This window comes from Erysipelatoclostridium sp. AM42-17 (assembly GCF_003480255.1).
GTDB lineage: Bacteria > Bacillota_I > Bacilli_A > Erysipelotrichales > Coprobacillaceae > Faecalibacillus.
Genome location: NZ_QUIN01000015.1, coordinates 1 through 55,841, shown reverse-complemented (window position 1 = coordinate 55,841; position 55,841 = coordinate 1). Strand labels below are relative to the sequence as shown.

Sequence of the window (55,841 nt, the reverse complement as noted above, 5' to 3'; positions counted from 1 at the left end):
TACTGCTGGATCTACTTCGATTTGTTCTGGATCTACTTTTGTTGTATCACCAATCATTCCAATAACAGTTTGACCAGTTCCGTTTACAACGCTAACTCTTAATCCTTTGTCTTCTACCATTTTTGATACTTTTTTAACATCTTCAGCTTTTGCTGTTGTTTTCATTACAATAATCATTTTTATTTCCCCCTTATTTTCTATTTGATATAAATAAAAAACTCTCATCCATAAAGGACGAGAGCATTGCTTCGTGATACCACCTTAGTTTACTTATATATTACTATATAAGCCTCATCAAGTACTAACATACTTTTATCATATAACGGTGATTACCGGAGATGCCTACTATCAGTTCAACACTCTACTCCAAGACGAATTCAACAATCACTTTCATTTTCTTTTTCACCAACCAAGAAATCTCTACATTTCAAATGAATGTTTACTAGTTCTTTTCACAGTATTTATATCAAATGTTGATGTTATTTTATCTATAATTGTCTTCTATGTCAATGATTTTATCTCAATTTTATAAATTTTTATTGTCATTACGATGTATTTCATGTCGTTACATTTGATTTATAGGTAATAATTATTGAATGTTATTCCTATCAATGTTAGTTTGATTTTGCTTTCATCTTAGTCGTTTTAGGAGAAATTTATGAAAATTGCATTATTTGATCAAAATGATCATGATTTAAATCATTTATCAACCTTAATTTTGAAAAACTCAGAATTATCTAGAGAATTATTTATCTTTAAATTTAATAATGAAGATGAATTTATTCAGTTCTTATTTAAAAATATATCTTATTCCTATTTCTTTATTAATAGTGAAAGTTGTCAGTCAACAACGCTCCTTATTATTAAAGAACTCTATCCTGATATTCCTATTATTCTTACCACAAGAAATCAGACATTACGTCATCTCAATGATGTTAAATTGTTATTTAAACCCTATCAGTTAGAAGATATCAATCGTTGTATTGATTATTGGCTAACATATCATAATCATAGTCGTTTTATTAAAGTCTATGACCAAGATCATTATCTTCATATTCCTGTTCAAGATATTTATTATTTAGAATCATATTATGGTCAAGTTCATGTTCATCTAAAAGATCAAGAATATATTGCCTGTCAAAAAGAACTTTATAAATATGAAAATAAACTTGAACATCTTGATTTTCTTTCAATCCACAAAAGTATTCTTATTAATTATCACAAAATAAAAAAAGCATCTTTATTTCAATATCATCTTTTAAATGATGTTATCCTTATCCCAAGCAGTCGTAAAAAAAGTAGTGCTTTTAAAAAATATCTTGATTTATTGGATACTAAAGCATATTAAAAACTCTCCTAAAGGAGAGTTATTTTTCTATGGTACCGCTGGCCGGACTTGAACCGGCACGGATTACTCCGCTTGATTTTGAGTCAAGTGCGTCTGCCAATTTCGCCACAGCGGCATATAATTTGTGTCCGATAGTTATTATAACAAGGATTATTATTCTTGACAAGGGGATAAAATATTTACTTTAAATTCATTAGTTTATATAATAAATATAACTTAATGAATGAGGTAAAAAAATGAATCAATTATTTTTAGATAGAATGAAAGAATTATTAAATGACGAATATGATGATTTTATTGCATCATTAAATCAACCACCCGTTAAAGGATTTTATCTTAATCCTTTAAAAAAAGATGTACTGAATCATTTGAATCAAGAACATATTACACCACATCCTTACATACCTCGTGGCTATTATTTTGATTATGAAAAAGAGCCACTAGGAAAAAGTCCTTATTTTATGTGTGGCTTATATTATATTCAAGAACCTAGTGCCATGGCTGTCGCAAACACAATTCAAGTAAACAAAGATGACTACATTTTAGATATGTGTGGTGCTCCTGGAGGAAAAACTTGTTATCTTGCTAGTCAATTAAATCAAGATGGCTTAATGATTGCTAATGACATTAATAAATTGAGGGCACATATTCTAGCAAGTAATATTGAACGCTTTGGCTTAAAAAATACAATTGTTACAAATGTTGATCCATTACGTTTTTCATTACCTGGTTTCTTTGATAAAGTCATCCTAGATGCTCCCTGTTCAGGAGAAGGCATGTTTAGAAAAGATGATGAAGCAATTGAAACATGGTCATTACAAAAAGTACAGGAGTGTGCTTATATTCAAAGAAACTTAATTGATCAAGCTTATAAATTATTAAAAAAAGATGGTGTTTTAGTCTATTCTACATGTACATATTCTGTAGAAGAAAACGAAGCACAAGTCAATTACATGGTCAACAAATTAAACATGGAAGTGATTCCTATCCATCAAGAACCAGGTATGACAGAAAGCACACTTTGTCCGGGAACTGTCCGTATGTATCCTCATCATAATCGTGGTGAAGGGCAATTCATTGCTGTTGTTAAAAAAACAACAGATACACTGGTTGAAAAACCTAAGATTTTAAAACCCAATATTACAAGAGAACAATTAAAACTTGTTGAAACATTTTATCATGATCATCTTAATATTGATGTGCCGCCATATTTATTTCAATCTCAGCAACATATTTATGCAATTAGACCTCAATTTCCAGATTTGAATAAAATTAAAGTCATCAAAAATGGACTTTACTTAGGAGAATGTAAAAAAGGAAGATTTGAACCAAGTTTATCTCTTGCTTTAACATTAGAAAAAAAAGATGTAAAAAGATATTATGATTTTTCAAAAGATAGTCAGGAAGTTCAAGATTATATTAAAGGATTAACTTTAAAAGGTCATGGTGATAAGGGATATGGTGTTATTTTTGTTGATGGTTATCCCCTTTCTTTCTATAAAGAAAGTAATCAGCAAGTAAAAAACTTATTTCCTAAAGGACTAAGACGATGAACCGATATGATATAATAGAAGACTATGTTTACCAACTACTAGAAAAAGAATGTTTTGGCAACAAGAAAAAACAAGCTTATCGCCATCTTCTAGGTGTCAGTGAACTTTGTATCATTTTAGCAAGAAAAGAAAAGCTAGATAATGAATTAGCGGGTATCATGGGATTATTACATGATTTAACTATATACAAAGATCATAGTCATTTTGATCATGCTTCTCGTAGTGCTATTTTAGCTAAAAATATTTTAGAAGCCACTCAATTATTTAACGAAAAAGAAATCAGCATAGTTGAAAAGGCTATTAAGAATCATTCAAATAAAAAACAACATCATGATGATTATAGTGAACTTCTCAAATTATGTGATGTGATTAATTCTTATTTATATGAACCCAATTGTATTTTAAATCCTGATCAAAACAAATATCTTCAACTTGCAAAAGAAAAAGACTATATTTAAAAAGATGATGTTGTCATCGTTTCAACGATGGCAACAATCATCTTTTTTTATAAAATCAATAATATAGTGAGCAATTTTTCGACTATCTACAATATAACTACCATGATCTTCTCCCGGTATGATTTCTAATTGACTACGAGGAATATGTCTTGCAATCTTTCTTGTATGTTCCTCTAAAATCAAATCATGCTCTCCTGCTAAAATAAGCGTAGATGCCTGAATTTGTTTTAAATCACGACTATCAATATGAGGCTCCTCTAACATCATTTTAATAAGTGGACTTTTGGTTTTTTTGTATTCTGTTTTCATTTCTTGATAACATTCTTGAGCCACACCCCGAGGATGAAGATTAGCACCCGAAACAATGAGTTTGCTTATTAACTGAGGATATTGACTAGCAAGTAATAATCCTACAACACCACCATCACTATATCCATAATAAATGACATCTTTTAAATCTAATTGAATAATCATTTCTCTAATATCCAAAGCCATATCTTGATAATGATATGAATTGATTTTACTACTTGATCCATGTCCTCGACTATCTACTAAATAAACTTGGAAATACTTCTTTAACTCCTGGTTAGCTATATCAAAAATATGATGGTCTTCTCCATTACCATGAATCATAATCAGTGGTCTACCCTGACCAGTTACCTCATAATATAATTCAACATCATTGACTCTAATTTTCATGTTTATTTCCTTTTTTATATAACAAATATGAATAAACTGTTGGTACTATAATCAAAATCACAACAACACCGATAAAAACTTCAAAAATCTTATTAATCGTAAAAGAAGCAATAATAGTAAATCCACCGATAACCATAATATAGCCTGTCAAACGATTTGTTTTTAACCAATTCGTTTTATCATTTAAAGTCCATGGTAAACGTATACCCAAAGTATAATTTTGTTTGACTTTAGGTAAATAATTTCCAATTAAAATAAAAATGATTCCTACTAATACTGGTACAATCGTTTCTATAGCAATATCGTAACCAAAACAAACTAAATAAGTCATAATTTGCAAAATACATGCAATACTAGGGATAATCCATAAAAGTAATTGTTTCATCTTTTCTGGATAGTTTGGTTTTTTAGGATCATGACAAGCAAAGAACAAACAGATCCATTGTAATAAAACCATTAATAATGGTAATCCAAAAACAACAAACATCTTACTAGCGTAACCATCAATTTTTCCTGATAAATTCCAATGAATAGGCATATGAGCTGGTAAAGATTCATAGACAAAGGCTCCAAAAATCATAGGTAAAATACAAACCAAAGTTGTCATAAATAAATCTTTTTTATTAATTTTCATTTTCTTTTCCTCCAAATTGGCTAAACCATAACATCACTTCTTCAAATACTGATGTATTAATTTCATAATAAATATAATTTTTATACTTTGTTTCATAAATCAAATCAGCTTGTTTAAGTTTTGATAAATGATAAGAAATTGTAGCTTGAGTCATATCAAAATGTCCTGCAATTTCCCCTGCCGAGAGTTGTCCATCTTTTAGTAATATTAAAATATCTCGTCGTACAGGATCAGACAAAGCTTTAAATGTTTTCACAAATTCCATTTAATCACCTTTATATTTAGATAAATTTCTAAATAGATTATAACATAAAAAAAGGATATGTCTATCCTTTTTGGTTTTCACGTATACATTCTTGAATTCGATCATGGACACATTGAGCAATCTCATTTGTTTTCATATCTTTATATTCATCATAATAAAGTGGTTTAAGATAATGAATTTGAGCCGTTGTTTTCTTTATTGTATTATTATCAAATACTTTATAACAATCTATCATAGCTACAGGAACAATTGGTGCTTTTGACTTTGTTGCAATTTTAAAAGTACCACCTTTAAAATCTAAAATCTCATTTTGTTTTTTTGATCTTGTTCCTTCTGGGAAAACAAAGAAATTTTGTCCTCTTGATATTTCATCAGCTACATATTTAATCACTTTAGCTGATTCTCTAATATTACTTCTATCCATAGGAACATATTGTAGCATATTGATTACATCTTTAACTAAAATTGTAGATGCTAATTCTTTTTTTACAATAGCTCGAATAGGTTTTTCATGAGTTTGAAAAATAGCTAAGGGATCAAATAAACCTTGATGGTTAGGCGTTAACAAATAACCATCTTCTTTAGGCAAGTTTTCTAAGCCATAACATTCTAGTGTCACACGGCATCTTCTGGTAATTGTAAAAACAATTTTATGAATAAAAGCATAAGCATCGCTTAACGAATATTTATCATGATTGGATAGTTTTTTAACTTTAACAAACCACCAATAAGGAAGTTGAAATAGACTTCTGATTACAGCTAAAGCAATTCTTTTCATTATTGATTCTCCTTATTATATATTTGTAAAACAAATGTTTCCATTTGTTTTTCTTCTACTAATTTAAATTCATGGTCTTCAAAAGATGGAAAATAAGTTTCTCCTTCATGAACACCTGGAATACGTGAAATGATGAGTTGATCACAATAAGGTAAAGCTTGTTTATAAATACTTGCACCCCCACAAATATATAAGTCCTCATTATTTTCTTGATATTCCTTAATCAAGGAAATCAAATCATTTCTTACTTCCACACGATTATCATCTAATCCTTTTCGTGTGACAACGATTGTTTTTCGATTTGGCAAAGGTCTACCTATTGCTTTATAAGTAGAAGCACCCATTACAATTGTTTGCTCAGTAGTAACTGCTTTAAAATGTTTTAAATCTTCTGAATTATGCCATGGCATTCCATTTTTAGAATCCTTTTTCCCAATTAATAAATTTTGATCCGTCGCTACAATAATACTAATCATTAGACACTTACCTTCCCTACTAATTTCCCATAAGATTGATAGTTTTCTATCTTAATATCATCAATCGTAAAATCAAAGATTGATTTTACTTCTGAATTTAATACTAATTGACATTTTGGTAAAGGTTCTCTTGATAGTTGTTCTTTTACAACATCAAAATGATTTTTATAAATATGAGCATCACCAATAGTATGTACAAATTCTTTAGCTTGATAACCGCATACTTGAGCTAACATAGCAGTAAATAAAGCATATGATGCAATATTAAAAGGAACACCTAAAAAAGTATCTGCGCTTCTTTGATAAAGTTGACAAGATAGATATTTTTTATCATTAGAAACATAGAATTGTAAAAAAGCATGACATGGTGGTAAAGCCATCTCATCGACTTCTGCGGGATTCCATGCACAAATAATATGTCTTCTAGAAAATGGATTATTTTTTAAAGAATCCACAAGTTTAGCAACTTGATCTACACCTTCGTTATTAAAATTACGCCATTGTCTACCATAAACAGGACCTAATTCGCCATATTTTACAACAAAAGGATCATCCTCTGGTAATTCTTTAATTTTAGTTACAAATTGTTCTAAAGTTTCCCCATGAAAATCATCAGATTTTTTAAAAGCTTCATAAGGCCATTCATTCCAAATTTTTACATTACGATCAACTAAATATTTTATATTTGTATCTCCTTTAATGAACCAAAGCAACTCTTCAGCAATCGGTCTTAAAAACATTTTTTTAGTTGTCATTAATGGAAAACCATCTAATAAATTATATCGCGTTTGGTATCCAAAAACACTACGTGTTCCAGTACCTGTACGATCATCACGATCTTGACCATGATCAAGAATATATTGACACATATCTAAATATTGTTTCATTCATTTCACCTCTTGTTCCATTATATAGAAAAACCATCTTATTGTCATCAAAATAAAAAATGACCTTAGTCATTTTTTACCATATTAGTCATAACGATGACGATATTCTTCCATCATTCCTTTAAATATTTCTCCATTAGTAGGAGGTGTAAAGGTCACTGCATTAGCACCTGCCTCAATAACTTCTCTTACAGTTTCCTCACTAGGTCCACCTGTCGCAATAATTGGAAAATCAGGATCTATCTCTCTTAATTTTTTAACAATTTTAACTGTTTCTTTTCCCCCAGAAACATTAATAATATTAGCATTTGTATGCAACATTCTTTCTTCCAAATCTTCATTTAAAGAAACAATTGTTAAAACAACAGGAATATCAATATCTTGAGCTAAATTTTGTACAAACTCTGTAGCAGTAGGCGCATTTAAAACGACGGCTGTCGCTCCATGTAATTCTGCATCTAAAGCAATAGATTCCACTCTTTTACCGGCTGTTGTTCCACCGCCAACACCAACAAAGACTGGTCTTTGAGCCACTGATATAATAGCTTGGGTAATTTGAATCGTTGGTGTAAAAGGATAGACTGCAATGACAGCATCAGCATTACAATTAGCAATAACAGCTACATCAGTTGAAAAAACCAATGATTTAATTCTTTTTCCATTAATTAACACGCCCGTTGCTTCGCGATATATTTCTGGCACTAATATTGTATGACTTCTCAGTTGTGTATTAATTCTAGGTATCGATTTATTCATTTTGATCCCCCTCATGAACTTGTTTATAATGATATGTTGCACCAATTAAATTAGCATCATTGCCAAACTTACATACTTTAATATTCGGTCTTACATGAGCATGTGTTAACTGTGAAAAAATAATGTCTAATTGTTCATTTACACAATCTAATAAATCTGCTCTTGTAGAGATAGCACCACCAATAATAATCATACTTGGATCATAAGCATATTGTAAATTATAAATTCCCATAGCAAGCGTACGATAAAATTCATCTACATATTTTTTATATACTTCATTTTCACTAGCGTGATCAAAAATTTCTTTTCCATCCAATTCATGATAATCAATTCCTAATTCCTTAGCAATTCTTTTGGTTACAGCAACCGTAGAGCCATCATCTGACCATGTATAGTATTTCTTTTCATCTTGATCATATCTTGTAATCATATAACCAAATTCCCCACCATGTAATGCATGACCATGATGAACATGTCGATCTTTTATAACAGAACCCCCAATTCCTGTCCCACTAACAATAAAACAGCAGTCATTTTCATCACGGGCAACACCTTGCCAAACTTCTGCCAAGGCTGCACAATTAGCATCATTTTCTAATTCTACAGCTTTATTTAATCGTTTTTGCAAATCTTCTTTAATATTAGGACCATGAATATAATCTATAGCACTAGAACCATAAATAACTCCTTCATCACTTGCTACCGCACCTGGCATTGATAAAGCAATCCCCTCAACATTTTCATTCTCTTTTGCTACTTTTTCAATTTCTTGATACATTTTTTCTAAAGTATCAGGTGTTTTAAATTTACTCGCTAAGCGAACTTGTCCATCTTGATTGACTAAAGCATATTTTACAGATGTTCCACCTACATCAAAGGCTAAATATTCTTTCATATCTTGTCCTCCCATTTCTTTTATTATAGTATAAATATTTGAACAAATCATTAACAAAATAAAGACCTCTATCAAGAGGTCTTTGTCATTATCTTTTATCTTTAATTTGTTGTTTTAACATATCAATGAATTCATCTACAGGAACTGTTGTTGCCTTTTGTTCCCCGTGTTTACGATATGTTACAGTTTTTTCATCACGTTCATTATTACCTAAAACCAAGATATAGTTTGCTTTTTGCATTTGTGCTTCACGAATACGATATCCTAGTTTTTCATCACGTTGATCAATTTCAACTTCAAATCCTTCATCTAAAAGTCTTTCATAAATTTCATTAGCGTAATCTAAATGATATTCATTTTTAACTGGTAATACTTTGACTTGTACAGGAGCTAACCATAAAGGTAAATTTCCCTTTGTTTCTTCAAGAATATAAGCCATAAAACGGTCTAATGAACCTAAAATAGCACGGTGTAATACAACAGGTGTTTTTTTAGAACCATCTGCATCAACATAAGTTAAATCAAATTTAGCTGGTAAACAGAAATCTAATTGACATGTAGATAGTGTAATTTCATTACCAATTGCTGGTTTAACATTAACATCTAATTTAGGACCATAGAAAGCAGCTTCACCAATTTCTTCAGTATATTCAATACCTAATTCATTCATAACTTCACGTAATTCATTTTCAGCCTTATTCCACATTTCATCATCATCATGATATTTCTTTTTATCATTTGGGTCTCTAAGTGATAATACACAGCGATAATCAGTAATATTAAAATCTTTATAAACATCTAAAATTAAATCAATAACACCCTTAAATTCAGACTTAATTTGGTCTGGAGTCACAAAGATATGAGCATCATTTTGACAGAAATGTCTTCCTCTTTCAATCCCTTTAACAGCTCCACTTGCTTCATATCTAAAATCATGAGCTATTTCACCAATACGAATTGGTAAATTTTTATATGAATGTAATTTGTTAGCATAAATCATCATATGATGTGGACAGTTCATAGGTCTTAAAACAAATGATTCTCCATCCATTTCCATTTGAGGAAACATATTTTCTTTATAATGATCCCAATGTCCTGAAGTTTTATATAAATTAACTGTTCCTACTGCAGGAGTTAAAACATGTAAATAGCCAAGTTTCTTTTCTTTACGTTTAATATAGCTTTCTAATTTTTGCCAGATAGCATATCCTTTTGGTAAGTACATTGGTAAACCTCTACCAATTAAATCATCGACCATGAATAATTCCATGTCTTTACCAATTTTACGATGATCTCTTTCTTTGGCTTCTTCTAATAATTTTAAATGTTCTTCTAACTGTTCTGCTGTTGGAAAACATACACCATAAATACGTTGTAGTACTTTGTTATCTTTATCACCTTTCCAATAAGCACCAGAATGTTTTATTAATTTAAAATTCTTACACATTTTTACTGTTTCTACGTGTGGTCCACGGCATAAATCTGTAAAATCTCCTTGACTATAACATGTAATATTGCCATCTTCTAAATGAGAAATTAAATCTAATTTATACTCATCATCTTTAAACATTTCTAAAGCTTCTGCTTTAGAAATTTCACGTCTTACAATTCTTTTTCCATCTTTGCAGATTTTTTTCATTTCTTTTTCAATTTTAGCAATATCTTCATCACTTACAACTTGATCACCTAAATCTACATCATAGTAGAATCCTTCAGAAACAACAGGTCCTACCCAAAACTTAGCTTGAGGATATAAGTGTTTAATAGCTTGTGCCATCACATGAGCACATGAGTGATTTAATGTACTTAATTGTTCATTTTCTTTAAAATCGATCATTTTTATTCCTCCATCTTATACAATGATTAAAAAAACTCTCATCCAAAGGACGAGAGTTTCGTGGTACCACCTTAATTTGCTTAAAAAGCCTCAAAACTTTAACGCAGTTAACGACATCTTTTTCAAGTGCAGCCTATTAGGGAGTACTTTATAATTTTCTCTAAGGTTTTCACCAGCCACCTTTTCTCTAAATCAAAATATTATAAAACATATCCTAAATCATTGCTTTTTTAATTTACATCATTATTTTAAATGATTATTTTTTATTGTCAACAGTATCTTGAAATTGTTGAAATAAATTTTTTTGTTTTAAACACTCTTTTTTAAATGCATTATAAACATACTTCGTTTTTATTGGTTCATATACCGTTAAAGTATCACACTTTAAACAATATAATCCATAAATTCCACCTACATCTAATTTTTTTACCCAATCACCCTGGGCATGACATATTCCACATTGAATTGTATTTTGTGGATCAATAACTTGTACTCTCACTTTCATCACCTTTAACTACTATATACCACCGGTGATAAAAATAATGTCAAAATAACACTATCATTTTATTTATTGACAAGTGCTTTTAAGTCTTTTACTTCTTGAGGTTTTAAACGTCGATATTGTCCAGGCTTTAATCCTTTTAAATTAACACATCCAACAGATACACGATGTAATCTTTTAACTGGATGTCCTACACTTTCAAACATTTTTTTAACTTGTCTGTTTTTTCCTTCATATAATTTAATTAATAGAACTGTTGATTTATGTTCCATATCTTTAAAAGTAACTTTAATTTTACAAGGAATTGTTTTAGCTCCGTCAATATAAATTCCTTTTTCTAATCGATGTAAATCTTCACCTTTAATTAATCCTTTAATTGTCACTTCATAAATCTTTTCTAAATGTGATCGAGGATGCATAATCATATTAGCAAATTCACCATCATTAGACATAATTAATGCTCCTGTTGTATCAAAATCCAAACGTCCTACAGGATAAATTCTTTCTTCAACGTCTTCAAAAAAGTCTACAACCTTTTTACGATCAAATTCATCATCTAAAGTACAAACACATCCTTTAGGTTTATAAAATAAATAATATACTTTATTTTCACCAACAATCATTTCACCATCAACAGTCACAATATCACCTTGTTTTACTTTTGTTCCCATTTCTTGTACAACTTGACCATTGACACAAACACGTCCCTGTCTGATTAATTCTTCTGCTTTTCTTCTAGAGGTATATCCACTAGCAGCAATATATTTTTGTAATCTTTCCATATATTCTCCTATATCTATATTCAATCATTTTATTATTTTCTTTATCATATCATTTATAATATAAATAAAGATAAAAAACAACTCATTACGCAAAGTTTTTCATTTACTTTTACTATTTTATCTCTTTTATAAACAAAAAAATATTGGTATACTTTTATTCTGAGGTGATAATATGAACGAACATGAATTATTTAAATGTATTGGTGAAATTGGCAGATTATTACTTAGACATAGCGCTGAAATATATCGTGTAGAAGAAAGTCTTAAAAGAATGTGCAAAAGCTATGGCTTTAAGGATATTGGGGTTTTTGCATTACCTTCTTATTTTACTTTAGGCGCTACTCTTCATGATGGTTCTTCACCATCTATTATTATAAGAACCATTCAAAACAGGACCAATCTAGATTGTGTTTACGAATTAAATAATCTCGTTCGCTATATATGTCAATATCAACCTGATGAAAATTATATAAAAAAAGAAATAGAGCGTATTAAAAATTTACCTGAAAAAATGAAGCTTGTTTTTTTAGGATATGGTATTGGAGCAGGTTTTTTTGCTGTATTCTTTGGTGGGGGCTTGTCAGAGTTTGTAGCTGCAACAATTATTGGTTTTATTACCTATTTTGTAGTTTGGCTCCATGAAATTCTAGAAATCAATGCTCTTGTTAGAACCATGGTAACAAGTATGATTTTATCCGCCTGTGCTATCATAAGCTATCATTTTCATCTTATTCATTTATTACAATCTACAATTATTGGCTGTTTAATGGTTTTAGTTCCCGGAATGGCTATTACTAATAGTTTAAGGGACATTATGTCTGGAGATTATATTTCTGGTCAAGCGAGAATGTTAGAAGCTTTTTTAACAGCTACTGCTATTGCATTAGGTGTAGGGAGTATGCTTGTCTTATTGAAAGGATTAATATAATGGAACAAATTATTCAATGTCTCAGTGCTTTTTTTGCATGTATTGGTTTTGCCTTTGTCTTTCGTATCCATCATCATCCTCGTTTTGCTATTATTGGTTCTTTAGGAGGAAGTCTGGGATGGATTATCTATCTACTTACAATTCAATCATATGGAGATGTATTGGCTAATTTAATTGCAATGAGTTGTGTTGCTTTATATAGTGAAATCATGGCGCGTTTACTTAAAGCTCCAGCAACGATTTTTATTATTATTGGTTGTTTCCCTCTCGTTCCTGGAAAGGGAATCTATCAAACCATGCTTTATCTTATTCAAGGTAATAATGACTTATTTGTAAGTAGTTTACTCAATACAATTGCGATTGCATTTGCTTTAGCTTTAGCTATTTTACTGGTTTCTACGTTATTTAAAGTCATTAAAGTCATTAAAACATCTGCAAAGAAGGTATCATCATGAAAGTATTAGGTTTAATTGTAGAATACAATCCTTTTCATACCGGTCATCTTTATCATATTCAAAAGGCAAAAGAATTAATCCAACCTGATTATACAATTGCGATTATGTCTGGTCATTTTGTTCAACGTGGAGAAGTAGCCATTGTTGATAAATTTAAAAGAAGTGAGATTGCTATTAAATATGGTATTGATTTAGTTGTTGAATTACCATTTTATTATGTCAATCAAAGTGCTGATTATTTTTGCAAAGGTGCAATTGATCTACTTTATCATTTAGGATGTACAGATTTAGTATTTGGCAGTGAATCAGGAAATATTGATGAATTCAAAGAAATTGCCTATGCTATTGATCATCATCAAGAACAATATGATAACAGTGTTAAACAATATATGAAACAAGGTTTCCGTTACCCTGATGCTTGTAATCAAGCCCTATCAAAATTATTAAATAAAACAGTCACTACCCCTAATGATTTATTAGGACTAGGATATGTAAAAGAAGTAATCTTTAATCATTATCCTATTCACTTGCATTGTTTAAAAAGAACAAATGATTATCATGACCAAACCATCAAACAAATCAGTAGTGCGACAGCATTACGTTTAGCACTTAAACAAAATAAAGATGTAAAACATTTTCTACTTAATGAACATTATTCATCTTTCTACTTTCAAGAACAATTCTTTCCTTTATTAAAATATAAAATCATGATTTCTTCACTACAAGAACTAAAAAACATTCATTTAGTAGATGAAGGTATTGAATATTTATTAAAGAAAGTCATTGTTAAAGTGAATCATTATGATGAACTTGTTTTTAGTTTAACAAGTAAACGCTATACATCTTTAAGAATTCAAAGAATGTTGCTGCATATTTTAATGAATAATACAAAAACAGAAATGAATAATATACCACCTATTGATTATTTACATATTTTAAAAATGAATCAAAAAGGACAACATTATTTAAATCAAATAAAAAAGACCTGTACTTATCAAATTGTAACTAATGCATCTAAACTTGATCATCCAGCTTTTGATTTAGAACTTAAAACTGCTTCATTACTTACTTGTATCTATCATGAAAACAAAATAAAACAGGAATATCGAAATATTCCTGTTTACCAAGATGACATTTAGTCATCTTTTTTTATCCTCTTAAATGAGCATCAAATTCTTTTTCTACAGCAGCTAAAATTCTTTCCATTGCTTCATTAACTGTTTTTTCATCAAGTGTCTTCTTTGGATCTTGGAAAACTAAATTAATTGCAACAGATTTTTTACCTTTAGCAATATGTTCACCTTCATAAATATCAAAGATTTTTGTTTCTTTGACTAATTGTTTACTAGCTTGAACAATTTTACGACAAACATCTTGAGCAGGTACGTCTTTAGCCATAACTAACGCAATATCTCTTGATACTGAAGGATATTGTGGAATAGCAGTAAATTTAACTTTACCTGTTTTTAATCCTAAAATCGCTGATAAATTTAATTCAGCAACATAGACATTTTTCACTCCATATTTCTTTTCCATTAATGGATGAATATTACCAATAATACCGACAATTTCTTTATTAATAACAATATAAGCACTACGTCCAGGATGGTAACATGGATGATCACTTTCTACTCTTTCTAAACGATATCTTGATTCTTCGATACCAATATTTTTAAAGATTGTTTCTACAAATCCTTTTAATAAATAATAATCTGCTTGATATGAAATTTGACGATAAGCCAAGCCTTGATATTCACCAGTACATGCAATAGCAAGATTTTGTAATTCACAATCTTTTGAGTAAGTTGTAGATAATTCAAAAATATTAACATCTTTAATATTTCTTGATTGATTATAATTAATAACTTGTAATAATGAACCAATAATTGATTTTCTTGTTACACTTCTTTCTTCACCTAGAGGCATGGCTAATTTTACTGTTTCTCCTGTATGGAATAAATTAAAATCATCAACCATTGATGGTGAAGTTAAAGAGTAAGTTAATGTTTCATGTAAACCTAAATCTTTAAGTACATTCTTTATTGTATGTTTCTTTGCTTGAGTATCTGTTCTTTTACCAGTTGTCATCGACATCTCTGGAAGAGATGATGGAATGTTGTCATATCCATAAATACGTGCCACTTCTTCAATTAAATCTGCAGCCATTGTTATATCATTACGATATGTAGGAACTTTTACAGTAAATGTATCATCATTAAATTCATATGAGAATTTTAATGCATCAAAGATTTCTTTAATTTGTTCACTTTGTATATTTGTCCCTAATAAATGATTAACTTGATATGTTGAAACTTCAACGTATTTATCTTCAATATTTAATGGTGTTGTCACACTTTGATAGATTTCTTGAGCATCAGCTAGTTCTTCTAATAAATTTGCACATCTTTCAAGAATTTGTAATGAATTCGCTGTATTTAAGGCTCCTTTAATATAATGTTGAGAAGCATCAGTTAATAAATTTAAACGTCTTGCTGTTTCACGTAAAGATGGTCCATCAAATGTTGCCACTTCAATAACAATATTTTTAGTATTTTCATCAATTTTTGTTCTTTCTGCTCCCATCACACCAGCAATACAACCAATGCCTTGATCAGTAGAAACAATAATATCTTGAGGTTCTACTTTATATTCTAAACCATCTAACATCACTTCTTTTTGATCAAATCCTGTTTTAATTACAAATTCTTTTTTACCTAATTTATCATAATCATACATATGAATAGGTTGTCCTGTTTCCAACATAACAAAGTTAGAAATATCAACAATATTATTGATTGGTTTAATACCACTTGCAATTAAAGCATTTTTTAACCATTTAGGAGATTCTTTAGTTGTTACTCCTTTAACTAATTTAGCACCAAAGAATGGACATAAATCTGTTTCCACTTTAACCTCAATGCCACTACCTTCAATTCCTTTAGTTGTAATTTCAGGTAATGTTACATCACGATGTAACACAGCCCCAACTTCATAAGCAAATGAAGTCATAGCCATACAATCAGCACGATTAGGAGTTAAACCAATTTCTAAAATTGTATCTTTTAAACCAATATAAGAAAGTGGATCTTCACCTACAGGCGCATTTTCATCTAATACATGAATACCATCTTTATCTTCTGGAGATAACAAACGAGCATCTAATCCAAGTTCAGCAATTGAACAAATCATCCCATTTGATTCAACACCACGAATTTTACTCTTTTTAATAACAAATCCTTCTCCTAAATCACAACCAGGGTTAGCAACAATGACTTTTTGTCCGGCTGCAACATTAGGTGCTCCACAAACGATTTGACTCATTTCGCCAGGTCTTACTTCAACTTGACAAACATTTAAATGGTCGCTGTCTGGATGAGGGACACATTCTTTAACAAAACCGATTGTCATATTATTACCTCGAGCTAATGCATGCATTCCCTCTACTTCTAATCCAATTGAAGTCACTTTATCTGCAAGATCTTTTGGATCTTGATCATCAACTTTTACATATCTATTTAATACATTTAAACTAATATCCATCTTCTTACTCCTTTCTACCAAATTGACTTAAGAATCGAATATCATCATTATAGAAATCACGAATATTATCAATACCGTATTTTAACATAGCAACACGTTCAATACCGATACCAAAAGCAAATCCTTGATAGACTTTACTATCAAAGCCACACATATCTAAAACTTTAGGGTTAACCATTCCTGCACCTAAAATTTCAATCCATCCAGTATGTTTACACATTGGACATCCTTTTCCTCCACAATGATGACATGAAATATCTACTTCTACTGATGGTTCAGTAAATGGGAAATAAGATGGACGTAATCTAATTTCACGTTTTTCTCCAAAGAACTTTCTAGCAAATACTTCTAATGTTCCTTTTAAATCTGCCATTGTAATATTTTTATCAACAACAAGTCCTTCACACTGCATAAATTGATGTGAATGTGTTGCATCATCATCATCACGACGGTAAGTTTTACCTGGACAAATAACTTTAATTGGACCTTTTCCTTCTGCTTTTAATAAAGTATGTGCTTGTACTGGAGAAGTATGAGTACGCATTAAAGTATTTTCATCAATGTAGAAAGTATCTTGCATATCTCTTGCTGGATGTCCTTTAGGTAAATTCATTAATTCAAAGTTAAAATAATCTGTTTCTACTTCAGGACCTTCAGCAATTTGATATCCCATTCCAATAAATAAATCTTCTAATTCACTTACAATAACTGATAAAGGATGTAATGATCCTTGATCTAGTTTATAACTAGGTAAAGTAATATCAATACTTTCACTATTAATTTTATTTATAATTGCTTGTTTTTCTAAAGCTGCTTTTTTTTCTTCTACAGCTTTAGATAATTCTTGTTTTACTAAGTTACTTGTTTGTCCAAATTTCTTTCTTTCTTCACTAGCCATATCTTTCATTGCTTTCATAGCTTCTTGAATTGGACCCTTTTTACCTAAATATAAAACACGAACATCATTTAAGTCTTTTAAAATTGTACATGAAGAAATCTTTTCTAGTGCTTCATCTTTAATTTTTAATAATTCCTTTTCCACTTTATTCCCTCCTAAAATATAAAAAATCGTTCCATTTAGGAACGATTTAATCGCGGTACCATCCTAATTCATAACATTATGTTATGCTCTTAATTCACTGTAACGTAGTCTCTCCGGCGATGATTGGTCGCACTCCAAGGTGAATTCAATAGTTCATTATCAAAAGACTTCCACCAAACATCTTTCTCTCTAACATAACTACACTATTTACTAGTCCTTATCAACGTGTTATATACTTTGATATTATAACGTGTTTCATTCACTTTGACAATCATTTATTTAAAATGATACATCATAATGCTTCCTGCTATCGCTACATTTAAGGATTCAATCGTATCAATTGGAATATAACCAATTACATCACAAATATCAATAATTTCTTGTGACATCCCATTACCTTCATTTCCTAATACAAAAGCCATTTTTTCTTTTTTTTCTAATAAATGAATATCTTTTCCATTTTCTAAAGCACTTCCCACTACAGTAACACCTTTTTCTTGTAATAAAGGAATTATTTCTTTTAAATCGCGATAAATACATGATAAATGGAAATGAGCCCCTTGCATAGAACGTAACACTTTATCATTATAAATATCCACACTTTGATGAGATAAAATAACTTGGTCAATACCAAAGGCTAAAGCTGTACGAATTAATGTTCCTACATTACCTGGATCTTGTAAGCTATCTAAAATCAAATAACGACTACCTTCAATCATTTCATCATTTTCTATTTTTTTACATCTTGCCATAATTGATTGTGGTGTTTTTGTAAATGCTAATTTTTCCATAACTTCCTTAGAAACTTCAATTGAGTCCATATCTGTTTCCACTGGTTTGGTAGAAATAATTAGATCAGCTACACCTTTTTTTATCGCTTCATCCACCAAATGCTTCGACTCTACCAAATAATAATCTTGACGATATTTCTTTTGTTTTAATTTCATTAAATCTTTAATGATTTTATTATTTACTGATGTAATCATATTCCTACCTCCGCTAACCGTTTTTCTCTTTGTTTATAATCAGGCATTCTTTTTTCTATTTCTAAGTAAAATTCTTTTGAATGATTAGGTTCAATAAAATGACATAATTCATGAACGATAACATAATCAATTAACTTCTTATCAACATGGACAAGTACACTATTAAAACAAATCTTATTTTTTTTGTAAAAACAAGCTCCCCATCTAGATTTCATCTTTCTAAGAGTTATATCTACTTTATTTAATGGAAAATCATTTAACAAATAGGTTTGTATCTTTCTAACTAAGTAATCCATTAATTGTTCCTTTAAAAATAATGTAACAGTTTTTTCAATATCACGATGATATACATATAAATCCAATCCATGAATAGCACATTTTTTTATTCCTACGTCTTTTAAAAGAATACGATATTTTTGATTAAAAAGATAGACATATCCTTGATCAACATAATCTGCTTTACAAAAATATTGATCCATTCTTTTTAATAATTTATCTTGATTTTGAATAATAAGTGCTTCTATTTGGTCAATATTCATCATTTGAGGAGCATGAACTACAATTTGACCTTGTTCAACTTTTAAATAACAATTTTTTATTTTTTTATATTGAATAAAATAACTCGTTATTCTATTCCCTATTTTTATTTTTCTTTCTTCCATTCTTTGTATACTCACTCCTTTTTGGTCCATAATATGACAGGAGTGATATTATGGATATGAGAAAAGCTTTACTAACTAAATTACATGATTGTCCTAGTAATGAATTAAAGGATATCATTGAAGAAGGTATTGCCTCTAAAGAAGAAACCATTTTACCAGGTTTAGGTGTTCTTTTTGAAGAGTATTATAAATCTTTAGATCAAAAAGAACCTTTCTTAATGCAATTATCTCAATTATTAAAATAGACTCTTAGGGTCTATTTTTTATCATTTCTTTAAAAGATCTTAAAATCATAAAAACAAACATACTAATTAAATCAACTTTAAACAATCTAACCAACGGACTCATCACGACAATTAAAATTAATCCTATCATGATAATAATAGATAAATAAAATGAGTAATGATGATCTTTAATCTTAAAACTTATACAGATCTTATTTCTATAAGCATCACTGATAATTTTATAGATTTCAAAGATTAGATAATTAAAAACCCATATAAGCATAAAATAGAGCCAAGTAAAAATACTATTAGAAAAAATCTTCTCTATTCCATTTATAAAAGATATTTGATAATAAAGACATAAATCATAGGACATAGACAATAATGTAATAATAAATGTCATAATACCATTTCTAGCTAAATATAAAACAATAAAATCTTTTTTTAACTTTGAAATATGTTCATTCATTTTATTCACCTGCCTCCAAAGATAAATCCATTTTAAAGACAAACGTCTTTCCATTATCTTTAGAAAAAATAACAACTACACTTAAATCTTTTTGATCTAAACGACCTAATTCCTTATCCTGATGATAATACTGATATTTTTTATTATTAATAATGTCTTTTGATAATCCACTTATCTTTTTAAAAACAATATAGTTGTTATCATTATCCTTGGATTTCTTTTCATTTTTTAAATAACGATATTCTAAAGATACATAAGGGTATTGTTTAATAATATCTTTATTGGTTGTTGTAAGATAACCTAGTTTCATATCATAAGGTGCTACACATGATTGTACAAGTCGATATTCTTTGTTCGATCCTAATAATTTTTTTGTAGGAATTAAATTCAATGCGTGTTGATAAACCATTTCTTGATCACATTTTATTTGAATATATGCCTTTGAAAGATCTGTTATATCAAATTGTAAAGATTGTTGTTGAAAACGTATTTTTGATTGTCCATTAGAATAAGTAAACTGATTGATGATTTGATGACTCGCTTTATTTTTTATATCATTTAAAGAAATAATAACTTGATAATTTTGTTGCTCTTTTAACATTAAATTTTCTAAAGAAAGTGAATAGTCACTCATTTTTAATATTTTATTATCATTAAATACCTCTAAACCATTTAATTTAATTTGATCATTATTTAATGATAAGACATAATCGAATGATTGAATATCACCATAAGTATGAAATGAAAAAACATCATACATAAAATAAAGTGAACATACTACCAAACAAGTACAGATTAAAGAAACAATTAAATTCATACGAGATTTTTTATTCATTTATATCACCATTTAAAATTATACACAAACCCTTTGTAATAGCAAACTCATTTTATCGACAAAAAAACTGGAAGCATCGCTTCCAGTTTGAAAATCATCATTATTTTACAGTTACTAATTCTAAGTAAGAAGTAGTTCCAGCAACACCTGGAGTACCACCAGTTACTAAGATTTGTTCACCAGGTTGAACAAAGTTTTCTTTAGCGATAACTTGTGCATATTCAACCATAGCTGCTCTTGTATCCATTTGTTTACATAAAACAGTTTTAACACCCCAGTTTAAAGCTAATGCTTTTGTAGTGTTTTCATTTGGAGTAGCAGCGATAATCATTGATTGAGGACGATATCTAGACATTTTTCTAGCTGTGAATCCTGAGTCAGTGAATGCTACGATAGCAGCAACATCAAATTTATAAGCAATTTCAGCTACTGACATACAGATTGCTTCGCTTTGATCTTGAGGAGCAGTTCTAATAGCTCTTCTTTGTAAAGAAGCATAATCTAAAGTTCCTTCAGTTTTTAAAGCAATTTTAGTCATAGTCATAACTGCTTCTTCAGGATATTTACCTTGAGCAGATTCACCAGATAACATGATTGCATCAGTTCCATCATAGATTGCATTAGCAACGTCAGAAACTTCAGCACGTGTTGGTCTTGGGTTTTCTTGCATACTATCTAACATTTGAGTTGCAGTAATAACAACTTTTCCAGCAGCACGACATTTTTTGATTAATTCTTTTTGGATTAATGGTACATCTTCAGCAGGAACTTCTACACCTAAGTCACCACGAGCTACCATGATACCATCAGCAACTTTTAAGATTTCATCCATGTTTTCTACACCTTCGCTATTTTCAATTTTAGCGATGATTTGAATTTCTGGACGACCATTTTGGATTAATAATTTTTTAACATCTAAAACATCTTGAGCACGTCTACAGAATGAAGCAGCGATGAAGTTAACACCTTGTTCACATCCAAATGTGATATCTCCGATATCTTTTTCTGATAAATAATCAAATCCTAATTTAATACCTGGAACGTTAATTCCACGTTTATTTTTAACAACACCATCATTAGCTGCCACACATACGATATCAGTACCTTCAACGTGATCAACTAATAATTCTACTTGACCATCATTAACTAAGATGAAACCACCAGGTTTAACATCTTTGTATAATTCTTTGTATGTAATTGTGAATCTATCACTTGTACCTTCAATATCTTCAACACAAATAGTAGAAACTTGACCTTTTTTGAATTCAGTTTTTCCACCAACAAAATCACCAGTTCTAATTTCAGGTCCTTTAGTATCTAATAAAATTGCTACATTTTTATTTAATTCTTTGTTTAATTTTCTAAGAGTTTTAATTCTTCCACCATGTTCTTCAAAATCACCATGAGAGAAATTTAATCTCATTACATTCATCCCAGCTAAGATTAATTTTCTTAACATTTCTTCATTTTCAGAAGCAGGACCAATTGTACAAACAACGCGTGTTTTCTTTTTTCTTTCTCTTTCTAATACCATCCTAATATCCTCACCTTACAATTTAATTTATATTAACGAAGTTTCATTGCATCTTCGTAAATACCAAAATCAGTTTCACGTTTATGTCCTAATACATCAGTGATTTTTAATCCTTTAATTTCACCATGTACTTCACTAACACATAAACCACCTTTACCAGCTTCAAGTAATTCAACTGCATAAACACCCATTCTTGAAGCAAGCACTCTATCTCTTGCTGATGGTCTACCACCTCTTTGCATATGTCCTAAAACATTTGCACGAGTTTCGAATCCAGTTTCAGCTTCTACTTTTTTAGCTAATTCATGAACATCTGTAATATGTTCAGTAATAACAACAATAGCGTGTTTTTTATCTGATGCTTTTGATGCTTTTAATCTTTCGATTACTTTTTCTTCATCAAATCCGATTTCACTTGTGATAATCATTTCTGCACCATCAGCAATACCTGCATTAATTGCTAAATCACCACAACGACGTCCCATAACTTCTAAGATAGTACATCTTTGATGTGAACTAGAAGTATCTCTTAAACGATCTAATGCATCTACAATTGTATTTAATGCTGTATCAAATCCAATTGTATAATCAGTATCAGGAATATCATTATCAATTGTTCCTGGAATACCAATACAGTTAACACCCATTTCAGTTAATTTTAAAGCTCCATTATAACTTCCATCACCACCGATAACGACTAAAGCTTCCATACCAACTTCTTTCATTTTTTCGATAGCTTCTTTTCTAACTTCAGGATCTTTAAATTCTGGGAAACGAGCAGATTTTAAAATTGTTCCCCCTAAGTTAATGATATTACGTGTACTATGACGATCAAATTTAATAAATTCACCATCATGTAAACCTTTATATCCTAACTTAACACCATAAACTTCAATTCCTTTATTTAAACAAGTTCTTGCTACAGCTCTTACAGCTGCATTCATTCCTGGAGCATCTCCTCCAGAAGTTAAAACACCTATACATTTAACCATAATATCGCACTCCTATTTTTATGTGTTTCATTCCTTTGCCATTTTATCACAAATACAATGATATTAACAACAATATTTTATCTTTTTTCTATCTTAAATCGCTTCCTTTTAGCACAATTTCTTGGCTAACCGCTTTCATTCTATCAAGCAATCTTTCTACTCTTAATTTATCTCCTTGTTTCAACATATAAAGACTCTTTAATTGACTAATTGAATACTGACTGGTAAAGAATGTAACCTTATTATTTTGATTTCGATAAGCTAATGTAGAACTTAAAATTTCATCACGAGACCAGTTTGTTACATTTTCCCCACCAATATCATCAATAACCAAATAATCTAAATTTTTAAGTAACTCTATGGTTTCATTATTCCCTTCTTCACCAAATGAATTCTTTAAATCCATTAAAAAAGTTGGAAAATGAATGAATCCACATCGTTTTTCTTTCTTGGCTAAGTTACGAATAATAAAGCCTGCCAAACTTGATTTACCACTTCCTGGTCTACCGTATATATAAAGCCCTGTTGATTGTGGATTTTGAATATAATTCATGATGATCTTTGTTGGTTGCGGATCTTGGGTTGCTACATCTTTAATTTTAGAAGAAGTTGTCAACAATAATTCTTCACTTACGTTTTTTAATAAGATATGACTTAAGATTCTTTGATTTTCAAGAATTTGACTACCAAAACGGCATGGTGATAAAGAAATAAGAATTTGACCTGATTCTCCAAGTTCCATATTTTGCTTCATACCAATAGATACTTTTGTACAATCTTTTATTCCTTTGCATAACTTACATTTCTTTAAATCTTCTTGATAATCTAAAAATTCAATCCAATTTTCTTCAATATCTTCTCTTTTTAAATGAAGGCGTGAAAGAACCTCTATAATATCTTGATCTTTCATTAAATTATCTATACTTTTTTCTTTACGTTTTAAAATTGTATCATTTTCACTAAATAATCCAAATTCTTGAATACTTTTCATATTGTTCCTCCTAATCAAATTGTGATAGCATCTTTAATACATCTTCATCAATTTCATGGTTTGTATTCGTATCATCTTCTTTAACTTCATCTTCATTATCAACATAAAATCCATCACTATGACTCTTTAATTCTTTACGATAATGAATATATTCTTTTCCTTCTTGAATAGCATCCTTTACAGTTTCAATATGTTTTCGTTTCCATCTTGATCCTTGTGCTTCCATAAAATTACGAGAAAGCATATTATCACATTGCGACAATGTTAATTCAATTAATGCATTAATCACTCCTGGTTCTAATTGCAATGATGTAAGAATTGATTCAACAATAGTTAAATCTCTTTTTAACGGTTCTTTTCCACCTTGTTTATCTTTTAATAACTGATAAGGCGTAATACTTTCAAGGTAGTGAATATGTTGATCAATACCTGTTGATCCTGTTGAAGACATTTTAGATATAGGCTGACGATGATAAATTTCTTGGTATTTTTCTGGCATTTTTAAATCATAGTATTCTTGACATTTTTGTTTTAATAGTTGTTGGTTGAGTTTGTCATCATCCATGGCTTCTTTAACTAAAGTTTGCATATCTAAAGCATTAATACGATACATCATTCCTAATTGCTTAATTAATACTTCATCATTTTGATTTATCATTTTTTTAGATATTTGTAAGTTTTCTAGTCCTTGATAGAAAAGGGTTAAATCATACTCATCTTCTATATGATTGACTTTTTTACTATAAACATTTTTATCAATAAGTCCTTCTTCTTGTCCTAGATAAACATCAAAAACATCACTAAAACTATGAGTAATTTCTTGATATTCTTCTTTATTTACATCAAAAGTTCTAAAATTCATGAATGTTTTTTGATAATCTTCTTGTCCTAATTTTTGTTTAAGCAAACTATTCAATACTTGATGTTGAAAAAACTGTTGTGGTGTTAAAGGATATTTTAAATCAAACAAATATCTTCTTCCAGGATTCGTCCTTACATATGTATTCATTAACCCAATAGCTTCCAATTTACATACTTGTTGGTTTAATGATTGAATGGATAAATCGGCTAATTTAGTAAGTCGTGAAATTAGAGCTGGACTTTTTGTTAATGTCAACCATGATAATTCAGACCACATGGTAATATATAAAGTAATCGCCTGATGCCCAACTATTGGCTGATAAAGTTGATACAAAGATTTTAAACAAATTTCATCAAGCGAATAACTTGATCTAATTTGATATATGTCAACCATCATGATTTCATTCATTTTCTTAATCCTTTCACAAATTGATTTAACTGATCATATAATTGATCAATTGTTCCATTATTATCAATAATAATTTGCGCTCTTTTCTTTTTTTCTTCAATACTTATTTGATTATTCATAATAACACGAGCGTAATCTTGATCTATATGATCTCGTTTCATTAAACGTTCTAACTGCTTTTCTTCACTCAAGTAAACAACCATTATTTCATCACATAGATATTCTAAATGACTTTCATATAATAATGGAATATCTAAAAAGATAACACTATCTTGACACGATTGAATAGCCTGTTTCAATTTTTTAATGACATAAGGATGAATAATTCCTTCTAACTGTTTTTTTGCTTTTTCATCATGAAAAATAATGCGCCCCAATTTTTTTCGATCAACTTTTCCATTTTCAACACAATCAAATAATTGTTCAACTTGAAAAATACAATCTAAATCTTTAGTCAATGCTTCTCTAGAAATTTTATCACTATCTACAACTTGATATCCCAATTTTAATAAATAATCTGTTACCGTGCTTTTACCACAAGCAATACTTCCTGTAATTCCTATTACTTTCATCATTTTTTAGCCTTTTGACAATGAGGACAATAATATGTTCCTCTTCCTTTCAACATTTCTTTTACTATTTTATGACCACACTCTTTACATACTTTTTGTCCATGAACTTGTAATTGAACTTGAAATAAACCGTCTATTCCATTAGCACTAAAAGAATGAATCGTTGTACCACCCTGTTCAATTGCTCTATTTAAAATTGAAATTGATACTTCTTTTAATTCATGGACTCTTTTTTTGGTAAGCTGGCAAGCTTTAGCATAAGGGCTTATCTTCATTGCAAAGCATATTTCATTTGCATAGATATTGCCAATACCACAAATAACAGATTGATCTAATAAGACATGCTTAATAGGCTGATTTTTCTTTTTAAGTTGTTGGTAAAGTTTCTCTTCATCAATAAAAAATGGTTCTGGTCCTAGTTTATTCAAAGGTGCCTGTTCTAAATAATGTTGCAAAGAAACCAACTTCATTCTCCCAAATTTTCTTGTATCGTTATAGCGAAGGTCATGGCCATCATCTAGTTTAAATACAACATGATCATGTTTTGATATTTCTTCATCGCTTAAACAATAACGGTACTTTCCTTCCATTCTTAAATGAGAAATAAAAGCAACATCATCTAATTTAAAAATTAAATACTTGCCATAACGATCAATGTCCCTGATTGTTTGATTGATGACCTTTTGACAAAATAATTTTTGATCATCTTCAATAATACGATCATAATAAATATCTATTGCTTTAATTGTTTTATTTACAATAAGTGGTTTTAATGTTCTCTTTACTGTTTCAACTTCAGGTAATTCTGGCATTATTTTAAATCCTGCCAATTACTTGCGTAATTTCCTTCCGCTTTTAATTCTACACTCATTGCAAAGGCATGTTCCATTCCTCTTTTAACAATATCTATCATATCTTCTAATTCCTCTTTATAAACATCAAATATCAATTCATCATGTACTTGAAGTATCATCTTTGACTTCATTTTTCGTCTTTTTAATTCTTGGTCTACTTTAATCATAGCAAGTTTAATAATATCTGCTGCTGATCCTTGAATTGGTGAATTCATTGCTAGTCTTTTACCAAACTCTTGTCTTATACGATTCCTTTCTTTTATTTCAGGAATATAACGTTTACGATTTAAAATAGTTGAAACATAGCCATTCTCTTTAGCTAATTCAATATTATGATCCATGTATTCCTTAATTTCAGGATAAGTATGGAAATACTTTTCAATAAATGCTTTTGCTTCTTTAACACTCACTCCTATTTGTTCAGCTAAACCAAAATCACTCATTCCATAGATGATTCCAAAATTAACCGCCTTAGCATCTCTTCTCATTTTTGAAGTAACATCTTCTTCACTTACTCCAAAAACAACACTTGCTGTATGACGATGAATATCTTTGTCTTCATTAAAGGCTTGTATAAGACTTTTTACCCCTGCTAAGTGAGCTAATACTCTAAGTTCAATTTGAGAATAATCAAACGAAAGTAAATAATCATATTCAGGCACAAAGGCTCTCCTAATCATTTTTCCTTCTTCATTTTTTACAGGAATATTTTGCAAATTAGGATCTGTAGAAGATAAACGACCTGTTTGCGTTAATGCTTGATTATAGATAGTATGAATCTTTTGATCAATAAAAACTTGTTCTTGTAAACCAACAATATAGGTTGAATAAAGTTTAGTTAACGTACGATAAGCTAAGACTTTATTAATGATAGGATGCACTTCTTTTAATTTATTTAAAACATCTACAGAAGTAGAATATCCTGTTTTTGTTTTTTTACCGTTAGGTAAACCCAAATCTTCAAATAAGACTTCTCCTAATTGTTTTGGTGAAGCAATATTAAATTCTTTATGTGCTAATAAATAAATTTCCTTTTCTAAAGCCTTTATTTGTTTTGAAAAATCAGTTTGTAAAGATTTTAATACATTTAAATCAACCTTTGCCCCTTGATATTCCATATCCGCTAAAATATAAGTAACCGGTAATTCAACATCTTTATATAAATCATATTGATTTTCTTTCATTAACCTTTCACATACTTGATCTTTTAAAGTAAAAATAGCTTTTGCTTGTTTGACAAGATGAGCTGCTAATACATTTTCTTCAGGAACATGTTTTTTAGCACCTTTACCATAAACGACTTCATCATATTCAACATCATGATATTGATAATAATCACATACATATTTCATTTCTTCTTTTAAAGCTGGATTTAAAATATAAGAAGCAAGCTGTAAATCAAAAACAAACCCCTTAACTTGTAAACCATGCCAACGGCATGCATTAATACATTTCTTTATATCAAATCCATATTTTTCTAACGATTCATCTTGAAGATAATGTTTAAATTCTTGACAATTCATTGCATTTTCTAAAGAAATAAAATAAGCTTCTTCTTCATTATAGATACCAAATCCCATAATAGGTGATTTATGATAATTTGTATCATAAACCCCAACAACTAAACTTGTTGGTCTTGTAATACATGGTAGATGTTCTACTATTTCAAATTTGACTTCTTCAACTTTTTCTTCTTTAACAGACATTCTTTTAAGTAATGAATTCATATCATAACGACGATAAAAAGATGCTAATTCATCATAATCATAGCCTTGATAACGCCAATTTTCTAAATCTAGATCAATGGGTGCATCTGTAACAATAGTAGCAATCTTCTTAGAAACAAGTCCTAATTCTATGTTTTCTCTTACTTTTTCCCCCATTTTTCCTTTTAATTCATCCATGTGATCTTTTAAGTTCTCAATTGATTCATATTGATGTAATAACTTTAAGGCAGTCTTTTCACCAATTCCGGGAATACCGGGAATATTATCCGCACTATCACCCATCAATCCTAACAAATCTTTCATTTGTTCAGGCTTCAATTGATATTTTTCATAAAAACTTTCTGGTGTAATTACTTCATATTCATTTGTTTTTTGAGGCTTTTTGTATTGATATGTTTTATCATTGATAAGTTGCATCATATCTTTATCATTTGTCATGATAGAAACAGAAATCCCACGATCATTAGCCTTTTTAGCTAATGTACCAATAATATCATCACCTTCATAACCCTCTAATTCAATAAAGGGAATATGATGTGCTGTTAAATATTCTCTTACCATTGAAAACTGACAAATCAATTCTTCAGGTGTAGGTTTTCTTGTTCCTTTATATTCTTCTAATAACTCACTTCTAAAAGTTTTTCCTTTTGCGTCAAATGCTACCACAACACATTCAGGTTCTTTTTTTAATAAATGTTCTAAACGATTAGCAAAACCATAAACTGCATTTGTTGGTACACCATCCTTATTGACCATCAAATTTCCCATGGCAGCTGTTGCATAATAACAACTAAACAACCAAAAATTTCCATCTATAATTACTAAATTTTCCATACTTTATTTCCTTTACACTACTTTTTTTACTTTTTGTACAATTAAAGATAATTTATCTCGATAATCTACTTTTCCTTCAATGAGTACAACATTTCCTCTTTCAAAGATATCTTGATATTGTTTATATGTCGAAGAAAAAACAACACCATCTACACTTCCTGTTTCATCCTGTCCTTCAATAAAACACATATCATTTCCTTTTTTATCAACAATGGCTTTAACACGTGTTAATGACATCACCACTAAAACTTTTTGATTGACATACTGATTTAAATTACCTAATGATATCACTTGTATATTGAGTTTTTGTTTAATTAAAACAATAGGATGCGTCGTTAAATAAATTCCCAAAGCTTTCTTTTCTAGTTCTAAACGAACTAATTTATTTTCTTTAATCATTTTTAGAATAGGTGGCTCATCTATTCCTATTGTTTGTTTAAGTTTAGCGTATTCACTCATCTTATGCATATTTTCTTTAATTGTTGCCCGATTATAACCAAACTCATCAAAAGCTCCTGCATCAACTAAACTTTCAAACATCTTAGCATTTACCTTTTGACCATCCATCCTAGCAGCAAAATCAAAAATACTCGTAAACAATCCTTTTTTTCGTTCACTTGCAATAGCTTGATAACCGGCATAACCAACATTTTTTATCGCTAATAATGAATATCTAATAGCTTGATTCTCTACTGTAAAACGATCAAAAGAATAATTAATTGATGGCGGTAAAATATCAATATGATATTTTCTCGCTTCTTGAATATAATTCATTTTATTGACATCACTACCTTGTTCATTTGATAGAATGGCACTATAAAATGATAAAGGATAATGCGTTTTTAAATAAGCTAATTGATATGCAATCATTGCATAAGATACAGAATGAGCTTTATTCAATCCATAATCAGCAAACTTTTCAATCAAATCAAAGATACGGGTTGACTGTTCTTCATTAAATCCTTTTACTAAGCTACCACTAATAAATTCTACTTTCATTTGTGACATTAAACTCACTTCTTTTTTAGAAATAGCTTTTCTAAGTAAATCTGCTTTAGCAAGAGTAAAACCAGCAACAACCTGTGCAATTTGCATAATTTGTTCTTGATACAAAATAATACCATATGTTGACTTTAATATCGGTTCTAAACAAGGTAATTCATATTGTACTTTTTCTTTCTTAAATTTGCGTGCTAAATATTGGGGAATACTGGCCATTGGACCAGGTCGATATAATGCATTAGCAGCAATAATATCATCTAAACTATCAGGCTTCATTTTTCTAAGCAAGTTTTTCATTCCTGGTGATTCTAACTGAAAGACCCCTAAAGTATCTCCACGACTTAATAATTCAAAAGTCTTAGGATCATGATAATCTATGTTTTGAATCATAAAATGAGGATTGTCTTTTTGAATATCTTTAACAATATAAGAAATAATTGTTAGATTTTTTAATCCTAAAAAATCCATCTTCAATAATCCAACATCTTCAATATAATTTTTTGAATATTGTGTAATAACACTATGAGTTGGTCCTTTAGCAAGAGGAACAACTTCATTTAAACAATCTTTAGACAAAACAACCCCAGCTGCATGCATAGAAATATTACGTGGCAAATATTCAACTAGACACATTGATGGTAATATTTCTTTTAGAGCAGGTTCTTGATTAATCATTGATTGAAATGAATATGATGTTTCATAGACTTCTTTAATACTCTTTTTATTTTTAGGACCCGTCGGTATGTATTTAGCTAGCATTTCTAGCTTTGGTAAAGATACATTCATGACTTTTCCTAAATCTCTTAATGCTACCTTAGGCCCATAAGTAGAAAAAGTAACAATTTGACCAACATGTTCTTGTCCATATTTTTCGGTTACATATTGAACAATCTCATCACGACGATCATCTTGGAAATCAATATCAATATCAGGCATTGAAACTCTTTCTTCATTTAAGAAACGTTCAAAAAACAAATGATGCTCAATAGGATCGACATTTGTAATTCCCAAAACATAAGCAACTAAACTCCCAGCAGCACTTCCTCTTCCTGGGCCAACTAAAATATCATGTGTTTTAGCAAAACGAACATAATCAAATACAATAAGGAAATAATCACAAAAGCCCATTTTTTCTATCACTTTTAATTCTTTAGTAAGACGTTGTTTATATTCTAAAGGAATTGCTTGATTTTTAAAACGTTTTTTTAATCCTACGATACAAAGTTGTCTTAAATAATCTTGACTTTTAATATGATCTTTTAATGGATATTGTGGTAAATGCATAATACCTGTTTCAATCGTTACATTACACATTTTTAAAACATGATTGGTTTGATCAATAATGCTTTTATCAAATAATTCTGTCATTTCATAAGGTGTTTTTAAATAAAGCTGATCACTTATAACTTGATGATGTAATGATAAGTGTTCTCCTTTCGCACTCGCACGCAATAAATCTAAAGTCAAAGCATCACTTTTTTGTAGGTAACGCACTTCATTAGAACCACATACTGGGATATTTTCTAATAGTGCTAACGCACATATTCTTTTGTTAAGATGTTCTTGTAATGCAAGATGATGATTTTGAATGCAAATATGATAATGATTTTTAAATAACTGTTTAAAATATTTCATATATTTTAAAGCTTCTGATTCTAATTCTTTAAGAATAAGACGTTCTACAATACCCTCTTTACATCCTGACATAATAAAAAGATGTTCTTTATATAAAGCCAGTTTTTCTATATCAATACAATGTTCTTCACTTAAATTAATATCACTACAAATCTTCATTAAATCATGATAGCCTACCTGATCTTGTGCTAAAAGTAAAAAAGGATAAATTTCATGATGAACACTTACACTTGCTTGCATACCAAATATAGGCTTAATATGATATTTATGACATGCTTTGTTAAATTCCATAGCACCAAACATATTATTTTCGTCTGTTAAAGCCAATGCTTGATAATGCATTTCACTTGCTTTTTTACAGAGTTGATCAATTAAAATTGTACTATTTTGAAAACTATAACAGCTATAAACATTTAATTGTCCTATCATGTTTTTATCCTCCTTATTTTTATTATACACCGATTATCACATTCACCGCATGTTTATCTCATTATATCAAAAATAGTATCAATCCTCTATAAAAACATCCTGCACGAAAGTAACAAGATAACACACGCTACATATAAACATAAACATAAATAGATGATTTGACACCATGAATAAGTCAAAACCAATAAAACCATTAAGCGATATACATATAAAAATAAAACATAATAATGATATTGTATTTGTAAGATGCGTAATCTTTTTTGCCAGATAATAATGATAATAGATAATATTACAGCTAAAAGATGAAAAGGGACAAACATCATTTGAAAGATAATTTGTAGTAGTAAGCATAAACCACACATAAACTGTAATTTTTTTATTGGTACTAACATTGGATCACCCTTTTTATTTTATGCTTTAAAAACAAAAAGAATCACAGCGTGATTCTTTATTGACAATTTTCTTTTAAACATTGAGCAAGTTGATCAGGACAACTTGTTGGTTTTCTACCGCAACGAATACCTTCTAATCGTTCAATAACATCTTGAACTTTCATTCCTTTAGCTAACGCTCCAACACCTTGGGTATTTCCAGAGCATCCACCAATAAACTTTACATTTTGAACAATGTCATTTTCTACTTCAATGACAATTTGACTTGCACATACACCATGTGGTTGATATTTAATTTCCATAGGCTCCCTACTTTCTTTTTAGTTTAACTACTGTAGTTACTGAAGGTTGATAAACAAATTCATCGATACCAACAATACGTTCTACTTTAAAGTATTTTTGTAAATCATTTAAATCTTTAGCCATTGTACTATGATTTTGACTCACATAAATAACATTTTCTACTTTTGATAATCTTAAAGTATCTTTTAATTGTTCACTAATTCCATTTCTTTCATTTTGAATAATAAAAGTATCATAGATTTTCTTTTTAGCGTAAGGAATAATACGTTCTTCTACATTACCATAAATAAATCGAACCTGATCTTTCTTTAAGTATTTTGCATTTAAGTTAGCATCATCTACTAAAGATCTTTGATCATCAAATCCAATCACTTCTTGATCTAATTCTAACTCTAAGACCCCTAATCCTGAATAAACAGATAAAATCTTTTCACTTTCTTTTAACATCGATTTAATAGCTTCATTTCTTCTAAAATAAGCATCAAAATGATGAGGTAATGGTGATTTAACAGAAACAAGATATTTTTGATCTTGATGATAGAATTCTAATTTAGAAAGACCATATAATTTCGTATAACCAGCTTCATCAAAATCTTGATGTCTTGTTGTATTAATTGATAAATATAAACTACATACTTGTTTTAATTTTGTTATACGTTCACTAACCGATTTCTTTAAACCATCTTTTCCTGTAATAATGACGATTTGTACTTGATCATTGATGACTTTTAATTTAATAAATCTAAGTCCTGTTTTAAACTTTTCATGATATGTTTTGCATTTTTCTTCATTAAAAATGACTTCTAAATCTTCTAAAGTACGATTGATTAATGGGTGTTGTTTGAAACAATGCGTCATAACAGTTAAATATTTTGTTTCTCTTTGATAAATACCAAAAGTCACTTTTCCTTTAAAATCAACAATTGGTAAGTTCACGTCCTGAATAAACCCTTGCTTAATTGTATTTGGAATAATATCTTTAAAAACAACTTGATCTAAATCAATTTGAGTATATTTTCTAATTGATTCACGAACAATATTCTTTTTATATTGTAATTGTGTAGGATAATCCATATGTAATAAAGAACACCCTAAACATTCTTTATTAGCACGACATGATATTTGACGACGACTTTTACTTGGACGAATAATTTTAAGTAACTGTCCTGTTAAAAATTGACGATTAAAACTTTTAACATCTACTTCTACTTCCTCACCAATTAAAGCCCCCTTAACAAAAACAACTTTACGATTTAAATATCCTATACCTTCGCCATTAATTCCTAATCTTTTAATCTCTAATCTCTTTTTCATCTTTATCTCCTTAAAAAAGGAAAATCATCCTTAATGATCTTCCCCTTCTTCTTTATGATCAGTTTCTTGTTTTGTAATCACTAATTTAAGTTGGGCAATTCTATTTTTATGCACTTTCATAACATAAATCTTTACCCCATCAATTTCAATATAATCATTAACTTGAGGAACACCATTTAAATTTCCTAAAACTAATCCCCCAATTGATTCAAAATCCTCAGACTTAAAATCAGTATCTAATTCATCATTCACTTCATTTAAATTTAAGCTACCATCTACTAAATACTCATTTTCATTAATTTGAATAATTTCATCATTTTTAAATTCATCATACTCATCATCAATCTCACCAACGATTTCTTCAACAATGTCTTCAAATGTGACAATACCAGACATCACACCATATTCATCTAAAACAATTGCCAAAGTAGCATGTTCTTTTCGCATAGAAGCAAACACATCACTGACTTGATTGAATTCATAAACAACAAAAGCATCTCTCATATAGTCTTTAATATGAAAATTGTTTGGATCAATATCAAAAAACAATAAATCTTTAACATTTAAAACACCTATGACTTCATCAAATGATTCCGAATGAACGGGGTATCTTGAAAAATGATCATCTTGATATATTTTCATTAATTCATCATAAGTACAATCATCACTTAAACTTGCAACATGAATGCGTGGTGTCATAATTTCTTTGATTTCAGTTTCACCAAATTCAAATACATTATGAATCATTTCTTTTTCTTCTTCTTCGATGACACCTTCTTCATGACCTACTGTTACAATTGTTTTAAGTTCTTCTTCAGTTAAACTTGGTCCATCGTTTTTATCACCACCAAAAAGACGAATTAAAAAGCCTGTTATAATATTTAAAATATAGACCACCGGTTTTGTGATAATAACAACAAAATGAACAAATGATGATAACATTAATACTAATGAATCTGCATTTTTTGTTGCTAATGACTTTGGTGTAATTTCACCAAAAATAAGAATGAGTAAAGTCATTAATCCTGTGGCATAAGCTACCATTGATGCCCCATCACCAAAAATAGCCATAATTGTTGCTGTTGTAAGAGAAGAGGCACCAATATTAACTATATTATTTCCTACAAGGATAGCACTGTACAATTGATCACTATTATCTAATAATTTTTCTACTAAAATTGCTCTTTTATTCCCCTCTTGGGCTAAATTTCGTAATTTAATTTTATTAGCTGATAAAAACGCTGTTTCACTACATGAAAAAATACCAGAAAAAATAACTAAAATAATAAGTATGATAATATTCGTTATCTGACTCGGGTCCACTTATTGTAATCTCCTTTGAATATAATGTGATTGTATCATAGTATATTTACAAAAAAATGTCAATAATCCCTCATTTTTGTAATAATCTATAAGAAAATCTTTATCTTATTTTAACTCTTTCCTAACATAATCACAACGGTAGACCCTGCTTCTACAATTTCTCCTTCTTTAGGTAACTGATCTATAACATAATCTCCCTTACCAATAAATTTAAAACGCAATGACACATTGGATACCTCGCTTCTTTTTTTACCAATATACCTTTCAATTTTCACTGTCTTTACATCCATAGGTTGTTCTTCTCTTTCTGGTTGTTTTTTAACCTTTTTAATATGCATGGCAGGTAATATATCTACTAGCATTTTTCTAGCAATAGGTGCTACTGTAGTCCCACCATATTGAATACAATTTTTAGGATTATCCATTGCTACATAAAGAACAATTTGAGGATCATTTATTGGCGCAATTCCTACAAATGATAAAATATAACCTCCTCCCACATAAGTTCCATTAACCGCTTTTTGAGCCGTTCCTGTTTTACCACCAATTCGATAGCCCGGTATATAAGCATTCCTTCCTCCCCCTAAACACACAACCGATTCTAATGCATCTTTTACCTTTGAAGACGTTTCTTTTCTTATGACTTGGCGTATGACTTTCACTTTTCTTTTATAAACTGCATCATTTGTATAACTATTCTTTACTTCTTTCAATATTTGAGGTTTTAATAATTTACCCCCATTCACACAAGCACTAATCGCTCTTACTAACTGTATCGGTGTAATTGAAATTCCTTGACCAAAAGCTACTGTAGCCTGCTCTAATTCATTAAAATTTTTATAATCAAACATAATTCCACTAGATTCACCCGGTAAATCAACACCTGTCTTTTTAGTTAGACCAAATTTTTCAACATAGCGATATAAACGTTTTTTACCTAGCCTTCTCCCTATCTCTACAAAACCCGGATTGGATGAATTTTGCAAAACCTCTCTAAAAGTCTGTAAACCATGTCCTCCTTTTTTCCAAGATTTTATTCTTGAATGACCAACAATTTCATATCCCTTATCAAAGTATGTGTCTTTATCCATATCGAATAGATTTTCATTAAGTCCACTTGAAAAAGTAATAATTTTAAAAGTTGACCCCGGTTCATATGTTTTCCATACCGGAATATTATGATTATAAATATTTTTATCTTCTTTTTGATATTGATTGGGATTAAAATCCGGTTTACTTGATAAAGCCAAAATATCACCTGTATTAGGATTCATCGCTAAAGCCCATATACCATCAGGATGATAAGTTTTATAAGCATTATTAAGTTCTCGTTCGACTATATCTTGTACTTTACCATTAATTGTTAAAGTGATATTCATTCCTGTGGTAGCACCTCGATAATCACTCGGATACATTTTTAAATTATGACTTTTAGCGTCCATATAGTAATCAATAGAACCATTTTTCCCTTTTAAATAATGATCATATTCTAATTCAAGTCCCAATAATCCTTGATTATCAATTCCTACAAATCCTAAACAATGACTCAAATAATGATTTAAAGGATAATAACGCTTTGTATCCTTAATAAGATAAACTCCTGGTAGTTTTAATCTATCTATTCTTCTAGCTATTTCATCTTTTAATTGTCTTCCTTCAGGAGCAATCCTTTGTATAGATACTTTCTTTTCTAACTTTTCTTTCATAACTTGCATATCGACACCTAAAATATCAGATAACTGTTTGGCTGTATAAATTTTATCTTTAATTTGACTTGGTACAACAACAATAGAAGAAGTTGTTAAATTAGTAGCTAATACTTGATGATCAGCTGTCATTATTTTTCCTCTACTTGCCTCAACCGGAAAAGATCTTTGCCATGAATCAACTGCTTTTTGATATATTGTAGAACGATCGATAATTTGTATATAAACTAATTTCAAAATAATTGAAAGAGCTAATAAACAAGTAAAAATCTTAACCCATTTTAGTTTTTTAACTGTTGTTTCAAATAACATCATCTCACCAATTCACTATATGAAAAAAAGGACATATCTATGTCCTTAATTTGATAAATTGACAGTTATCTTGTCGCCACTATGAACAACGCTATTTTCTGCAACACTTTGTCCAGTTACCTGTCCAGATGATCCTTCAAATGTGATTTCTATACCACTTAACGATCCATAAGTGAGAACCTCTTTTTTAGACCAGCCACTCATGTTAGGAACTGTTATGTCTTTACCATCTGTTTTTAAGAATATACGATCTCCAACAGAGACTTTTGTCTTTTTAATAGGATATTGCTCAATAATGGTTCCACCATTACCAATAAGTTGTACTTTTAAAGATTTTGATTCTAACTTCGATTTTACATAATTAACAGATTGATTTGTATATGAATCTAAAGTATAACTTTCATCTAAATGTCCTGAATCTTTTACTTTATATTGATTGACTACATTTAAAGCCTCAGTTGTCATTGTTTTAACAATATTAGGTACATAATCAACATAACTATTATCAGATTTAAAAGTAATCACAATTTCTACTTGAGGATCATCATAAGGTGCTAATCCTACAAATGAATTCATATAAATAGACGTACTATATCCACCATTTTCAGGAACTTGTCCTGTTCCAGTTTTACCAAAAATTTGAGTACCATCATCTAAACGATATCTTTTACCTGTTCCAACTTCATTTTCTACAACCCCTAGCATTAATTCTTTTACTTGATTAACAGCATCTGAACTAAAGATTTGATCTGAACGTTTTGTCTTTCCTTGCTTGATTACTTTATTTGTTGAACTATCTACAATACGATCAACAACATAAGGTTCTACTGTTCTTCCATCGTTACCAAAAATACTGTAGGCTTTTAATAATTGATATGGCGTTACCGTTGATCCTTGACCGAATCCTGTTGTTAAATATTCTAATCGATTATCAGTACGATCATACATAGCAATAGATGACGAACAATCCAATCCATCCATTTTAGACGCTTGGAAAAAACCTAATTCTTTTAATTTTTCTTTTAAGACATCCTTCGTAACAAAACCATTATCTAATAAATTACAAATAGCTACGTTACTTGAACGCATTAATCCTTCATCATAAGTAATTGTACCCCAACCTTCACCACCATTATGATCTTTAATGGTAGCAATGGTTTTGCCATTATAATTAACATTGTATCGTCCAGAAACATAAGTTGCCGAATGACTATATTTCCCCTCATTTATAGAATCAGTATAAATAAAAGGTTTAAAAACTGAACCACATTCCATTGTTCCTTCCAAAAAGAAATTATTATACGTAGAAATATTACGTTCATTAGGATTAAAAGATGGATATGATGACATAGCAAGAATTTTCCCTGTTTTTACTTCCATTACAGCACAAGTTGCCACTTGAGCATGCGTTTCTTGATAAGCTTTAGACATCATGTAATCTAAATCTCTTTGTAATCCACTATTTAAAGTAAGATACATATCTTGACCATTTGTGGCATCTTTTTTTCTTAACATGCCATCAACCAAAGCATATCCTTTAGCATCAGTTTGATAAACTTTAAAACCATTTTCTCCTTTTAAAGACTTATCATAAACAAGTTCTAATCCCATCTCACCGACCATTTTTTTAATACTATTATCTTCATAATTTTTAGCATATCCAACAACATAACTACAAAAATCACCTAATGGGTAATAGCGTGAATCACTTTCCTCAAATTCAATTCCATTTAGATGTAAGTCTTCAATTTGTTTCTTTTGGGTTGCTGTTAAATTATTGCCATAACTTCCTAGCTCCATTTGATATTTACCAGCACTTAATTTTTCTTGAATTTTGTTAGTCAATTCTGTTTCATCCATTGATAAAATGGGTGCTAGTTTTCTTGCTGTATCAACTGCATCACTTACATAAGCTTGCTTTTTCCCATATCCCGGTCTTGAAGAAGACAATACTAAAATAATTTTATATTTTTTTACATTAACAGCGACTTTCTCTTGATCACTTGTGTAGATTTGACCTCTTTTGGCATAAATTGTTTCTTGCTTTTTACTTCTATTTTTAGCAAACGTTTCAATATCTTCTCCACTTACAAAATGTTTTCCAGTTATCCCTAAATAAAGAATATTACTTATCAATAAACAAATAATGAGCGCAAAAATAACTGAGATGATTTTTGCACTCTTATGTTGATTCATTATCTATTTTCTCCATTTGTTGATGCTACAGCATCATTTTGATAAGTATATCCTTTTGCACCAGCAACATCAGCAAGACGATTAAAAGAAACAAGTTCTTGTTTTTGCATCTGTAAACTATCTATATCAGATTGACATGTAGATATTTCTTTTTGTAATGATTGAATTTTATTATTATATGAAGAATCAATTGATTTAACAAAAATCAAACCAATTAAAAAGACTGCAAATGTAAAAACTAAAAATCTAATAGAAAATGTTTCAAATCTTGTTCTCTTTTTTGTCATAACGATACCCTCTCTATAATTCGTAATTTTGCTGAATGTGCCCGATGATTATTTTCTAGTTCATCTTCACTGGCAATAATTGGTTTTCTGTTTACCAGTTTATATTTTGGCTTCATTTCATCTGGAATAACCGGTAACCCTTTTGGTACATCTTTTAATTTGGTTACCTCATTAAAAGTATATTTACATATTTTATCTTCCAAACTATGAAAAGTAATAACTGAAATACGCCCCCCTACATTAAGTAAATCTAATGCATCTGTTAGTGATTGATCAAATACATTTAACTCATCATTAACAGCGATGCGTAAAGCCTGGAATGTTCTTTTTGCAGGATGACCACCCTTTCTCCTTGCTGGTGCAGGAATCGCTTCCTTTATTAAATCAACAAGTTCAAAAGTTGTTTCAATCGGTTTTATTTCTCTTTGTTTTTCTATTTTTCTAGCAATTTGTTTACTAAACTTCTCATCAGCATATTTATAAAAAATGCTAACCAACTGCTCATAAGACCATTCATTAACAATTTTATAAGCATCTAAATCTTTTGATTGATCCATACGCATATCTAAACGTGCATCAAAGTTGTAACTAAAACCACGTTTAGCATCATCAAACTGTGGTGAAGAAACCCCTAAATCATAGAGAATTCCATCTACATGACTAACACCTAATTTAGCAAGTTCCATTTTAATATTTTTAAAATTCGCATGAATAATGGTGAAATGATCGCTTATTTTTTCTAAACGTTCTCTTGCTGCCTTAATAGCAATCTCATCTTGATCAAAACAATACAAATGACCAGTTTTCAATTTCTTTAAAATGGCACTAGAATGTCCTCCACCACCTAGTGTGCAGTCAACATAAATACCATCTTCTTTAATATCAAGACCATCAACGGCTTCTTCTAATAATACAGTAATATGTTTAAACATCGCTTTCTCCTATATTTCAAAACCATCTAATGATTCAAAAATCTCATCATAATCATCTTGGTTTTCATCATAATATTCATCCCATTTATCTTGTGACCAAATTTCAGCATGATCACCTGCTCCAACAACTACACAATCTTTTTGTAGCGAAGCAAGTTCTCTTAAAGGTGCCGGAATATTAATTCTTCCTAATTTGTCAAATTCACATTCTGATGCTTTAGATATGGTAAAACGAACCGCCATACGCACTTCTTTTTTATTTTTTGGAAGTGATTGTAGTTTTAAATAGTAAGCTTCCCAGCCTTCTTTAGTATAAAGTGCAAGACATCCATCAAATCCACGAGTTATGACCACACTACCTTGGCATTCATTACGAATTTTTGCCGGAATAATCAGACGTCCTTTAGCATCAATAGCGTGTCTGTATTCACCCATGAACATGATTTTCACCCACTTTCTTACACTTTGTTCCCATTTATTACCACTTCATACCACTATTATATAACACCCACCCCTATGAAACAATAGTTAATAATAAAAAAATGTGAACAACTTAGTTGCCCACATTTTGTGTTTTTTATAGATTATATCAATATAAAAAAGAAAAAAGTCTAAAGTTATTCACTTTAGACGCACATTCTTATAATACTTTTTGACCTTTGTAAGTTCCACAATGTTTACAAACTCTATGAGATAATTTGTATTCACCGCATTCTGGACAAACTACTACAGTAGGTGCTGTAAGTTTATCATGTGTTCTTCTTTTGTTTCTTCTTGTACTTGAAACTCTTCTAAATGGTACTGCCATTTTTGTATCCTCCTGTTACTTAAAATATTCTTTTAATTTTGCTAATCTAGGATCAATATATTCTTCATCTTTATCACTAGAATTACCATCCAATATCTTCCAGCCTTTACCAGATTCTTGGATATTTGCGTCTTCTTTAACGACTCTCATTGGTACTTCTAACATAATGTTTTCAAATACCACCGGTGTTAAATCAACCATATCTTTTTTCACTTCGTGAACATCTTCCATTGGGTCAGGCTTTTCAAAAGAAAATATTTCTGTTGAACTAATATCAAATGGGTAATCAATATCTTCTAATGTAAGAGCACATGGAAGAATCATTGTACCTTTAATATTTAAATCAACATATAATCGCTTATCTCTTGTATCAAGATTTCCGGTACCTGAGACATTTACGTCTTTAAGGCCATTAATTTGATTGTATTTTTCAAACATTTCTGATGGGAACGTAAGTTCTTCATCAAAATCAAATGTTCCTTTATGTTTAATAATCCACTGTAAGTTATACTTCAAATTAATCACCTTTCCATAACCGCAATGACTATTATATAGAAACAATAGTCATAAGTCAATCAAATTTTTCCCTATCTACCAACATTTTTCTTTTAAATCATTTTATCAAAATCTTGTGGTACTTGCTTATTTTTAATCATCATGATTAAACGATTTACCGTCTTGTCATCTACTTTTTTATTTGTCATAGATGCAATCCGATAAATAAAACTTCTCAAATCATTTTCATTATTTAAATCTTTAGTTTGTAAATCTTGTGCCAGTTTAAAAATATCTTCTTTTTTAATATTTGTTTTTTGACTGACTTGATCTACAAATCGATCTCTATCATTCATATCATCACCACTATAATATATGCATGAATGAATTTATTGTTCAGGTTTCAGTTCTCTAAGCATTAATTTTTTTATTTCCTCTTTAGGTTCTTTTCCCTCATAGAGAACTTGATAAATAGCTTCTGTAATCGGCATCTCGATATCATCATATTGTTTTTGATCTTCATAAATAACACGACATGTACGAATTCCTTCACATGTTTTTTTATTATTTTTCATAAATGTCTTAGCGTCATTAGTTTTTCCAATTTCTAAGCCGGCTTGAAAATTACGTGAATGAACAGAACTGCAAGTCACAATTAAATCACCTACACCTGTTAATCCTAAATAAGTTTCAAACTTACCGCCTTTTTTTACACCATAACGAACCATCTCAGATAATCCTCTGGTAATTAACGCAGCACGACTGTTATCACCATAACCTAAACCACTTAAAACACCTGCAGCAACCGCAATAACATTTTTCATTGCCACACCATATTCAGCACCGATTTCATCTGACATAGTATAAACTCTAAAATATTCATTAGAGAATAATCTTTGTACTTTTTTTGCACATTCCTTATTTAAAGAAACTGAACAAACTGCTGTTAGCATTCTAATTGCGACTTCTTCAGCATGACTTGGTCCTATCAAAGAAACAACAGGTTCAATTTCATCTTCTGATAAAACGCTACGAATAGTATCAGACATTCTCATATTTGTTCCTAAGTCAAATCCTTTAGAAGCATTAATAATAGTTATTTTTTTATCTAATAAAGGTTTAACTAATTTTAAGGTATCTTTTACAAATTGAGTAGGAATTGTGATTAAAAGGTATTGTGCATCTTTAATTGTTTCCTTTAAATCATTTGTTGCTTTAATACCTTCTTCAAAAACAACGTCACCAAAAAATTGACTGTTTTGATGATTCATATTGATATCATCTATTTGATTTTGATCAATTCCATATAATAAAACTTGATGTCCATTATCATGAAGAACACGTCCAAGGGCAGTTGCCCAACTTCCTGTTCCTAAGATTCCTATCTTACTCATCATCTATTCCTCTTTTCATAAATCTATTAATCACGTTTACGACATATAATATGAATTGGTGTTCCTTCAAAAGCAAAAGCTTCTCTTAATCTATTTTCTAAATAACGTTTATAACTAAAATGCATATATTGAGGATCATTTACAAACAACACAAATGTTGGTGGTGCGATACTTACCTGATTGGCATAATATATTTTTAAACGCCCTCCATTAAATGTTGTTGTTGGATTCATCAATTGAGCATCAACTAAAACATCATTTAATACACTTGTTTGAACTCTTCTGCGTGAATTTTCATACGATTCTTGAATTAATGGGAAAAGCCCATCTACACGTTGTCCTGTTTTAGCTGATGTAAAAATGATTCTAGCATAATCTAAATATTTAAATTCATTACGAATTTCTTTCATTTTCTTTTGCATCGTTTTTTCATCTTTATCAACTAAATCCCATTTATTATAAACAATAATAACACCTTTTCCAGCTTCATGTGCATATCCTGCAACATGTTTATCTTGATCACGAATTCCCGTTTCACCATCAACAACCATTAAAATAACATCACTTTTTTCAATAGCTGTTAAAGCTCTTAATATTGAATATTTTTCAATATTTTCATATACTTTTCCTTTTTTTCGCATTCCGGCAGTATCAACTACACAATATTTCTGTCCATCCTTAACAAAAGGTGTATCAATTGCATCACGTGTTGTTCCTTCAATATTAGAAACAATAACACGTTCTTCTCCTAAAATAGCATTTGTAAGTGATGATTTTCCTACATTCGGTCTACCAATAATAGAAAAACGAATTTCATCTTCATCATAAACCTGTTCAGTAGAATCTAACTGTTTAACTACTTCATCTAATAAATCACCAATCCCAATACCATGAGATCCAGATACAGGAATTGGATCACCTACACCTAATGCATAAAACTCATAAATATAATCTTTAAATGCTTGATCATCTATTTTATTAACCGCTAAAATAACTGGTTTTCTTGATTTTTGAAGTAATCGTGCAACAAATTCATCTTCTTTTGTAATTCCTTCACGTCCATTTACAACAAATACAATCAAATCCGCTTCTTCAATAGCAATTTCTGCCTGCATTTTAATTTGGGTAGTGAAAGAAGCATTTTCTAATTCAATTCCTCCAGTATCTATTAAGCGAAATTCTTTTGTTAGCCAAGATGCACTTGCATAAATACGATCTCTTGTTACCCCGGCAACATCTTCTACAATAGAAACACGTTCACCAACAATTCGATTAAATATGGTTGATTTTCCAACATTGGCACGACCTACAATTGCGACAACTCCAGCCATATTATTCCTCCTCTACTTTATTAATTAACTTTAATACTTGTTCAACAACTTCATCAAGTGATAAATCAGATGTATCAATTTCAATAGCATCATCTGCTTTCTTTAAAGGTGAAACCTCACGATGCATATCTTGATAATCTCTTTCTTCAATTTCTTTTTTTATCGTTTCCAAATCAACATCCATACCACGTTCTTTATTTTCTTTAAAACGTCTTAACGCTCTTGTTTCAACACTTGCAATTTGATAAATTTTTAAACTTGCTTGTGGTAAAACAACTGTTCCAATATCACGTCCATCTAGAATTACATTTTTAGATGCTGCCATATTTCTTTGTTGTTCAACTAAAAAACTTCTTACACTAGGATGTATTGATACTTTACTTGCTGCTAAAGAAACTTCATCTTGTCTAATTGTTTCACTTACATCCTCATCATTTAAATAAATATGATTATTTTGATCCATTTTTATATGAATGTTTTCTAAATGTTTTTTAATTTCACCTTCATCATTTAAATCTATATGATGATTTAAACAATATAACGCTACGCTACGATACATTGCTCCTGTATCAATATAAATATAATTTTTCTTTTTTGCAACCATTTTGGCAATTGTACTTTTCCCAGCTGCACTTGGTCCGTCTATAGCAATTGATATATTTTTCATTTTGTTCCTCCTTGAAAAAAACTAAGGTCGCTCCTTAGTTTAAAAGAAATTTTGATATACGATCATTCCTAGTAGAGCTATCAGTATAATAACTAAAACAATAATAACGTAATTTAAAATAGTTACTATTTTATTTCCTCTTTCACTATGATTATCTTCTTCAAAATCATTTTCTAAATTATCAGTTAAATCATATTGATAAACTTCTGAAGTTTCCTCTTCATTTTCATCATCTTGGATATCTTCTAACTCTTCTTGAACTTCCGTTTTTTCTTCAGTCACTTCTTCATTGATAATCGCTTCTGCCTTTTTAGCATCTTCTTTAGGTGACATTGCTGCTAATTTTTCTAATAATGTCATTTTAGGTTCAGGTTCTACTTCTTCTTGAGTTTCTTCTTGATGAATAAACATTCCTTTAGAAAATTCTTCTGTTGAGTACTTAGCAACTGAATCTAATTTTATTGTTTGTTTTTCTGGATCTCTAATTTTATTTAAGATATCCATTCTCGTATTATAGCGTTCTTCTTTACCAACATTCTCTTTTACACTTTTTAAAGCTTTATCTAATTCTTCTGAACCTTCTTCCCTCATTTGTTCAAAAGTTTTAGCTTCAGTAAGAGTATCTTCAAAATGATGATCTTGTGTATCCACTTTTATATCATCTTTTTTCATAAAAGATAAAAAATCATCTGGTTCCTCTTCTTTTTCAGTTTTCACTTCATTTTGATGAGAAATACCAACTTCATCTTTTATTCCTTCTCTTAATTCTTTATATTTATCAACTCTAGAGTATCCCATATTATCACCATCCAGTTTTCATTATAGCATACTTTTTTTATTTTTCTCTATCTTTATCACTATATTTAATATATAATATAATAGAGAATAAAGGAGGATTATAAAATGGCTAAAATTACAGTAAATGAAAACTGCATCGGTTGTGGTGCTTGTACAGGTGTTGCTCCTGAAACTTTTGAAATCGGAGATGACGGATTAGCAAAAGCAATCAACGAAGACGTTGAAGCTGGTAAAGAAGCTGCTGAAACTTGCCCTGTTGAAGCAATCGAAGTTGAAGAATAGAATAAAAAACAAAGCCTCTTTAGTTAAAATTAACTAAGGGGGCTTTTATTATACTTAAATTAAATTAAAATGTTTCATAGCCTGGGTGATACCATCATCATCAACACTTCCAGTGACATAATCAGCTATTGCTTTTAGTTCATCATTTCCATTAGCCATCGCTACTGATAAAGCAACATGATTTAACATTTCTTTGTCATTACCACCATCACCAAAAGCCATTGTTTCACTCAAATCAATACCATAATAAGCTAAGAATTGATCTATTCCATTTTGTTTTGTTCCCCCGATAGGTGAAACATCACAAAATAGAGGATGCCATCTAGCTGAAATACAATGAGGCATGACTTTTAATAATTCTTTTTCTTCTTGTTCATCTACAAAACACATACATTGATAAACTTTATGATTAACGACTTGACTACAATCCCCTGCTGGATGATCATCATTATGAGTAATTCTATGAATTTCATCCACTCTTTCATCTCTCATATTAAAGTATTTTGTATTTTCTTCAGTAAAACCACATGGAAATGGTTTTACCTTTAAATAATCCAGTAATGCTTGTAAATCTTCTTTTTTAATTGTGTTTTCATAAATAAGCTTATCTTTGCTATAACAATATTGACCATTTAAAGTAATATATCCATCAAAAGGGAAATCCTGAAGAACTTCTAAACCATCTTTCCCTCTTCCTGTAGCAATAAATAACTTATATCCTTTTTCTTTTAACTTTTTTAATGTAGCAAAGGTTTCCTTTGCTACTTGATGCGTCTTAAAACTAACTAATGTTCCATCGATATCAAAAAATATTGCTTTAACCATGTTTATTCTCCTATTCAATATTGATCATTCGATCCAAACGATCTAAATATGCTTGTATTCGCATTAATTCTTTACCCTCTACTTTTTGTCCAGAATAATAGTATTCTACACCAGGTAAAAGACTGTTAGCATTAATATATTCTTTTAAATGATTAAGAGTACCTAAGTTGCCATCTACAAAGTGAATTTGTAAAGGTAATACTGCTCGAAAACTATCTTTAAAATAATTAAAATGGGTACATCCTAAAACCAATGAATGGTATTGACTTAAATCAAAGCATGATAATTCTTCTTTTAAATAGTTTTTCACTGCTTCACTATCAAACTCTTGTTTTTCAGCAAATCTCACCAACTGAGGTAAAGCCACTAAATCTACAAGATTTTTCTTATCAACTCGGTCCACTAAATCATGCATCTTTTTTCCATTTACCGTAATAGGTGTAGCACATACAAGAACCCGATAGTCACCATATAAATCAATTGCTTTTTTAACAGCCGGTTCCATTCCAATAATAGGAATAGTATATTTTTCTCTCATTATTTTTACAGCCGCACTTGTTGCTGTATTACAAGCAATAACAATAGCTTCAACTCCATGATCAATCATAAATTGAATAATTTCATCAACATAACCTATCACTTGTTCTTTTGTTTTTTCACCATAAGGAACATTTTTCTCATCTGCATAATATATATATTGATGCTCAGGCATTATTTTTAATGCCTGATGCAAAACTGATAAACCACCTATTCCTGAATCAAAAATTCCTATTTTCATCTTCTTACTTCCTTTTTACATCAGTTAAATATATTATACACAAATTAAAAATAGATGGAATTTATTTCCATCTATTTTTCTAATAAAGTCACACTTAATGTTTTTTCACTGCCATCACGGTTAACTGTCACTTTTACTGTATCACCTGCTTTTTTAGAATAAAGTGCAGTTAAGAAAGATTTATACGTTGTAATCTTTTGATCATCAAGTTTAACAATGACATCGCCTTCTTTAATGCCTGCCTTACTTGCTGCACCACCACTTACAACTTGAGCTACATAAATTCCTTCATCGCAAGAAACATGTACGCCATAACGTTGTAAATCATAAGAAGAATAATCAGATAAAGAAGCACCTTTAATACCAATAACAGGATGTGAAACTTTACCATTTTCTCTAATTTGTTTTGCACAAGTCATTACATCATTAATTGGAATTGCAAATCCCATACCTTCAACTGATTCATCAGAAAACTTCATTGAAGTAATACCAACTAATTCACCTTTCATATTAACTAAGGCTCCCCCACTATTACCTGGGTTAATTGCTGCATCAGTTTGAATAACATTCATATCCCAATCATCAACATTATCATTATTTAAATCAACCGATACTGTACGATCAGTAGCCGAAACAATACCTTGAGTTACCGTCCCAGCATATTCAATACCTAAAGGTGAACCAATCGCTAAAACTGTTTCTCCTTTATCCAATAAACTGGAATCTCCTATATTAATTGGTGTTACATCAAAATCAGGTTTACATTTCAATATAGCAACATCACTATACTCGTCTGAACCAACTACTTTAGCGTCTACATATTCATTATTTGAAAAAACAACTTGAATTTTATTAGCACCACTAATCACATGGTTATTTGTAATGATGTATGTATAACCATCTTGTTGATCATAAACAACACCACTACCGCTACCACTTTGACTATCTGATGAAGAACTTTCTCCAAATAATGATGTCGTTGTTGAATTTTCATAAACAACAACTCCTACAACACTATCACTTACTTTATTAATGACCGAAGTAGCATTCGTTTTAACATCATAATCAACATCCTTTACTGTTGTTTGTCTACTAGAAACAGTTCCATTTCCAGTATAAACCGAATAAAATACATAGCCATTCAACGCAAAAGAAGCAACAATTGCGGTAATCACAACTATCTTTAAGATTTTTTTAATTGAAATATTTTTTAAATGAGGTTTTTTATTTTCTTCCATATTATCACCTTCATACCTTTCTACGACGCTATTTATACTACGAAAAAAATGTGTCTAAATTATATCCTCATTGTGGGAAATTTTGGTATTTTCCAAAGGAATTTGAACAATAAAAGTAGAGCCTATCCCAAGTTCACTTTCCACATCAATTGTTCCCTTATTAAGTTCAACAATTCTCTTAACAATACTTAATCCTAAACCTGTTGATATCTTTGAACTTCTTGCACGATCAACTTGATAAAAGCGATCAAATATCAATGGGATTTCCCTTTTAGAAATACCTATTCCTTCATCTTGTATAATAAAAACAAACTGATTATTTTTAATTTTTGTTTTTAGATTAACAACCCCACCATTAGAATACTTAATAGCGTTAGATAATAAGTTATTAAGGATTGTTTTTACAGTTGAATAATCAATTAAAATATCTTCTTTAATATCATTTTGATAAATAAGGGAAATTTGTTTTTCTTTTGCTAGAGGATCAAATAACTCCATGCTTTCTTTTATCAATGAATTAATATTGACCCAAGTAGGCTTGATTTTTACTTGAGGTTGTTCCAACCTTGATAACTCTAAAATATCATTAATGATATTTTGCATACGATAACTTTCTTTTAATAAGATATGCGAAAATTCATCAAATGTTTCTTTAGATTTCATGCCATCTTTTCTTAAAATTTCTACGCTACCAATAATCGCAGACATGGGTGTTTTTAATTCGTGAGAAATATCTGAAAAAAACTGTTTTTGCATTTTTTCAATTTCTTTCATTTGAGAAACATCAGTAAATAAGATAATTGAACCATCAAATACAACCTTATCTCTAAATACAGGCGTTGTATCTATTTGATAATATTTATTTTCAATACAAACTACTGAATTCCATTTTCTTTCAAAAACATAGCTTTGTTCAACAACATTGAGTAACTGTCCTGTAAAAATATCTTTATATTTTTTTCCTCTTAAATGTTCTATTTGAAAAGCATTTCTAAAACTTTGATTAGTAAAAATGATAATGCCATCTTTATCAATAAAAATCATTGGTAAATTCATTGTTTTAATTAAATGATTTAAAACTTTATAATGAAATTTGTTTTCTCCTGCCACTTCTTTTAGTTCATGATCCATTTCACGTCGATATTGTTTTAAAGAACTTTCAAATCTCGTCTTTTCACCATAAACAATAATTAAAATAGCAGCTAAAAGTCCTAATATATAGGCTGGACTGTACCTGAAATCAACAACCGATAAAACAAAAGCAATAAAGCCACATAAAATAATTTTCCAATATAGTTTACCCATCTTTTTTCACCAACTTATAGCCAACTCCTCTCACTGATAAAAAAGATACCTGGGATTCCTTAAGCTTACTTTTCAATTTAAAAATATGAACATCAACAATACGTGTATCCCCATCATATTTAAATCCCCATATAGACTTAAGTAACGTTTCACGAGAAATTGCTTCCTCTTTATGTTCAAGAAACATTTTTAATACATCGTATTCAACTTTGGTCAAAACAACATTTTTATCACCAACATAAGTTTCATGCTTGTTTAAATCCATTTTTACATCTTCAAATTCTAGCATACCTCTAAAATGTTTATGAAATCTTCTTAAATGAGCTTCAATTCGTGCTATTAAAACAGCAGATTGAAAAGGCTTTGTAAGATAATCATCTGCCCCAGCCTCTAGACCTTTAATAATATCATCTTGTTCACTTCTCGCTGTTAATAAAATAATAGGTTTAATATAACCTTGGTTCCTTGCTTCTTTAATAATAGTAATTCCATCTTTTACTGGTAACATCCAATCAACTAATACTAAATCATATTCTTGAGATAAAATTGTTGATACTGCATCTTTACCATCATATAAACTATCTACTTGATATTCTTTTTGTTTCAATTCATAAGAGATAATCTTATTAATTGAAACATCATCCTCTATAATTAATAATTTATTCATCTTTACCTTCATATCTTTCTATTATTCTTTGAACAACAGGATGTCTAACTACATCCATTGCGCTCAAACGAATAAAAGAAATTCCTTTAACTCCTTCTAAAATATCAATGGCGTTAATTAATCCTGAACGTACTCCTCGAGGTAAATCAATTTGTGTGACATCTCCAGTAACAATCATCTTAGAGTGAAATCCTAAACGTGTTAAAAACATTTTCATTTGATTATCCGTTGTATTTTGGGCTTCATCTAAAATAACATAGGCATCTTCTAACGTTCTTCCACGCATATAGGCTAAAGGCGCAATTTCAATAATCCCCTTTTCAATTAATCTTTCAGTTTGTTCTACCCCTAACATATCATGGAGTGCATCATATAAAGGACGTAAATATGGATCTACTTTTTCCTTTAAATCGCCTGGTAAAAAACCTAAGCTTTCTCCTGCTTCTACTGCCGGTCTTGTAAGTACTATTTTCTTTACACGATTATTTTTTAAAGCATCTACCGCAAAAACAACAGCTAAATAAGTTTTACCAGTTCCTGCTGGACCAATCCCAAAAACAACATCATTATTTTTTAAAGCATGGTAATAAGCTTTTTGCCCCATTGTTTTAGGATAGATCATCTTTCCACTACTTGTCTTTGCTATTTTAATATTATATAAATCCGGCATTTGCTCTAAATTTCCTTTATGAGCTAATTTTATAGCATAAACGATGTCCCTTTTAGAAAGAGTCACTCCCTTTTTAATCAGTTTCATTAATGCTTGAACAATTTGTTTTACTTCTTGAATCTTTTCTTCAGTTCCATTTATCATCAATTCATCGCCACGAAGTGATATAGTCACATCTAAAGATTCTTCTAACATTGTTAAATTTTCATCTTGACTCCCGCTTAAATTAGCTAAATTTTCAATATTATACTCTTCTAGCTTAATAATACTTTTCATTTATTTCTCCTCAACTGATATCTCTTCAATAAAAACATAATACATCTTTAATACTAATTTCTTCCCTATTATATCATAAGATAAAACTTTTTCTTTATCGATTTTTGCATTTGCTGGTATTTGCATTCTTGTCTTAAATAATAAATAACTAAACCCATCTTCTTTCTTTAATCGTTTTAAATCAATACTAGATGTATAAATATGATAAGTATATCCTTTAATTATACCATAAGTAGGAATCATTTGAATCTTGCCATCTGTCGATTCAATTTCATTACTAATTAAAATATCACCTTTTTTTACATAATCATTAACCTTAACTAAAATATTTCCTTGAGCCACCTCTATACTTTGTACTATTGCATCACATTTAGAAACAATATTACAATATTTTTCTTTTACCTTTTGACTAGTAATCGCTTGACTATAGCGAATATGAAATACACACCCGTTTTGATATATATTTAAATAATCTATCTCTTTAAGATAGTCATCTTTAATAAGTTCGTAAAGATGATCTATTTGACTATAACTCATTTGTTTTTTTAGAATTGTTATATTTTGTTTATCTAAATAAGAAGATAAGCGTTGATTTAACTGATGATTAGGACCATCAATTTTTATTTTTAATATAAATGAAGGCAAGATCATTAAAGTAAGAATAAAAGATAATGTTAAAAAAAGGTAGTCTCCTTTTACAAGCAACAACAAATAATGAAACACACCTATACTTCTTTTAATACTAAGATGACATGCTTTAACTTTATGACGTTGATAAATGGGAGTATAAAAACGATAAACTTGATGGTCAATCTTTCTTAAGGAATAAAGAGATATATGTTTTTCTTTCATTTGTAACAACAGGTCATCAATATGATCTGTTGTTACAACAATCTCATCATAGCCTAATTTCATGTAAAAATAATTTGTTTTAATTGACCACGAACGAGTATTTCATCAAAACTATAATATTGAATTTGTAAATCTTGACCCATTATCTTTATAATTGAATCATTCATTTTTATTTCTAATAAACAGTCTTCTAAAGTAATAATTGACTGATAATACTTAATTAAAATACGATTGTGTTGAATATAAATCATTGATACCACCGATATATTCTATGATTAGAAAATCATATTTAGACATATAAATCATTTATCTACTACTAATAATTTTATTTCATATTAATAATTTTTTATGATATAATACAAACAAAGAGGTCTTATTATGGAAAATCAATTTATAAACAATAAAAATGATATTTTAAAAATATTAAAGTCTTTTCCTTTTATTGATGAAGCTTATTTATTTGGCTCATATGCCTATGGAAAACCACATCAAGAAAGTGATATTGATTTGTGTGTTGTTGTAAAAAATGGTTATGACACAGGAGAAAATTTTGAGAAAATTAATTTTGCTTTATTTTCATTTCTATGTAATCGAGGTGTAGCTCACGATCTCATCATGCTTGATCAAAAAACAAAAGAAGATAAAAAAAAATGATAAAAAATATGTATATTATCCTATTTTTCATCAAGGTAAAAAAATTATGTAGGAGGCATTATGATATATATAACCGGTGATACCCACGGTCATCAAGATCGTTTTGTAGCATTTAATCGTTATTTAAAAAAAGGGGATATTTTGATTATTCTCGGTGATTTTGGATATTTGTTTAAAAATAATCAAGCAGAGCATGATTTTTTAGACTATCTTTCTACTTTACCTTATACCATATGCTTCATTGATGGTAATCATGAAAACTTTAGCTATTTGAATCAATTACCTGTTACTTATTGGAATGGTGGAAAAGTTCACCAATTAAAAAGCAATATCTATCACTTGATACGAGGACAGATTTTTACTATTGATCAAAAAACATTTTTTACTATGGGAGGTGCCTTTTCAATTACCCGACACATGGGAATAAAAAATTATAACTGGTGGGAAGACGAATTGCCTCGTCACCAAGATTATGATGAAGCTTATTTTAATTTAGAAAAGCATCATTTCCATGTCGACTACATATTAACCCATACTTGTCCTAAAAGTGTCATCTATCAAATGGATCAAATACCGGTAAAAGGTGATATGACTTTAATAGAATTTTTAGAACTCATAGAAAAAATTACTGATTATAAGCATTGGTACTTTGGTCATTTTCACATTGATCAAAAGATAGCTAAAAACATGGATTGTCTACTTTTTAAAATGATAGAATTAGAAACAAAGAAACAATATGATACCTATGAATAAAAAAAACCTACAGGTTAACCTGTAGGTTCATTTTTTATCTTTTTTTATTGTTTTTTCTTGCAGCTTCAGATTTTAATTTTCTTTTTAAACCTGGTTTAACATAGAATTCTCTTTTACGAGCTTCAGCAAGGGTACCTGTTCTAGATACTTGTCTTTTAAAACGACGTAATGCATCATCTAAAGATTCATTTTCTCTTACTACTGTCTTTGCCATGAATGATTCCCCCCTTTAACTCTAACATACATTTTGTATTATATAGACAAACGTATATAAATGCAAGAAAATATTTATTTTTTTGCAAATAATTTATAATGTTCTCTGCCTATGATATTTCTTGTAAGAAAATATCATTAAATTTCTTTATTAACTGCTTTTGCAATTGGTTTTAATTCTTCCATTAATTGAGCAAATTTCGCTGGTTTTAATGATTG

60 protein-coding genes, 1 tRNA gene, 1 pseudogene and 2 other annotated features are annotated in these 55,841 nt (G+C 29.6%); of the genes and pseudogenes, 10 read left to right on the top strand and 52 right to left on the bottom strand.

Annotation, left to right across the window (positions count from 1 at the left end; genetic code table 11):
* Positions 1–165: pseudogene (locus DW911_RS06955) on the bottom strand (3-deoxy-7-phosphoheptulonate synthase); the annotation flags it as partial.
* A gap of 62 nt (positions 166–227) precedes the next feature.
* Positions 228–465, bottom strand: a binding site (T-box leader).
* A 193-nt stretch (positions 466–658) separates the two neighbouring features.
* Between DW911_RS06955 and DW911_RS06950 the strand changes: the two are divergent.
* Positions 659–1,348, top strand: coding sequence for a LytR/AlgR family response regulator transcription factor (locus DW911_RS06950; RefSeq protein WP_118432899.1), 690 nt, complete (start codon positions 659–661; stop codon positions 1,346–1,348).
* Between the two features lie 30 nt (positions 1,349–1,378).
* On the opposite strand, the gene DW911_RS06945 is transcribed toward DW911_RS06950, so the two are convergent.
* Positions 1,379–1,463 (bottom strand) — tRNA-Leu (locus DW911_RS06945).
* Positions 1,464–1,584: 121 nt separating this feature from the next.
* Between DW911_RS06945 and DW911_RS06940 the strand changes: the two genes are divergently transcribed.
* Both DW911_RS06940 and DW911_RS06935 read left to right on the top strand, forming a co-directional pair.
* Positions 1,585–2,901: an RsmB/NOP family class I SAM-dependent RNA methyltransferase gene (locus DW911_RS06940; RefSeq protein WP_118432900.1), complete on the top strand. Its 1,317-nt coding sequence runs from the start codon at positions 1,585–1,587 to the stop codon at positions 2,899–2,901.
* Positions 2,898–3,359: an HD domain-containing protein gene (locus DW911_RS06935; protein ID WP_118432901.1), complete on the top strand. Its 462-nt coding sequence runs from the start codon at positions 2,898–2,900 to the stop codon at positions 3,357–3,359. Before DW911_RS06940 ends, DW911_RS06935 begins: the two co-directional genes overlap by 4 nt.
* 21 nt (positions 3,360–3,380) lie before the next feature.
* Here DW911_RS06935 and DW911_RS06930 read toward each other — a convergent pair whose 3' ends face one another.
* The 11 genes from DW911_RS06930 to DW911_RS06880 form a co-directional block, all read right to left on the bottom strand.
* A complete protein-coding gene (locus DW911_RS06930; protein WP_118432902.1) occupies positions 3,381–4,058 on the bottom strand; it encodes an alpha/beta fold hydrolase in 678 nt (225 codons plus the stop codon).
* Positions 4,048–4,692, bottom strand: a complete 645-nt coding sequence (locus tag DW911_RS06925) for an SdpI family protein (RefSeq protein ID WP_118432903.1) — start codon at positions 4,690–4,692, stop codon at positions 4,048–4,050. Before DW911_RS06925 ends, DW911_RS06930 begins: the two co-directional genes overlap by 11 nt.
* Complete coding sequence (locus DW911_RS06920) at positions 4,682–4,957, bottom strand: autorepressor SdpR family transcription factor (protein WP_118432904.1); 276 nt, start codon at positions 4,955–4,957, stop codon at positions 4,682–4,684. Before DW911_RS06920 ends, DW911_RS06925 begins: the two co-directional genes overlap by 11 nt.
* A 61-nt stretch (positions 4,958–5,018) precedes the next feature.
* Positions 5,019–5,735: a lysophospholipid acyltransferase family protein gene (locus DW911_RS06915; RefSeq protein WP_118432905.1), complete on the bottom strand. Its 717-nt coding sequence runs from the start codon at positions 5,733–5,735 to the stop codon at positions 5,019–5,021.
* Positions 5,735–6,211, bottom strand: coding sequence for a dihydrofolate reductase (locus DW911_RS06910; protein WP_118432906.1), 477 nt, complete (start codon positions 6,209–6,211; stop codon positions 5,735–5,737). The genes DW911_RS06915 and DW911_RS06910 overlap by 1 nt, the downstream gene beginning before the upstream one ends.
* Positions 6,211–7,098, bottom strand: a complete 888-nt coding sequence (gene thyA / locus DW911_RS06905; RefSeq protein WP_118607632.1) for a thymidylate synthase — start codon at positions 7,096–7,098, stop codon at positions 6,211–6,213. Before thyA ends, DW911_RS06910 begins: the two co-directional genes overlap by 1 nt.
* Positions 7,099–7,182: 84 nt before the next feature.
* A complete protein-coding gene (locus DW911_RS06900; RefSeq protein ID WP_118432908.1) occupies positions 7,183–7,854 on the bottom strand; it encodes a hydrolase in 672 nt (223 codons plus the stop codon).
* Complete coding sequence (locus DW911_RS06895; protein ID WP_118432909.1) at positions 7,847–8,749, bottom strand: ROK family protein; 903 nt, start codon at positions 8,747–8,749, stop codon at positions 7,847–7,849. The genes DW911_RS06900 and DW911_RS06895 overlap by 8 nt, the downstream gene beginning before the upstream one ends.
* Before the next feature lie 88 nt (positions 8,750–8,837).
* On the bottom strand, positions 8,838–10,586 hold the full coding sequence (gene thrS / locus DW911_RS06890) for a threonine--tRNA ligase (RefSeq protein ID WP_118432910.1): 1,749 nt from the start codon (positions 10,584–10,586) through the stop codon (positions 8,838–8,840).
* Between the two features lie 256 nt (positions 10,587–10,842).
* Positions 10,843–11,091 (bottom strand): hypothetical protein, encoded by a 249-nt coding sequence (locus DW911_RS06885; protein ID WP_118432911.1) that lies wholly within the window; start codon positions 11,089–11,091, stop codon positions 10,843–10,845.
* Positions 11,092–11,150: 59 nt separating this feature from the next.
* Positions 11,151–11,870, bottom strand: coding sequence for a pseudouridine synthase (locus DW911_RS06880; RefSeq protein ID WP_118432912.1), 720 nt, complete (start codon positions 11,868–11,870; stop codon positions 11,151–11,153).
* 172 nt (positions 11,871–12,042) lie between these two features.
* On the opposite strand from DW911_RS06880, the gene DW911_RS06875 reads away from it, so the two are divergent.
* From DW911_RS06875 to DW911_RS06865, 3 genes are read left to right on the top strand one after another with little or no spacing between them, the layout of a single operon-like run.
* The gene (locus DW911_RS06875) at positions 12,043–12,798 is read left to right on the top strand and encodes a threonine/serine ThrE exporter family protein (protein WP_118432913.1); all 756 of its coding nucleotides are present in this window, start codon (positions 12,043–12,045) and stop codon (positions 12,796–12,798) included.
* A complete protein-coding gene (locus tag DW911_RS06870) occupies positions 12,798–13,253 on the top strand; it encodes a threonine/serine exporter family protein (RefSeq protein WP_118432914.1) in 456 nt (151 codons plus the stop codon). The genes DW911_RS06875 and DW911_RS06870 overlap by 1 nt, the downstream gene beginning before the upstream one ends.
* The gene (locus DW911_RS06865; protein WP_118607631.1) at positions 13,250–14,392 is read left to right on the top strand and encodes a nucleotidyltransferase; all 1,143 of its coding nucleotides are present in this window, start codon (positions 13,250–13,252) and stop codon (positions 14,390–14,392) included. Before DW911_RS06870 ends, DW911_RS06865 begins: the two co-directional genes overlap by 4 nt.
* Before the next feature lie 10 nt (positions 14,393–14,402).
* Here the strand turns inward: DW911_RS06865 and pheT are convergent, their stop codons facing one another.
* The 4 genes from pheT to DW911_RS06845 form a co-directional block, all read right to left on the bottom strand.
* Positions 14,403–16,793, bottom strand: a complete 2,391-nt coding sequence (gene pheT / locus DW911_RS06860) for a phenylalanine--tRNA ligase subunit beta (RefSeq protein WP_118432916.1) — start codon at positions 16,791–16,793, stop codon at positions 14,403–14,405.
* Positions 16,794–16,797: 4 nt separating this feature from the next.
* The gene (pheS, locus tag DW911_RS06855; protein WP_118432917.1) at positions 16,798–17,835 is read right to left on the bottom strand and encodes a phenylalanine--tRNA ligase subunit alpha; all 1,038 of its coding nucleotides are present in this window, start codon (positions 17,833–17,835) and stop codon (positions 16,798–16,800) included.
* A 34-nt stretch (positions 17,836–17,869) separates the two neighbouring features.
* Positions 17,870–18,068, bottom strand: a binding site (T-box leader).
* Positions 18,069–18,110: 42 nt separating this feature from the next.
* The gene (locus DW911_RS06850) at positions 18,111–18,821 is read right to left on the bottom strand and encodes a TrmH family RNA methyltransferase (protein ID WP_118607630.1); all 711 of its coding nucleotides are present in this window, start codon (positions 18,819–18,821) and stop codon (positions 18,111–18,113) included.
* Positions 18,818–19,483, bottom strand: coding sequence for a M48 family metallopeptidase (locus DW911_RS06845; protein ID WP_118607629.1), 666 nt, complete (start codon positions 19,481–19,483; stop codon positions 18,818–18,820). Before DW911_RS06845 ends, DW911_RS06850 begins: the two co-directional genes overlap by 4 nt.
* Positions 19,484–19,533: 50 nt before the next feature.
* On the opposite strand from DW911_RS06845, the gene sspI reads away from it, so the two are divergent.
* A complete protein-coding gene (sspI, locus tag DW911_RS06840) occupies positions 19,534–19,728 on the top strand; it encodes a small acid-soluble spore protein SspI (protein ID WP_118432920.1) in 195 nt (64 codons plus the stop codon).
* Between the two features lie 4 nt (positions 19,729–19,732).
* Here sspI and DW911_RS06835 read toward each other — a convergent pair whose 3' ends face one another.
* The 26 genes from DW911_RS06835 to DW911_RS06710 all read right to left on the bottom strand — a co-directional run bounded on the left by DW911_RS06835 (position 19,733) and on the right by DW911_RS06710 (position 47,109).
* Positions 19,733–20,176, bottom strand: coding sequence for a hypothetical protein (locus DW911_RS06835; protein ID WP_118432921.1), 444 nt, complete (start codon positions 20,174–20,176; stop codon positions 19,733–19,735).
* 1 nt (position 20,177) lies between these two features.
* Positions 20,178–21,011 carry a hypothetical protein gene (locus DW911_RS06830; protein WP_118607628.1) on the bottom strand — a complete coding sequence of 278 codons (834 nt, stop codon included), beginning with the start codon at positions 21,009–21,011 and terminating at the stop codon, positions 20,178–20,180.
* Positions 21,012–21,111: 100 nt separating this feature from the next.
* Positions 21,112–22,545: a pyruvate kinase gene (gene pyk, locus DW911_RS06825; RefSeq protein WP_118432923.1), complete on the bottom strand. Its 1,434-nt coding sequence runs from the start codon at positions 22,543–22,545 to the stop codon at positions 21,112–21,114.
* 32 nt (positions 22,546–22,577) lie between these two features.
* On the bottom strand, positions 22,578–23,537 hold the full coding sequence (gene pfkA, locus DW911_RS06820) for a 6-phosphofructokinase (RefSeq protein ID WP_118432924.1): 960 nt from the start codon (positions 23,535–23,537) through the stop codon (positions 22,578–22,580).
* An 88-nt stretch (positions 23,538–23,625) separates the two neighbouring features.
* The gene (locus tag DW911_RS06815; protein ID WP_118432925.1) at positions 23,626–24,528 is read right to left on the bottom strand and encodes a DnaA ATPase domain-containing protein; all 903 of its coding nucleotides are present in this window, start codon (positions 24,526–24,528) and stop codon (positions 23,626–23,628) included.
* Positions 24,529–24,538: 10 nt separating this feature from the next.
* A complete protein-coding gene (locus DW911_RS06810; protein WP_118432926.1) occupies positions 24,539–25,798 on the bottom strand; it encodes a DnaD domain protein in 1,260 nt (419 codons plus the stop codon).
* On the bottom strand, positions 25,795–26,373 hold the full coding sequence (gene coaE, locus DW911_RS06805) for a dephospho-CoA kinase (RefSeq protein ID WP_233541858.1): 579 nt from the start codon (positions 26,371–26,373) through the stop codon (positions 25,795–25,797). The genes DW911_RS06810 and coaE overlap by 4 nt, the downstream gene beginning before the upstream one ends.
* Positions 26,370–27,182, bottom strand: coding sequence for a DNA-formamidopyrimidine glycosylase (mutM, locus tag DW911_RS06800; protein WP_118607627.1), 813 nt, complete (start codon positions 27,180–27,182; stop codon positions 26,370–26,372). The genes coaE and mutM overlap by 4 nt, the downstream gene beginning before the upstream one ends.
* Positions 27,182–29,785: a DNA polymerase I gene (polA, locus tag DW911_RS06795; RefSeq protein ID WP_118432928.1), complete on the bottom strand. Its 2,604-nt coding sequence runs from the start codon at positions 29,783–29,785 to the stop codon at positions 27,182–27,184. The genes mutM and polA overlap by 1 nt, the downstream gene beginning before the upstream one ends.
* 12 nt (positions 29,786–29,797) lie before the next feature.
* Complete coding sequence (gene dnaE, locus DW911_RS06790; RefSeq protein WP_118432929.1) at positions 29,798–32,851, bottom strand: DNA polymerase III subunit alpha; 3,054 nt, start codon at positions 32,849–32,851, stop codon at positions 29,798–29,800.
* Positions 32,852–32,937: 86 nt separating this feature from the next.
* Positions 32,938–33,243: a hypothetical protein gene (locus DW911_RS06785; RefSeq protein ID WP_118432930.1), complete on the bottom strand. Its 306-nt coding sequence runs from the start codon at positions 33,241–33,243 to the stop codon at positions 32,938–32,940.
* A gap of 56 nt (positions 33,244–33,299) precedes the next feature.
* Positions 33,300–33,545, bottom strand: coding sequence for a TIGR03905 family TSCPD domain-containing protein (locus DW911_RS06780; protein ID WP_118432931.1), 246 nt, complete (start codon positions 33,543–33,545; stop codon positions 33,300–33,302).
* Between the two features lie 7 nt (positions 33,546–33,552).
* Complete coding sequence (locus DW911_RS06775; protein WP_118432932.1) at positions 33,553–34,860, bottom strand: class I SAM-dependent RNA methyltransferase; 1,308 nt, start codon at positions 34,858–34,860, stop codon at positions 33,553–33,555.
* A gap of 30 nt (positions 34,861–34,890) precedes the next feature.
* Positions 34,891–36,183 (bottom strand): hemolysin family protein, encoded by a 1,293-nt coding sequence (locus tag DW911_RS06770; RefSeq protein WP_118432933.1) that lies wholly within the window; start codon positions 36,181–36,183, stop codon positions 34,891–34,893.
* A 110-nt stretch (positions 36,184–36,293) separates the two neighbouring features.
* Positions 36,294–38,201: a penicillin-binding transpeptidase domain-containing protein gene (locus tag DW911_RS06765; RefSeq protein WP_118607626.1), complete on the bottom strand. Its 1,908-nt coding sequence runs from the start codon at positions 38,199–38,201 to the stop codon at positions 36,294–36,296.
* A gap of 45 nt (positions 38,202–38,246) precedes the next feature.
* Positions 38,247–40,397, bottom strand: a complete 2,151-nt coding sequence (locus DW911_RS06760; RefSeq protein ID WP_118432935.1) for a penicillin-binding protein — start codon at positions 40,395–40,397, stop codon at positions 38,247–38,249.
* A complete protein-coding gene (locus DW911_RS06755) occupies positions 40,397–40,684 on the bottom strand; it encodes a hypothetical protein (protein ID WP_118432936.1) in 288 nt (95 codons plus the stop codon). Before DW911_RS06755 ends, DW911_RS06760 begins: the two co-directional genes overlap by 1 nt.
* The gene (gene rsmH / locus DW911_RS06750; RefSeq protein WP_118432937.1) at positions 40,681–41,616 is read right to left on the bottom strand and encodes a 16S rRNA (cytosine(1402)-N(4))-methyltransferase RsmH; all 936 of its coding nucleotides are present in this window, start codon (positions 41,614–41,616) and stop codon (positions 40,681–40,683) included. Before rsmH ends, DW911_RS06755 begins: the two co-directional genes overlap by 4 nt.
* 9 nt (positions 41,617–41,625) lie before the next feature.
* Positions 41,626–42,057 (bottom strand): division/cell wall cluster transcriptional repressor MraZ, encoded by a 432-nt coding sequence (gene mraZ / locus DW911_RS06745; RefSeq protein ID WP_118432938.1) that lies wholly within the window; start codon positions 42,055–42,057, stop codon positions 41,626–41,628.
* A gap of 199 nt (positions 42,058–42,256) precedes the next feature.
* Positions 42,257–42,424, bottom strand: a complete 168-nt coding sequence (rpmF, locus tag DW911_RS06740; protein WP_118432939.1) for a 50S ribosomal protein L32 — start codon at positions 42,422–42,424, stop codon at positions 42,257–42,259.
* 15 nt (positions 42,425–42,439) lie between these two features.
* Positions 42,440–42,949 (bottom strand): YceD family protein, encoded by a 510-nt coding sequence (locus tag DW911_RS06735; RefSeq protein WP_118607625.1) that lies wholly within the window; start codon positions 42,947–42,949, stop codon positions 42,440–42,442.
* 83 nt (positions 42,950–43,032) lie between these two features.
* Entirely contained in the window at positions 43,033–43,275 is a 243-nt protein-coding gene (locus DW911_RS06730; protein WP_118432941.1) for a stage VI sporulation protein F, read from the bottom strand.
* Between the two features lie 33 nt (positions 43,276–43,308).
* On the bottom strand, positions 43,309–44,313 hold the full coding sequence (locus DW911_RS06725; protein WP_118432957.1) for an NAD(P)H-dependent glycerol-3-phosphate dehydrogenase: 1,005 nt from the start codon (positions 44,311–44,313) through the stop codon (positions 43,309–43,311).
* Between the two features lie 26 nt (positions 44,314–44,339).
* The gene (gene der, locus DW911_RS06720) at positions 44,340–45,644 is read right to left on the bottom strand and encodes a ribosome biogenesis GTPase Der (RefSeq protein WP_118432942.1); all 1,305 of its coding nucleotides are present in this window, start codon (positions 45,642–45,644) and stop codon (positions 44,340–44,342) included.
* 1 nt (position 45,645) lies between these two features.
* Complete coding sequence (gene cmk, locus DW911_RS06715) at positions 45,646–46,311, bottom strand: (d)CMP kinase (RefSeq protein WP_118432943.1); 666 nt, start codon at positions 46,309–46,311, stop codon at positions 45,646–45,648.
* A 39-nt stretch (positions 46,312–46,350) separates the two neighbouring features.
* Positions 46,351–47,109 carry a hypothetical protein gene (locus DW911_RS06710; RefSeq protein WP_118432944.1) on the bottom strand — a complete coding sequence of 253 codons (759 nt, stop codon included), beginning with the start codon at positions 47,107–47,109 and terminating at the stop codon, positions 46,351–46,353.
* A gap of 105 nt (positions 47,110–47,214) precedes the next feature.
* On the opposite strand from DW911_RS06710, the gene DW911_RS06705 reads away from it, so the two are divergent.
* Positions 47,215–47,391 (top strand): ferredoxin, encoded by a 177-nt coding sequence (locus DW911_RS06705; protein WP_118432945.1) that lies wholly within the window; start codon positions 47,215–47,217, stop codon positions 47,389–47,391.
* A 54-nt stretch (positions 47,392–47,445) separates the two neighbouring features.
* On the opposite strand, the gene DW911_RS06700 is transcribed toward DW911_RS06705, so the two are convergent.
* The 8 genes from DW911_RS06700 to DW911_RS06665 form a co-directional block, all read right to left on the bottom strand.
* Complete coding sequence (locus DW911_RS06700; protein WP_118432946.1) at positions 47,446–48,216, bottom strand: Cof-type HAD-IIB family hydrolase; 771 nt, start codon at positions 48,214–48,216, stop codon at positions 47,446–47,448.
* Between the two features lie 10 nt (positions 48,217–48,226).
* Positions 48,227–48,994, bottom strand: a complete 768-nt coding sequence (gene murI / locus DW911_RS06695; RefSeq protein ID WP_118432947.1) for a glutamate racemase — start codon at positions 48,992–48,994, stop codon at positions 48,227–48,229.
* Positions 48,995–49,065: 71 nt separating this feature from the next.
* On the bottom strand, positions 49,066–50,232 hold the full coding sequence (locus tag DW911_RS06690) for a S1C family serine protease (protein ID WP_118432948.1): 1,167 nt from the start codon (positions 50,230–50,232) through the stop codon (positions 49,066–49,068).
* Between the two features lie 54 nt (positions 50,233–50,286).
* Entirely contained in the window at positions 50,287–51,537 is a 1,251-nt protein-coding gene (locus DW911_RS06685) for a sensor histidine kinase (protein ID WP_118432949.1), read from the bottom strand.
* Positions 51,530–52,204, bottom strand: coding sequence for a response regulator transcription factor (locus DW911_RS06680; RefSeq protein WP_118432950.1), 675 nt, complete (start codon positions 52,202–52,204; stop codon positions 51,530–51,532). The genes DW911_RS06685 and DW911_RS06680 overlap by 8 nt, the downstream gene beginning before the upstream one ends.
* Positions 52,197–53,150, bottom strand: coding sequence for a PhoH family protein (locus tag DW911_RS06675; RefSeq protein WP_118432951.1), 954 nt, complete (start codon positions 53,148–53,150; stop codon positions 52,197–52,199). The genes DW911_RS06680 and DW911_RS06675 overlap by 8 nt, the downstream gene beginning before the upstream one ends.
* A complete protein-coding gene (locus tag DW911_RS06670; RefSeq protein ID WP_118432952.1) occupies positions 53,151–54,065 on the bottom strand; it encodes a sporulation protein YqfD in 915 nt (304 codons plus the stop codon).
* Positions 54,062–54,253, bottom strand: coding sequence for a YabP/YqfC family sporulation protein (locus tag DW911_RS06665; protein ID WP_118432953.1), 192 nt, complete (start codon positions 54,251–54,253; stop codon positions 54,062–54,064). The genes DW911_RS06670 and DW911_RS06665 overlap by 4 nt, the downstream gene beginning before the upstream one ends.
* Positions 54,254–54,380: 127 nt before the next feature.
* Between DW911_RS06665 and DW911_RS06660 the strand changes: the two genes are divergently transcribed.
* Positions 54,381–54,656 carry a nucleotidyltransferase domain-containing protein gene (locus tag DW911_RS06660; RefSeq protein ID WP_118607624.1) on the top strand — a complete coding sequence of 92 codons (276 nt, stop codon included), beginning with the start codon at positions 54,381–54,383 and terminating at the stop codon, positions 54,654–54,656.
* A gap of 60 nt (positions 54,657–54,716) precedes the next feature.
* Positions 54,717–55,409 carry a metallophosphoesterase family protein gene (locus DW911_RS06655; protein WP_118432955.1) on the top strand — a complete coding sequence of 231 codons (693 nt, stop codon included), beginning with the start codon at positions 54,717–54,719 and terminating at the stop codon, positions 55,407–55,409.
* Positions 55,410–55,443: 34 nt separating this feature from the next.
* Here DW911_RS06655 and rpsU read toward each other — a convergent pair whose 3' ends face one another.
* A complete protein-coding gene (gene rpsU, locus DW911_RS06650; protein WP_022002829.1) occupies positions 55,444–55,623 on the bottom strand; it encodes a 30S ribosomal protein S21 in 180 nt (59 codons plus the stop codon).
* Positions 55,624–55,841: the final 218 nt, after the last annotated feature.

Excerpts from the sequence above, each read along its gene's own strand:
- DW911_RS06950 (WP_118432899.1), top strand. The coding sequence starts at position 659 with ATGAAAATTGCATTATTTGATCAAAATGATCATGATTTAAATCATTTA.
- DW911_RS06940 (WP_118432900.1), top strand. The coding sequence starts at position 1,585 with ATGAATCAATTATTTTTAGATAGAATGAAAGAATTATTAAATGACGAA.
- DW911_RS06935 (WP_118432901.1), top strand. The coding sequence starts at position 2,898 with ATGAACCGATATGATATAATAGAAGACTATGTTTACCAACTACTAGAA.
- DW911_RS06930 (WP_118432902.1), bottom strand. The coding sequence starts at position 4,058 with ATGAAAATTAGAGTCAATGATGTTGAATTATATTATGAGGTAACTGGT.
- DW911_RS06925 (WP_118432903.1), bottom strand. The coding sequence starts at position 4,692 with ATGAAAATTAATAAAAAAGATTTATTTATGACAACTTTGGTTTGTATT.
- DW911_RS06920 (WP_118432904.1), bottom strand. The coding sequence starts at position 4,957 with ATGGAATTTGTGAAAACATTTAAAGCTTTGTCTGATCCTGTACGACGA.
- DW911_RS06915 (WP_118432905.1), bottom strand. The coding sequence starts at position 5,735 with ATGAAAAGAATTGCTTTAGCTGTAATCAGAAGTCTATTTCAACTTCCT.
- DW911_RS06910 (WP_118432906.1), bottom strand. The coding sequence starts at position 6,211 with ATGATTAGTATTATTGTAGCGACGGATCAAAATTTATTAATTGGGAAA.
- thyA (WP_118607632.1), bottom strand. The coding sequence starts at position 7,098 with ATGAAACAATATTTAGATATGTGTCAATATATTCTTGATCATGGTCAA.
- DW911_RS06900 (WP_118432908.1), bottom strand. The coding sequence starts at position 7,854 with ATGAATAAATCGATACCTAGAATTAATACACAACTGAGAAGTCATACA.
- DW911_RS06895 (WP_118432909.1), bottom strand. The coding sequence starts at position 8,749 with ATGAAAGAATATTTAGCCTTTGATGTAGGTGGAACATCTGTAAAATAT.
- thrS (WP_118432910.1), bottom strand. The coding sequence starts at position 10,586 with ATGATCGATTTTAAAGAAAATGAACAATTAAGTACATTAAATCACTCA.
- DW911_RS06885 (WP_118432911.1), bottom strand. The coding sequence starts at position 11,091 with ATGAAAGTGAGAGTACAAGTTATTGATCCACAAAATACAATTCAATGT.
- DW911_RS06880 (WP_118432912.1), bottom strand. The coding sequence starts at position 11,870 with ATGGAAAGATTACAAAAATATATTGCTGCTAGTGGATATACCTCTAGA.
- DW911_RS06875 (WP_118432913.1), top strand. The coding sequence starts at position 12,043 with ATGAACGAACATGAATTATTTAAATGTATTGGTGAAATTGGCAGATTA.
- DW911_RS06870 (WP_118432914.1), top strand. The coding sequence starts at position 12,798 with ATGGAACAAATTATTCAATGTCTCAGTGCTTTTTTTGCATGTATTGGT.
- DW911_RS06865 (WP_118607631.1), top strand. The coding sequence starts at position 13,250 with ATGAAAGTATTAGGTTTAATTGTAGAATACAATCCTTTTCATACCGGT.
- pheT (WP_118432916.1), bottom strand. The coding sequence starts at position 16,793 with ATGGATATTAGTTTAAATGTATTAAATAGATATGTAAAAGTTGATGAT.
- DW911_RS06850 (WP_118607630.1), bottom strand. The coding sequence starts at position 18,821 with ATGATTACATCAGTAAATAATAAAATCATTAAAGATTTAATGAAATTA.
- DW911_RS06845 (WP_118607629.1), bottom strand. The coding sequence starts at position 19,483 with ATGGAAGAAAGAAAAATAAAAATAGGGAATAGAATAACGAGTTATTTT.
- sspI (WP_118432920.1), top strand. The coding sequence starts at position 19,534 with ATGGATATGAGAAAAGCTTTACTAACTAAATTACATGATTGTCCTAGT.
- DW911_RS06835 (WP_118432921.1), bottom strand. The coding sequence starts at position 20,176 with ATGAATGAACATATTTCAAAGTTAAAAAAAGATTTTATTGTTTTATAT.
- DW911_RS06830 (WP_118607628.1), bottom strand. The coding sequence starts at position 21,011 with ATGAATAAAAAATCTCGTATGAATTTAATTGTTTCTTTAATCTGTACT.
- pyk (WP_118432923.1), bottom strand. The coding sequence starts at position 22,545 with ATGGTATTAGAAAGAGAAAGAAAAAAGAAAACACGCGTTGTTTGTACA.
- pfkA (WP_118432924.1), bottom strand. The coding sequence starts at position 23,537 with ATGGTTAAATGTATAGGTGTTTTAACTTCTGGAGGAGATGCTCCAGGA.
- DW911_RS06815 (WP_118432925.1), bottom strand. The coding sequence starts at position 24,528 with ATGAAAAGTATTCAAGAATTTGGATTATTTAGTGAAAATGATACAATT.
- DW911_RS06810 (WP_118432926.1), bottom strand. The coding sequence starts at position 25,798 with ATGAATGAAATCATGATGGTTGACATATATCAAATTAGATCAAGTTAT.
- coaE (WP_233541858.1), bottom strand. The coding sequence starts at position 26,373 with ATGATGAAAGTAATAGGAATTACAGGAAGTATTGCTTGTGGTAAAAGC.
- mutM (WP_118607627.1), bottom strand. The coding sequence starts at position 27,182 with ATGCCAGAATTACCTGAAGTTGAAACAGTAAAGAGAACATTAAAACCA.
- polA (WP_118432928.1), bottom strand. The coding sequence starts at position 29,785 with ATGGAAAATTTAGTAATTATAGATGGAAATTTTTGGTTGTTTAGTTGT.
- dnaE (WP_118432929.1), bottom strand. The coding sequence starts at position 32,851 with ATGATAGGACAATTAAATGTTTATAGCTGTTATAGTTTTCAAAATAGT.
- DW911_RS06785 (WP_118432930.1), bottom strand. The coding sequence starts at position 33,243 with ATGTTAGTACCAATAAAAAAATTACAGTTTATGTGTGGTTTATGCTTA.
- DW911_RS06780 (WP_118432931.1), bottom strand. The coding sequence starts at position 33,545 with ATGGAAATTAAATATCAACCACATGGTGTATGTGCAAGTCAAATTGTC.
- DW911_RS06775 (WP_118432932.1), bottom strand. The coding sequence starts at position 34,860 with ATGAAAAAGAGATTAGAGATTAAAAGATTAGGAATTAATGGCGAAGGT.
- DW911_RS06765 (WP_118607626.1), bottom strand. The coding sequence starts at position 38,201 with ATGTTATTTGAAACAACAGTTAAAAAACTAAAATGGGTTAAGATTTTT.
- DW911_RS06760 (WP_118432935.1), bottom strand. The coding sequence starts at position 40,397 with ATGAATCAACATAAGAGTGCAAAAATCATCTCAGTTATTTTTGCGCTC.
- DW911_RS06755 (WP_118432936.1), bottom strand. The coding sequence starts at position 40,684 with ATGACAAAAAAGAGAACAAGATTTGAAACATTTTCTATTAGATTTTTA.
- rsmH (WP_118432937.1), bottom strand. The coding sequence starts at position 41,616 with ATGTTTAAACATATTACTGTATTATTAGAAGAAGCCGTTGATGGTCTT.
- mraZ (WP_118432938.1), bottom strand. The coding sequence starts at position 42,057 with ATGTTCATGGGTGAATACAGACACGCTATTGATGCTAAAGGACGTCTG.
- rpmF (WP_118432939.1), bottom strand. The coding sequence starts at position 42,424 with ATGGCAGTACCATTTAGAAGAGTTTCAAGTACAAGAAGAAACAAAAGA.
- DW911_RS06730 (WP_118432941.1), bottom strand. The coding sequence starts at position 43,275 with ATGAATGATAGAGATCGATTTGTAGATCAAGTCAGTCAAAAAACAAAT.
- DW911_RS06725 (WP_118432957.1), bottom strand. The coding sequence starts at position 44,313 with ATGAGTAAGATAGGAATCTTAGGAACAGGAAGTTGGGCAACTGCCCTT.
- der (WP_118432942.1), bottom strand. The coding sequence starts at position 45,644 with ATGGCTGGAGTTGTCGCAATTGTAGGTCGTGCCAATGTTGGAAAATCA.
- cmk (WP_118432943.1), bottom strand. The coding sequence starts at position 46,311 with ATGAAAAATATATCAATTGCTATAGACGGACCAAGTGCAGCTGGGAAA.
- DW911_RS06710 (WP_118432944.1), bottom strand. The coding sequence starts at position 47,109 with ATGGGATACTCTAGAGTTGATAAATATAAAGAATTAAGAGAAGGAATA.
- DW911_RS06705 (WP_118432945.1), top strand. The coding sequence starts at position 47,215 with ATGGCTAAAATTACAGTAAATGAAAACTGCATCGGTTGTGGTGCTTGT.
- DW911_RS06700 (WP_118432946.1), bottom strand. The coding sequence starts at position 48,216 with ATGGTTAAAGCAATATTTTTTGATATCGATGGAACATTAGTTAGTTTT.
- murI (WP_118432947.1), bottom strand. The coding sequence starts at position 48,994 with ATGAAAATAGGAATTTTTGATTCAGGAATAGGTGGTTTATCAGTTTTG.
- DW911_RS06690 (WP_118432948.1), bottom strand. The coding sequence starts at position 50,232 with ATGGAAGAAAATAAAAAACCTCATTTAAAAAATATTTCAATTAAAAAA.
- DW911_RS06685 (WP_118432949.1), bottom strand. The coding sequence starts at position 51,537 with ATGGGTAAACTATATTGGAAAATTATTTTATGTGGCTTTATTGCTTTT.
- DW911_RS06680 (WP_118432950.1), bottom strand. The coding sequence starts at position 52,204 with ATGAATAAATTATTAATTATAGAGGATGATGTTTCAATTAATAAGATT.
- DW911_RS06675 (WP_118432951.1), bottom strand. The coding sequence starts at position 53,150 with ATGAAAAGTATTATTAAGCTAGAAGAGTATAATATTGAAAATTTAGCT.
- DW911_RS06670 (WP_118432952.1), bottom strand. The coding sequence starts at position 54,065 with ATGAAATTAGGCTATGATGAGATTGTTGTAACAACAGATCATATTGAT.
- DW911_RS06665 (WP_118432953.1), bottom strand. The coding sequence starts at position 54,253 with ATGATTTATATTCAACACAATCGTATTTTAATTAAGTATTATCAGTCA.
- DW911_RS06660 (WP_118607624.1), top strand. The coding sequence starts at position 54,381 with ATGGAAAATCAATTTATAAACAATAAAAATGATATTTTAAAAATATTA.
- DW911_RS06655 (WP_118432955.1), top strand. The coding sequence starts at position 54,717 with ATGATATATATAACCGGTGATACCCACGGTCATCAAGATCGTTTTGTA.
- rpsU (WP_022002829.1), bottom strand. The coding sequence starts at position 55,623 with ATGGCAAAGACAGTAGTAAGAGAAAATGAATCTTTAGATGATGCATTA.